The organism is Streptomyces sp. NPDC085524, from assembly GCF_044541755.1.
Taxonomy (GTDB): domain Bacteria; phylum Actinomycetota; class Actinomycetes; order Streptomycetales; family Streptomycetaceae; genus Streptomyces.
Window position 1 is genome coordinate 54,893 of record NZ_JBITTH010000003.1, and the last position, 57,671, is coordinate 112,563.

Below are 57,671 nucleotides of genomic sequence, written 5' to 3' on the forward strand. Positions count from 1 at the left end.
GACGCTCGGCGCGCTCGCCCAGTTCCGCGTCCCCGAGGGTGCGCTTGCCCTCCTGGGCGGCGAGCTTGTCGAGCATGACGCCCACCCAGCGCTGCTCCTCGGCCTCGGACATCCGGGCAGGGATGAGGACGACCGTACGGTCACCCTCGCGGTAGGCGGATACGGTCCTGCGGCGGCGCGCGCTCCGGCGGACTTCCACGGCGCGCTGCGTTGGGTCGGCGGACACGCCATGACGGTACCGGGTCGCCGTCGCAGAAGTCCCGCTCGTCCAGGGTTCGAACATGATCGATTCACGAGGAGTCCACGGAACATCCCTTTTCTTCATCTCATATGCCTAATACCCCTCGCCTGTGGACAAATTTCTGCACGGAATTCGGCGGGCGGGCACTGTTGCGGAAGACCCGGAAATCGGGGGCGGGATCGGACCGGATCGGATCCGATCGGATCGGGGGGGGCGGGAGATGTATCCGAAGGTGAAGCCGGCGCTGGCACGGGCCTGGCGGGATCTGCAGACGGTGCAGTTCGGGGTGACACCGGCGCACGCGGTGGTGCTCGGCCCGGTGGACACGGCGACGGGCGCGCTGATCGACCGGATCGACGGGACGCGGGGGATGGAACTGCTGCGCGCGGAGGCCGCGGTGATGGGGCTGCCGGACGGCCGGGCGGACGAGGTGGTGCGGCGGCTCGCGGGGGCCGGCCTGATCGACGACGCCACGGCGGGCGGTCCGCCGGCGCAGGCCCTGCGCAAGCGGCCGGAGGCGCTGGAGCGGCTGGGGCCCGATCTGGGTTCGCTCTCCCTCGTCCACCGCGAGCCGGGCGGGGACTTGCGGGGCGTGGCCGCTCGCCGGGCGATACAGGTCCAGGTGCGCGGGAGCGGCCGGGTGGGCGGGGTGATCGCCTCGGTGCTGGCGGGAGCCGGCGTGGGCCGGGTGGAGGTCCTCGACGGAGGCCGGGTGGAGCCGGCGGATGTGGCGCCGGGCGGGATCGGGCCGGGCGGCGTGGGCCGGCTGCGGGCGGAGGCGGCCGGGAAGGCGGTGCGCGAGGCGGCTCCAGGTCCCGCCCCGAGGGCCGGGGAGCACACGGGGGCGGAGCCCGGGCTGGCCCTGGTGGTGGTCGCGCCCCGGGACGGGCTGGCGGCCTGGGCCCCGGATCCGGAGACCTCGGCCGACTGGGTCGCCACCGGCGTCCCGCACCTGTTCGCGGGTGTGCTGGAGGGCACCGGGATGGTGGGGCCGCTGGTGCTGCCGGGGGCGACGGCCTGCGCCGGATGCATGGAACGCGACCGCGTGGACGGGGATCCGGCGTGGCCGAGGATGCTGGTGCAGTGGAGATCGGCCCGCCGGCGCAGCGCGGGCGCCGCCTGCGACCTGGGGCTGTCCACGGCGGTGGCCGGGCTGGCCGCGGCCCACGCGCTGTCCTTCCTCGACGGGGAACTCCCCGCCAGCACGGGCTCCCGCTGGGAGGCGGCCCTGCCCGCCCTGCACTGGGAGGCCGCCCCGGTGCACCCGCACCCCGACTGCCCGTGCGGGGCGGGCGCGGCCCGTCCAGCGGCGCTGGAGCACGCAGGAGGAGGATCGGGAGCGGACCGGCAGGGAGGGCCATGACAGGATGCGTTGGGTCTGCCGGGCCGGAGGGCGGGCCAGGGGCTGCCGCTTGCGGCGCAGCTGTCTGGGAAACGGAGGGGCGTTATGTCTGATCTTCCCCGGAAGGCGGTCACCCGTACCGCCAAGCTTGCCGCGCTGCCGCTCGGCATCGCCGGCCGGGCCACGTGGGGGCTGACCAAGCGGATCGGCGGCAAGTCGGCCGAGCTGGTCGCGCGCGAGCTTCAACAGCGCACCGCGGAGCAGCTGTTCCGCACGCTCGGGGAGCTGAAGGGCGGTGCCATGAAGTTCGGGCAGGCCCTGTCGGTCTTCGAGTCGGCCCTGCCCGAGGAGGTCGCGGGGCCCTACCGGGCGGCGCTGACCAAGCTTCAGGAGGCGGCCCCGCCGCTGCCCGCGGCGACGGTGCACCAGGTGCTGGCGGAGCGGCTCGGCGCGGACTGGCGGGAGTTGTTCGAGGAGTTCGAGGACAAGCCGGCCGCGGCGGCCTCCATCGGCCAGGTGCACCGGGCGGTGTGGCACGACGGCCGGGCGGTGGCGGTCAAGGTCCAGTACCCGGGGGCCGGTGAGGCGCTGCTGTCGGACCTGAAGCAGCTGGGCCGGTTCGCCGGGCTGCTGGGGCCGCTGATCCCCGGCATGGAAATCAAGCCGCTGATCAAGGAGTTGCGCGACCGGGTCGCCGAGGAGCTCGACTACGAGCTGGAGGCGGAGGCCCAGCGGACGCACGCGGACGCCTTCGCGGACGACCCGGACGTGGTCGTGCCGGAGGTCGTGCACCAGGGCGACCAGGTGCTGGTGACCGAGTGGATGGAGGGCACCCCGCTGTCGGAGGTGATAGCCGACGGCACCGACGAGGAGCGCGACCGCGCCGGTCAGCTGCTCGCCCGGTTCCTCTTCTCCGGTCCCGCGCGCACCGGTCTGCTGCACGCGGACCCGCACCCGGGCAACTTCCGCCTGCTGTCCGGCGCGGACGGCCGGACGCGGCTGGGCGTCCTGGACTTCGGCACGGTCGACCGGCTGCCCGGGGGCTGGCCCAAGCCCATCGGCAGGTCGCTGCGGATGACCCTGGACGGTGACGCCGAAGGGGTCTACGGGCACCTGTGCGCGGAGGGGTTCGTGAAGGAGTCCATAGAACTGGACCCCGATGCGGTGCTGGACTACCTGAAGCCGATCATCGAGCCCGCCGAGGCCGAGGAGTTCACCTTCACCCGGCCGTGGCTGCGCGGCCAGGCGGCGAGGATCGCCGATCCCCGCTCCCCCGCGCACCAGTTGGGCCGGCAGATCAACCTGCCGCCCTCGTACCTGCTGATCCACCGCGTGACGCTGAGCACCATCGGGGTGCTGTGCCAGCTGGGCGCGACGGTGCGGCTGCGGGACGAACTGGACACCTGGCTGCCGGGGTTCGCTTCCGACGAGTGACGCCGGGAGGCGGTCACCACCAGGAGGAGTCGAGCCTGCCCTCGATCGCGCGGAGGTTGGCGCGCGCGCAGTCGACGCAGAAGTACTGCCTGGTCCCGTTCTCCACCGAACAGGTCCAGGTGGGCGGGGGGCCACCCGGGGGCGACTGGGTGCCGCAGCGCGCGCAGACGACGGGCTGGGGCTCGCTTCCCGGTGGGGCGGGGTGGGGAGTCGGCTGGTCCACCTACAGACGATATCCCCGCAAGGGGTGGACAGCCGTCCGCAACGCACCGGAGGGACCGGTCCCTTCGGACCGGTCCCCCCGGGTGGTTCTGTCTTCAGCTCTTAGTGCATGACGGCCATGGCCAGCGCACGGCGGGCGCGCAGCGAGACGCGCTCGGCTCGCCGCTGCATGCGGCGGGCGGCGACCAGGCGCAGGGCGAGACGCTCGGCGTCCACCTCACGCATGCGGTCGTCCATATGGGCACGAGCCATGGCTTCTGGGATGAGTTGCATTTCACGGGTCCTGTTCTGACGCGAGGTGATCTCGCCTGCGGTGATGAAGTCTGCGTGGGCGGCGCCGTGCGGCTGCTCGCTCGTGGTGGAGGGGGACATGAGGGCCTGCTTCAGGGGGTCGTGCGTGAGGGGGCGGTCGATGGTTCCGAGGGCGGTCATGCCGCTGCAACCGGGTTCTTGCGCGGGCGGCCACGGGGGCGCTTCCGGGCTACGACGACACCCTGGACGAAGAGCTCTCCGCCCCAGACGCCCCAGGGCTCACGACGCTCGGTCGCCCCGGCGAGGCAGGCCTCGACGAGCGGGCAGGTACGGCAGAGGGACTTCGCGTACTCGACGTCCGCCGGGGACTCGGCGAAGAAGACCTCCGGGTCGAAGGTGCGGCAGGGAACCGGGACGCCGAGGTTCTCGATGGCGTCGTCGAGCGCGGTGAGCGCGGTGAGCGGGGTCAAGGTGGAGTCCTCCGGGACTGCGGGCGGGGAGAGAGTCTGGGTCTGCGATACGGACGGGGCGTGCGCTTCGAGTTGCACGGTGTTTTCTTCCTCGTCTTGGTCGGCTAGTCGTTCCGGCCGGTCGGCCGGTCGCGGCTGGTCTGGTTCTGCCAGTCCCGAGGCCCCTTCGCTCCGTCATCCCCGTTCGGGGACAAACAGAAGGGCCGCGGATCCCGGGTGGGGTTCCGCGGCCCTGAAGGCGCCGGCCTGATCTTTCGATCAGGCTGGATCACTCCAGGGTTCGAGCCCACGGAAGGCCCACATCAGGTGGTGCTGGTGCTTCGTCGTCTGCTTCGTCTTGGATCCGGCACCGGCTTCGGCGGCGAAGCCATAGGCGCCCTGCGCCTGAGCTTCTGCTGCCAGTACTGCCACCGGTGCCTGGGTCGGTCGCTCATTGCGCGCGCTGACCGGAAGGGTCGCCAGCAGGGCGGGGCGGTCGGCGGAAATCGCGGACGCACCGGTACCCCGGAGGGAGACGGAACCGAGCAGGCAGGAAGCGGCGACCGAGCGATCGGTCATTTTGGTGAAGGTCATGAAGCTGGTCACTGGTCTCGCCTCCTCTCGGCGTCTCGGGGACCTGGCCCCGGGGGGCCCGTCCCATGCGTATTCGGATAAGTACAGCACGGATCCAGGGCTTCGGAGAAGCCACCGTTTCCGTTGCTAAGAACCTATGGGTCTTCGCTGGGCATGTGCAAACTATTTTTCCGACGAGTTTCTACGCGTCGTCAGAATCCTCGGTTCCGCTCTCCCGGCCTGCGCAGATGGCCAGGACATCGGCCCCGTACCGGTCGAGCTTGCGGCCGCCCACTCCGGAGATCATCGAGAGCTCTCCCGCCTCCGAGGGCGCGGCCTCCGCGATGGCCATCAGGGTCTTGTCCGTGAAGACGCAGTACGCGGGCAGTCCCTGCTCCTTCGCCTGGACCGCGCGCCAGTCCCGCAGCCGCTCGTAGAGCCCTTCGTCCATGTCGGACGGGCAGTCCTCGCAGCGCATCAGTTTGATCTCGCCGGCCTCGGTCAGGGTCTTGCGGCACACCCGGCACAGGGTGGGGCCCCGTCGGCCGCGCTTGCGGGCCTCCCGGTCGGCCGGGGAGCCCGGCAGGCTCCCCGGGGCCGCGGAGCCCGGCCGCAGGCCGTTCAGGAAGCGGCTGGGGCGCCGGGAGGCCCTGCCGCCCGGGGCACGGGAGAGCGCCCAGGAGAGCGTCAGGTGCAGCCGCGCCCGGGTGACGCCGACGTAGAGGAGCCTGCGCTCCTCCTCGACCTGCTCGTCGGTCTTGGCATATGTGATCGGGATCATGCCGTCGGTGAGGCCGACGAGGAACACGGCGTCCCACTCCAGGCCCTTGGCCGCGTGCAGCGAGGCCAGGGTGACGCCCTGCACCGTCGGGGCGTGCTGGGCGGCCCTGCGCTCCTCCAGCTCGACCGTCAGGTCCGCCAGGTTGGCCCCCGGCCGGCTGCGGGCGAAGTCCTCGGCGAGACGGACCAGGGCGGCCAGCGATTCCCACTGGTCGCGGACGGCGCCGGAGCCGGCGGGCGGCTCGGCGGTCCAGCCGGTGGAGCTGAGCACGGCGCGGACCTGGGCGCCCAGTTCCACGACGTCGTCGAGGACCCGGTCGTTCCCGCTCCCGGCGGAGCGGGCTGCTCCGCGCAGCGCGAGGATCGCCTTCTGGACCTCCTGCCGCTCGAAGAACCGCTCGGCCCCGCGCAGCTGGTAGGGGACCCCGGCGTCGGCGAGGGCCTGCTCGTAGACCTCGGACTGGGCGTTGATGCGGAAGAGCACGGCGATCTCGCCGGCCGGGACGCCCGCCGCGATCAGATCGCGGATCCGGTGGGCGACGCCCTCGGCCTCGGCGGGCTCGTCCGGGTACTCGGCGTAGACCGGGTCGGGGCCGGTCTCGCGCTGCGACACCAGCTCCAGGCGGTGCTCGGCGGCCCGGCCCCTGGCCTGCTTCAGCAGCCCGTTGGCGAGGTGGACCACCTGGGGGGTGGAGCGGTAGTCGCGGACCAGCTTGACCACGGTGGCCTGCGGGTAGCGGGTGCGGAAGTTCAGCAGGTGGTCGGGGGTGGCGCCGGTGAAGGAGTAGATCGTCTGGCTGGCGTCGCCGACGACGCAGAGGCTGTCCCGCTCGCCGAGCCAGAGGTCGAGGAGCCGCTGCTGGAGCGGGCTGACGTCCTGGTACTCGTCGACCACGAAGTGCTGGTACTGGGCGCGGATCTGCTCGGCGATGTCGTGCCGGTCCTGGAGGATGCCGACCGTCAGGAGCAGCACGTCCTCGAAGTCGATCATCGCGCGGTCGCGCTTGAGCTGCTCGTACGTCCCGTAGATCTGTGCGATCTCGGCCAGGTCCCGGGGGGCCTCGCGGCCCGCCTTGACGGCGGCCGCCGGATAGTCGGCGGGCACCGTCTGGGTGACCTTGGCCCACTCGATCTCGCCGGTGACGTCGCGCAGCTCGCCCCGGTCGAGGCGGATGCGGCAGCGGGCGCCGGCCTCGGCGACGAGCTGGATCTTGCGCTCCAGCAGCCGCGGCACGTCCCCGCCGACCGCCTTGGGCCAGAAGTACTGGAGCTGGCGCAGGGCGGCGGAGTGGAAGGTGCGGGCCTGCACCCCGCCGGCGCCGAGACCGCGCAGGCGGCCGCGCATCTCCCCGGCCGCGCGGTTGGTGAAGGTGACGGCCAGCACGCTGGCGGGCATCAGCTGGCCGGACTGGACCCCGTACGCGATCCGGTGGGTGATCGCGCGGGTCTTGCCCGTGCCTGCGCCGGCCAGCACGCACACCGGCCCGCGCAGGGTCGTCGCGACCTCGCGCTGCTCCGGGTCCAGGCCCAGGAGCACCGCGTCGGCCGATTCCGGGGAGCCGGCGGAGGCGGGGAAGGATGGGGAGTGCGTTGCTGCTGTCACCCCGCAATGCTGCCAGGTCTCGTGGGCCGGGCGGGAAACTTGTCCACAGCCTGCGGGCTTCCGTCGTACTTGTACGACGGATGGGGTGGTACGGGAATGGCGGCGCGGTCCCGTACGTTCGGGTACTCGGACCACCGAGCCCTCACGAAGGAGAGCGCAGCATGCAGGACACGGGCACCGTCACGATGTACAGCACGACCTGGTGCGGCTACTGCCGCCGGCTGAAGACCCAGCTGGACCGGGAAGGCATCGCGTACAACGAGATCAACATCGAGCTCGACCCGGCGTCCGCGGCGTTCGTGGAGAAGGCGAACGGCGGCAACCAGACCGTTCCCACCGTGCTCGTGAAGTCCGCCGCCGGCAACGAGTCCGTCATGACGAACCCGAGCCTGGCCCAGGTCAAGCAGGCCCTCGCCGTCTGAGGGACACCGCCGCGGGTTCTCCGCCGAGCCCATCAGAAGGGCCCCCGCCGCGGCGGGGGCCTTCTGCTGTGACGAAAGTTACTCGGCGACGAAACTCACGCGGCCGGCTTCGGCAGCGGTTCGCCGTACCAGTTCTCGACGAGGCGGGCGGCGATGGAGATGCCCGACGGGGGCACCACCTCGCCGCTCTCGAACGCCCGGCGCAGGTCCTCGCGGGAGAACCAGCGGGCCTCCTGGATCTCCTCGCCGTCCACGTTGATCTCCGAGGTGGTGGCGCGGGCCGTGAAGCCCAGCATCAGGCTGTACGGGAAGGGCCACGGCTGGCTGGCCACGTACTCGACCTCGCCGACCCTGACGCCCGCCTCCTCCCACACCTCGCGCACGACGGACTGCTCGATGGACTCGCCCGGCTCCACGAAGCCGGCCAGGGTCGAGAAGCGGCCCTCGGGCCAGTGGACCTGGCGGCCGAGCAGCGCGCGGTCCTGCTCGTCCGTGACCAGCATGATCACGGCCGGGTCGGTGCGCGGGTAGTGCTCGGCGCCGCAGCCCGGGCAGCGGCGGATGTGTCCGGCGGCCGCGACGACCGTGCGCTCGCCGCAGCGGGAGCAGAAGCGGTGCATCCGCTGCCAGTTCTCCAGTGCCACGGCGTGCACCATCAGCCCGGCGTCGCGCGGGCCCAGCAGCAGTCCGGCCTCGCGCAGGCCGGCCGGGCGGGCCGACTGGTCCATGCGGCCCGGCAGGGAGTCCTTCTGCAGCGCGAAGTACCGTACGCCGTCCTCGTCGGTGCCCAGGAAGTAGCGGTGCGTCTCCGTGGCCGGGGCCTCGAAGGCCGCGGTCATCACGATGCCGGTGCCCCCGTCGGGGGTGTCGTCGATCAGCACCTGGCCGCCGGAGACGACGAAGACACGGGTGGTGGGGTGGCTCCAGGCCGCGGCGAGCCACGCCTCGTCGAGGCGGTGGTGCGCAGCGCGGTCGATTCCGCTGGCCGCGGCCAGCGAGAGCGGGCGCTCGGTACGGGTGCTCACAGGTACTTCCAACTCCCCCGGTGGTGGGACTAGGCAGGCGTACGACGGACTACTACGAGTGCGGCGGGTACGGGTGTCAGGCGGTTCCGCGGCGGTGGGTGGCGGCCAGGTCGCCCCACAGGTAGGCGGTCGTCTCGACGCCCTTGAGGAGGAGGTCCAGCTCCACCTTCTCGTTCGGCGAGTGCCAGCCGTCGGAGGGTACCGAGATGCCGAGGAACAGGACGGGCGCGTCCAGAACGTCCTGGAGGTCCGCCGCCGGGCCCGAGCCCCCCTCGCGGGTGAAGCGGACCTTCTCGCCGAACGCGCGGCCCATGGCCCGTACGACCGACTGCAGCGCCGGGTGGTCCAGCGGGGTCAGGCACGGGCGGGTCGGGGCGCCGAAGGTGATGGAGTGCCGGACCCCGTCCGGGATCCGGGCGGCCACCCAGTCCCTGACGGCCGCCTCGACCTCGTACGGGTCCTGCCCGGAAACCAGGCGGAACGACAGCTTCAGGTGGGCGGAGGCGGGCACGATCGTCTTGCCGCCGGGGCCCTGGTAGCCGCCGCCGATGCCGTTGACCTCGGCGGTCGGTCGGGCCCAGACGCGCTCCAGGGTGGAGTAGCCCGCCTCGCCGGCGGCCGCGTGGGACTTGGCCGTGCGCAGCCACTCCGCCTCGTCGAAGGGCAGCTCGGCGATGAGCGCGCGCTCCGTGTCGGTGAGCTCGGCGATGCCGTCGTAGAAGCCCGGGATCGTGACCCGGCCGTCCTCGTCGTGCAGGGCGGCGACCAGGCGGGCGGCGGCGGTGGCCGGGTTCGGCACGGCTCCGCCGAAGGCGCCGGAGTGGATGTCCTGGTCCGGGCCGTGGAAGTCGATCTCGCAGTCGGCGACGCCGCGCATGCCGGTGCAGACGGTGGGGGTGGTCTCGGACCACATGCCGGTGTCGGAGACGATCACGACGTCGGCGGCGAGCTCGGCGGCGCGGGCCTCGACCAGCGCGCGGAAGTGCGGGGAGCCGGACTCCTCCTCGCCCTCGATCAGGAGCTTCAGGTTCACGGCGGGGGCGGCGGAGCCGGTGGCCGCCAGGTGCGCGCGCACGCCGAGGGTGTGGAAGAACACCTGGCCCTTGTCGTCGGCGGCGCCGCGGCCGTACATGCGGCCGTCCTTGACCACCGGCTCGAACGGCTCGGTGTGCCAGCCGTCGGCGAGGGCGGCGGGCTGCACGTCGTGGTGCCCGTAGACGAGGACGGTCGGGGCGTCCGGGTCCTCGCTCGGCCAGTGCGCGAAGACGGCGGGGGCGCCGGTGCCTCCGGCGGTCTCCCAGATGTCGGTGACCGGGAAACCGGTCTCCTTGAGCTTCGCGGCCAGCCACTCGGCGCTGCGGCGCACATCGTCGGCGTGCTCGGGCCGCGCAGAGACCGAGGGGATGCGCAGCCACTCGGCGAGGTCGTCGAGGAAGGCGGCGCGGTGGGTGTCGATGTACGTGCGGACGACGCTGTCCGGCGTGCTGAGGCTCATGGCCACGAGCCTAGCCTTCCGCCTGAGCCTCACCGTCCGTGCCCGGTTTGCCTTGGAGGATCCGCTCAAGACGCGCCCGGTCGGGAAGGTTGCGGGGGCGGATCACGCGGCCGCTGCGCACGTGCAGGAAGGCGGCCGTGACCTGCTCGAGGGGGGTGCCGGTGGCTTCCGCCCAGGCCAGGCGGTACACGGCGAGCTGGAGGGGGTCGGCTTCGGTGGTGCGGCCGGTCTTCCAGTCGACGATCTCCCAGCCACCGTCGTCGGTGCGGTACACGGCGTCGATCCGGCCGCGGATGACCCGGCCGGCCAGGGTGAGCTGGACCGGGGCCTCCATGCGGTGGGGCGGGCGGTCGGCGTATTCGCTGCGCTCGAAGGCCGCCTTGAGGGCGTCTAGGTCGGCCTCGTCCGCGATCTCCTGGTCCGAGCCGGGCAGCTCGGTGGCCGGGTCGAGGACGTCGAGGAGCGGGAGGGGGAGCTCGTCGAAGCGGGACTCCACCCAGGCGTGGAAACGCGTGCCCTGGCGCGCCGCGGGCTGCGGGGGCTTGGGCATGGGGCGGGCGAGGTCGCGTACGAAGCCCTGCTCGTCGGCGGCGAGCCGGAGCAGCTGGCTGGCGGAGAGGGCGGGCGGCAGCTCGACGTCCCGGACGGCGGCGCGGGCACGGCGCAGCTCGCCCTCGAGGGCGTCGAGGTCGCGGTCCCAGGAGGCCACCGTCCGCGCCTCTTCGGGGGTGAGGGGGGTCGGGGCGCCGGGCGTGCCCCGGCGGGCGGGCCGTACGGGCCCGGGCGCGGGTACGGCTGCCGCCTGCCTCCCGGCGGGGGTCGGGTCGGCTGCGGCGGGCGCGGGTGCGGCGGTCTCCGGCCAGAGGTCGTCGTACGGGTCGGCGGGGGTGGGCCGGCGGGGTTCGTCCCCCACCCCGCCCCTTCCCGGAACCGGGGCTCCGCCCCGGACCCCGGCGGGGTCCGGGCCGGCGGCCCAGGGCTCGACGGCCCAGGGGTCGTCGAGGTCCGGGCCCTCGGCCGGGGACGGGGCTGCGGGCCGCGGCTCGGACCAGGGGTCGGTGGCCCAGGGGTCGGTGGCCGAGGGGTCCTCGTCATCCGGCCCGTCGGCCGGGGCTGCGGGCCGGGGTGCGGGTACGTCGGCGGGGCCGGGCTCCGCCCAGTGCTCGGCGGGCCGGGGTTCGTCGTCGTAGGACGGGTCGTCGCAGTGCGGGGGCCAGAGGTAGGGGTCTTCCTCGGGGGGAGGCGGGGTGGCCAGGTGGGATTCGACCAGGGCCGCCGCCGCGCGCCGGAGGGTGAGGGAGGCCGGGTCCAGGGGGAGCGGCCAGGAGTGGTCCGGGCCGGAGTCGGCGGCGAGGGAGGGGTTCTCGGCCTTCGGGTCGGGTTCCTCCGCCCAGGCCTCGATCTCCCCGAAGCCGGCCGCGCAGTGCTCGTACAGGGCCGTCAGGAAGGCGGACGGGCCGCGGCGCTTCTTCTGCGTCGGGCCCCACCAGTGGCCCGAGGCCAGCAGGAGGGAGCGGGGGCGGGTGAAGGTGACGTAGCCGAGGCGGAGCTCTTCCGTCTCCTTGTGGGATTTCAGGGCCGCCTTGAAGGACTTGAGGCCCGCCGAGGTCCACGCCGGGTCCCCCGGCAGGGTGGCGGCGTCACCGCGCAGGGCGTACGGGAGCACCTTCGCGTACGAGGTCCAGGCCTCCGGCGCCTTCTCCTTCGGGAAGGAGCCCGCGCAGAGGTCGGGGACCACGACCACGTCCCACTCCAGGCCCTTGGACTTGTGGGCCGTCAGGACCTTGACCGTGTTCTCCCCGCCCGGCAGCGCGTGGTCCAGGCCCTTCTCGTACTGGGCGGCGGTGCGCAGGAAGCCGAGGAAGGCGAGGAGGGAGGCCTCGCCGTCGAGGGCGGCGAAGCCGGCGGCGACGTCCATGAAGTTCGACAGGGTCTCGCGGCGTCGGGCGGCGAGTGCGTGCGGGGACGCGGACAGCTCCACGTCCAGCCCGGTGGTGGCCAGGACGCGGTGGAGGACGTCCATCAGGGGGTCGGCGAGGGAGCGCCGCAGGTCGCGCAGCTCCTGGGCGAGGTGCGCGAAGCGGACCCGGGCCTCGGCCGAGAAGGGGAGGTCGTCCGGGGCCTGCCCGGCGCCGTCGAGGAAGGTCTCCAGGGCGTCGGCCAGCGAGATGATCTCCGCCGGGTCCACGCCCTCGACCGCCGCCGCCAGGCGTTCGTCCGCGTCCTGCTCGGAGGAGGGGGCGCGGCCCACCAGCAGGCGGGCCCGGCGGCCCAGCAGGGCCAGGTCGCGCGCGCCGATCCGCCAGCGCGGGCCGATCAGGAGCCGGACGAGGGAGGCGTTGGCCGCCGGGTCCTGGAGCACCTCGCAGACCGCGACCAGGTCCGCGACCTCGGGCAGGTGCAGCAGGCCGGACAGGCCGACGACCTCCACCGGCACGTCCCGGGCCACCAGGACGGCCTGGATCTGTGCGAAGTCCCCCGCGGAACGGCACAGCACCGCGATCTCCCCGGGCTCCGTGCCCGTGCGCACCAGGTGCGCGACGGAGTCCCCGAGCCATTCGAGTTCCTCGGCGTGGGTCGGCAGCAGCGCGCAGCGCACGAAGCCGGCCTGTTCCTCGCCCGGCGCCGCGCGCAGCGCCTCGACGCCCTCGTGCATGGCGCGCAGCGGGGCGGCGAGCCCGTTGGCCAGATCGAGCAGGCGGCCGCCGCTGCGCCGGTTCTCGCTGAGGGAGAGCCGGGTGGCGGGGCTGCCGTCGGCGTGCGGGAAGTGCTCGGGGAAGTCGTCGAGGTTGGCCACGGAGGCGCCGCGCCAGCCGTAGATCGCCTGGCAGGGGTCACCGACGGCCGTCACGGCGTGCCCGGTGCCCGCGCCGAACAGACCGGAGAGCAGGAGGCGCTGGGCGACGGACGTGTCCTGGTACTCGTCGAGCAGGACGACGCGGAACTCCTCGCGCAGCAGTGCGCCGACCTCGGGGCGGGTGGTGGCCAGCTGCGCGGACAGGGCTATCTGGTCGCTGAAGTCGAAGAGGTCGCGGGAGCGTTTGGCGGCGCGGTAGCGGGAGACGAGCTCCAGCAGCTCGAGGCGGCCGCGCACGGCCTCGGGGACCTTGCGCAGGTCCTCGTTGGTGAGCTTCGTGCCGGCGAGGGTGTCCAGGAGGGCGGTGTCGTACGCGCGCAGTCCGGCCGGTTCGACGAGGTGCTCGGAGAGCTCCGCGTCGAGCGCGAGCAGGTCTCCGACGAGGTCGGGGAGGGACTTGGTGAGCGCCGGGTACGGGCCGGGGGCCTCGCGCAGCACCTTCGCGGCGAGCTGGAAGCGGGTGGCGTCGGCGAGCAGGCGGGAGGCGGGCTCGAGGCCGATGCGCAGTCCGTGGTCCTTGAGGAGCTGCCCGGCGAAGGCGTGGTACGTGGAGATGCGCGGCTCGCCCCCGGCCGCTTCGGGGTCGGCCGGTGAGGGGTCCGGGTCGGTGATGCCGGCCCGTGCGAGGGCCTTGCGGACGCGCTCGGCGAGCTCGCCGGCGGCCTTGTTGGTGAAGGTCAGTCCGAGGACCTGCTCGGGCGCGACCGCGCCGGTGCCGACGAGCCAGACCACGCGGGCGGCCATGACGGTGGTCTTGCCGGAGCCGGCGCCCGCGACGACGACCTGCGGGGCGGGCGGGGCGGTGACGCAGGCCATCTGCTCGGGCGTGAAGGGGATCCCGAGGAGCTCCTTGAGCTGCTCGGGGTCGGTGAGGACGGCGGGACGCGCGGACACGTAAAAAGGCTAGCCGCACCCACCGACAGCCCCGACCGCCCGCGGTTCGGCCCCGGCCGGGCGCCGGGCCTTGCGCACCCCCGCCCCGCCGGGGCCGGGTGTGCGGCGGGGCGCCCCCGCAGGGCGTCGAACGCAGCCACCTCGAACATGTCCGCTTCCTGGAAACGTTCGACGGCCGAGGAAGTGCCCCGGCGCGCGCCCGGCCCCGGCGGCCCCTGTGTGCGGCCGCTGCGCGGAGCGGGTCCCCTACCCGCCCTTCCTCCCCCAGCTACCGCTGGGAGGTGCCCCCGGTTCCCCGGGGCGCCGCCCCGGACCCCGCGCCTCAAACGCCGGCGAGGCTGAAATGCCCCCAAGCGCCGGAGGCTGGAATGGCCCGGCCCCGTTACTCGACCGTCTGGCGGCCCTCGGGGCGGGCGCTGCACGAGGCGCGGAAGGAGCAGTGGTCGCACTGGCGGCCCGTGACGGGCGCGAAGCGCTCCTCGAGGACCCGGCCCGCGGCGGTGGCGAGGAGGTCGCCGACCCATTCGCCGTCGAGCGGCTGCTGGGCCTGGATCTTCGGGTCGTCGGAGCCCTGGCGGAGCTGCACGAGTTCGGCGCCGCCGGGCTCGGGGCGCAGTCCGTCGAAGACCTCGTCGACGGCGCCCTCGCGGACCGCGAGCTGGTAGACGGCGAGCTGGGGGTGGCGGGCGACCTCGGCCTTCGTCGGCGAGGACTTGCCGGTCTTGAAGTCCACGACGTACGCGCGCCCCTGCGGGTCCGCTTCGACGCGGTCCATGGAGCCGCGGATGCGCACGGCGTAGTCGCCCGCGTCGAGGGTGACGTCGAACTCGTGCTCCGTGGCGACGGCGGCCCGGCCCCCGCGGTCGGTGTTGTGCCAGCGCAGGAAGCGTTCGAGGGCGGCGCGGGCGTTGTCCTTCTCCTGGCGGGACTTCCAGGGCGCGTCGAAGGCGAGGGCGTCCCACACGGAGTCGAGGCGTTCCATGAGGACGGCCAGGTCGGCGGGGGTGCGCCCGGAGGCGACCTCGTCGGCGAGGACGTGGACGACGTTGCCGAAGCCCTGGGCGGCGGTGGAGGGGGCGTCGGCCTTGACCTCGCGGCCGAGGAACCACTGGAGGGAGCAGGTGTTCGCGAGCTGGTCCAGGGCGCTGCCGGACAGGGCGACCGGCCGGTCCCGGTCGCGCAGCGGGACGCTGCTGCGGGTGGGCTCGTACAGGCCCCACCAGCGCTGCGGGTGCGCGGCGGGCACGAGGGGGCGGTCCTCGTCGTCGGTGAGCGCGGCGAGCCGGGCCAGGCGCCGGGCGGCCGCTTCGCGCAGCTCGGGCGATGCCTCGGGGTCGACGGTGGTGGCGCGCAGCTCGGCGACGAGTGCGGGGACGGCGAGGGGGCGGCGGGGGCGGCCGGAGACGTCCTTGGGGGTGACGCCGAGTTCGCCCAGGAAACGGGAGGGCTGGTCGCCGTCCTCGGCGGGGGCCTTGACCGCGGTGACGACGAGGCGGTCGCGGGCGCGGGTGGCGGCGACGTAGAACAGCCGGCGCTCCTCGGCGAGGAGCGCGCCGGGGGTGAGGGGCTCGGCGAGGCCGTCGCGGCCGATGCGGTCGGCCTCCAGGAGGGAGCCGCGGCGGCGCAGGTCGGGCCAGAGCCCCTCCTGCACGCCGGCGACGACGACGAGACCCCATTCGAGGCCCTTGGAGCGGTGGGCCGTCATCAGCCGGACGGCGTCGGGGCGGGCCGCCGTGCCGGTGAGGGTGTCGGCGGCGATGTCCTCGGCCTCGAGCTGTTCGAGGAAGTTGAGGGCGCCGCGGCCGCCGGTACGTTCCTCCGCGCGCGCGGCGGTGTCGAAGAGGGCGCAGACAGCGTCGAGGTCGCGGTCGGCGTTGCGGCCGGCGGTGCCGCCGCGGCGGGCCTGGCGCTCGAGCCGCTGCGGCCAGGGGGTGCCGTCCCAGAGGGTCCACAGGGCCTCTTCGGCGGTGCCGCCGCCCTGGAGGAGCTCGCGGGCCTTGCGGAGGAGGAGGCCGAGGCGCTGGGCGCCGCGGGCGTAGGCGGGGTCGTGCGCGGTGAGCCGCTCGGGCTCGGCGAGGGCGCGGGCGAGCAGGACGTCGGAGGGCGCCGGCACCTTGACGCCTGCGGCGCGCTCCTCGTCGCGCAGGGCCCGGCCGAGGCGGCGCAGGTCGGCGGCGTCCATCCCCCCGAGGGGGGAGGCGAGCAGGGTGAGGGCGGCCTCGACGCCGATCCATCCCCCGTCGGCGGTGTCGCCTGCGGCGGGCTCGGGGTCCGCGCCGTCCGTCCCGTCGGCGGTGTCGGTGGTTTCCCGCCCGCCCGCCCCGACGCTGCGAGCAGGCTCGCCCTCCTCGGGCGCCGGGGTGCCCGCAGGGCCGGCGGGCAAGGCCGCGCCTGCGGCCGGCTCGTCGGCGGAGCCGGGCGCGGCGCTGCCCGTTGCCGTTCCCGGCGCTGCCGGCACGGCGGGGGTGCCCGGGGTGGCGTTCGGCCGGGGCGGGTCGGTGGGGTCGGCCGGGCTCGCCGCAGGCGGCGGGGCGGCGGTTGTGCGGAGGGCTGTGAGGAGGGGGGCTACCGCCGGTTCGTGGCGGAGGGGGGTGGCCGTGGCGTCGGTCTCGGCCGGGACGCCCGCCGTGATCAGGGCGCGGCGCATCGCCGGGAGGGTGCGGCCCCCGGAGCGGACCAGGACGGCCATGTCCTGCCACGGCACGCCGTCCTCCAGGTGCGCGCGGCGCAGGATGTCGGCGATGTTGTCGAGCTCGGCGCCCGCCGTGGGGTACGTGTACACCTCCACCGAGCCGCCCTCCCGCGTGGGGGTGAGGGCGCGGTGCGCGCGGACGGCGGCCGCCGGGAGGCGGGGCACCGGCATGCGGGCGGTGAGGAGGCGGGTGGCCGCGAGGAGGTTCGCGCGCGAGCGGCGGCCGACCGTGAGGGCCCGTACCTCCGCGCCCGGGAAGGCGGACTCGAAGTCCAGGGTGTTGTTGATGTCGGCGCCGCGGAAGGCGTAGATCGACTGGTCGGGGTCGCCGAAGGCGGTCAGCGCCCCGCCGGGGCCGGTCAGCGCGCGCAGCAGCCGCAGCTGGGAGGCGTCCGTGTCCTGGTACTCGTCCACGAAGATCGCGTCGTAGGAGGAGGCGAGGGACGGGGTGCGCTCCGCGAGGAGGACGGCCCGGTGCAGGAGTTCGGCGTAGTCCAGCATGCCCTGCAGGTCCAGGACGTCCAGGTACTCGGACAGGAACGCCGCGGCCGCCTTCCAGTCCGGGCGGCCGATCCGGTCGGCGAAGGCGGAGAGCGCGGAGGGGCCGAGGCCCAGCTCGCGGGCGCGGGCCAGGACGGCGCGGACCTCGTCGGCGAAGCCGCGCGTCGTGAGGGCGGCCCGCAGGTCGTCCGGCCAGCGGATGGAGCGGGAGCGGCGCTGGCCTTCCAGGAGGGTGCGGACCATGACGTCCTGCTCCGCGCCGGACAGCAGCCGCAGCGGGTCCGCGAACAGGTCGGTGTCCTGGTGGGCGCGGACCAGGCCGTAGCAGAAGGAGTGGAAGGTGGTGGCCTGCGGCGCCCGCGCACCGCCGAGGCGCAGGGCGGTCCGGTCGCGCAGTTCCACCGCGGCCTTGCGGCTGAACGTGAGGATGAGGATGCGGGCCGGGTCCGTGCCCGCCTCCACGCGGGCGGTGACCGCTTCGACCAGCGTGGTGGTCTTGCCGGTGCCGGGTCCGGCCAGGACCAGCAGGGGTCCGCCGGTGTGCTCAACCACCGACCGCTGGGCTGCGTCCAGCACAGGGGGATCCACCCGTTCCGGCCCGGTGCGCACGAGGCGGTACGCGTCGGGGGTCCGCGTACGCCGCCGTTCGGTGCGGCGGTCGGCGTCGGAGGAAGGGGTGTTCACGTGAGATGCCGGTCCTGGTCGTCCTGGGTGTGCTGGTCGGGAGGCTGGGTCTGCGGGGGGCGTCGCGACGGTTCGCGGAGCAGCCGAAGAGGCAACGCTACGGCAACGGGCCGATGCCGCGCAGTCCCCCCGGGTACCCCGTACGGGCGTTCGCGCGTTCCCCCGACCGCCCGCTCAGGCCCCGCATGGCCGAAGCTGTCAGGTGTGAGCCTCGTCGCGCGTGCCGTCCCGGCCGGGGTCCCCGGGATCCCCGTCCCAGCGCGCCCGGCGCATGTCCAGCCGCGCCTCGCCGCCGGCCGTCAGGCGCAGCGGGGTGGCCTCCGACCGGTAGTGCTCCAGGGCGCGCAGCTCGTGTCCGGGCAGGGGTACGCCGTCCGCCCGCACCACGCGCCACCAGGGAACTGCTCCCCCGTACAGGGCCATGACGCGCCCGACCTGACGTGGTCCGCCCTCGCCGAGCCACTCGGCGACGTCCCCGTACGTCATCACCCGGCCGGGCGGAATCCGCTCGGCCACCTCCAGTACGTGCTCCGCGTACGCGGGCAGTTCCTCGCTCATCCGGCCCATGGTGCAGCACGCCGGAGGCCCGTCGGCGGAAGCCTCGGTTCCATACCGGCGCGCACCCTGATGCCCCGCGGCCCGGTCGGTCCGTGCCACCATCTTCCGGGCGGTGACTGGTGATACGTGATCAAGAAGAGACGGATGTGACGACGAAGGAGCAGGGTGTGAGCCCTCCGAACGGCGCGGCGACGGACGGCGACGCGCGCCCGGGCGACGGCGACGGCGAGAGCCACAGCACCCACGACCGCGCTCGTCACGACGGCACCACCCGCCCGGATTCCCCGGGGGACGGCCCCGCCCAGCACGCGGAGGACGGCCCGGCACCCGGATCGGGCGACGGCCCGCAGAACGGCCTGGGAGACGGACCGCACAACGGCCCGGAGGACGGACCGCACAACGGCCCGGGGGACGGCCCGCACGGACACGCCCCCACGGCCGCCGATCAGGTCGAGGTCGACGAACCGCTGCTCGCCGCCCGCGTGCACCGGCCGTCCGATCTCGTACGCCTGCTCGTCGGCATCATCGGCATCGCCGTCGTCCTCGGCATCTCCGCCTTCGCCCACGGCACCACCGCCGGCCTGGAAGCCGACATCAACCAGGGCACCGGAGCCGCACCCGACCTGCTGATCAAGGTCGCCGCGCTGGTCTCGAGCATCGCCGTGCTGCTGCTCCCCGTCGCCTTCGCCATCGAGCGGCTGATCAAACGCGACGGACTGCGCATCGCCGACGGCGTGCTCGCCGCCGTCCTCGCGCACGGGGTCACCCTCGCCACCGACCTGTGGGTCTCCCAGGCCGCCCCCGAGACCATCCAGGACGCCCTGACGCTCCCCGCGGGCACCGCCGGGGACCTCACCGATCCGGTGCACGGCTACCTCGCGCCCGTGATCGCGTACATGACCGCCGTCGGGATGACCCGCAGACCGCGCTGGCGCGTGGCGCTGTGGGTGGTGCTGCTGCTCGACGCGTTCACGATGCTGGTCAGCGGTTACACCACCCCCTTCTCGATCATCCTCACCGTGCTCATCGGCTGGAGCGTGGCGTACGGGACCCTGTACGCCGTCGGCTCGCCGAACGTCCGCCCCACCGGGCAGAACCTCCTCGCGGGGCTGCGCCGGGTCGGCTTCCAGCCGGTCAGCGCGATGCGGGCCGAGCAGGCCGAGGGCGGCCCGGAGGCCTCGGAGATCGGCGACCGGGGGCGGCGCTACCACGTCACCCTGGAGGACGGCCCGCCGCTCGACGTCACCGTGGTCGACCGGGAGCAGCAGGCCCAGGGGTTCTTCTACCGGGTCTGGCGCCGGCTCACCCTGCGGGGCATCACCACCCGGCGCAGCCTCCAGTCGCTGCGCCAGGCCCTCGAGCAGGAGGCCCTGCTCGCCTATGCGGCCATCGCGGCCGGGGCCAACGCGCCGAAGCTGATCGCCACCTCCGAGCTCGGCCCGGACGCCGTGATGCTCGTGTACGAGCACCTGGACGGCCGGACGCTGGACTCGCTCCCCGACGAGGAGATCACGGACGAGCTGACCCACAACACGTGGAAGCAGGTACGGGCCCTGCAGTCGCGGCGCATCGCGCACCGTCGGCTCACGGGGGACGCGTTGGTGGTGGATCGTTCCGGCAACGTCGTCCTCACCGACCTGCGCGGTGGCGAGATCGCGGCCGGTGACCTGGTCCTGCGGATGGACGTGGCGCAGCTGCTGACCACCCTCGGCCTGCGGGTCGGCGCGGAGCGCGCGGTGGCCTCGGCGGTGTCGGTGCTGGGCCCGGACACGGTGGCGGACTGCCTGCCGCTGCTGCAGCCGATCGCGCTGAGCCGGTCCACCCGGGCGACGCTGCGCAAGCTGGCCCGGGAGCGGGCGGAGCGGCAGCGGGAGGCCGTACTGGAGTCCTCGCGGGCGGCGAAGGCGGCGCGCGAGGCGGACACGGCGGCTTCGGGCGGCTCGGGCTCCGCATCGGCGGCGGCCGACCGCAAGGCCCAGAAGAAGGCCCTGGACGACGCGCTGGACGGGGCCCGCGAGGAGGACCTGCTGAGCCAGATCCGCCAGCAGGTCCTGCTGATCCGCCCGCAGGCGCCGGTGGAGCCGGCCCGGCTGGAGCGGATCCGGCCGCGGACGCTGGTGTCGTTCATCGCGGGCGCGTTCGGCGCGTACTTCCTGCTGACGCAGCTCGCGCACGTGGACTTCGGCACGATCGTCGCCAAGGCGCAGTGGGGCTGGGTCGGGGCGGCGCTCGCCTTCTCGGCGCTCAGCTACTTCGCGGCGGCGATGAGCCTGCTGGGCTTCGTGCCGGAGCGGGTGCCGTTCCTGCGGACGGTGGTCGCGCAGGTGGCCGGTTCCTTCGTGAAGCTGGTGGCGCCGGCGGCGGTGGGCGGTGTCGCGCTGAACACCCGCTTCCTCCAGCGCGCCGGGGTCCGCCCGGGGCTGGCGGTCGCGAGCGTGGGCGCCTCGCAGCTCTTCGGACTGGCCAGCCACATCCTGCTGCTGCTGTCCTTCGGCTACCTGACGGGGACCGAGAAGACCCCCGAGATGACCCCGTCGAGGACGGTCATCGCCGGTCTGCTGACGGTGGCGGTGCTGGTGCTGGTGGTGACGGCGGTCCCGTTCATGCGGAAGTTCGTCGTGACGCGGGTGCGGGCGCTGTTCGCGGGTGTGGTGCCGCGCATGCTGGACGTGCTCCAGCGGCCGCAGAAGCTGCTGACGGGCATCGGCGGGATGCTGCTGCTGACGGGCTGCTTCGTGATGTGCCTGGACGCGTCGATCCGCGCGTTCGGGGGCGGCGAGGCCATCAGCCTCGCGAGCATCGCGGTGGTCTTCCTCGCGGGCAACGCCCTGGGGTCGGCGGCGCCGACGCCGGGTGGCATCGGCGCGGTGGAGACGACCCTGACGCTGGGTCTGATCGCGGCGGGGCTGGAGAAGGAGGTCGCGATCTCGGCGGTGCTGTTGTTCCGGCTGATGACGTTCTGGCTGCCGGTGCTGCCGGGGTGGGTGTCGTTCAACTTCTTGACCCGCAAGGAAGCCATCTAGCCTCCGGCTCGGTCAGCGGTCCCGGGGCGGGTGCCGCCCCGGGCCTCCGCCCGTCCGTGCTCCGCCCGGTACCCCCTACGGCGCTCCGCGCCCGCGCCTCAAACGCCGGCGGGGCTGGGATTCCGGCCCGCCCGCACCCCCGTCCGGCGTTTGAGGACCGGGGTCCGGGGCGGAGCCCCCCCACGCGCGGCGGAGCCGCAGATTCGGTACGCCGGGAAGGGGCGGGGCGGGGAAAGGCCCCGCGCAGCGGCCCGCGCTCGCAGGGGCCGCCGGGCCCGGGCGCGCGGCGGGGCACCTCCTCGGCCGTCGAACGTTTCCACGGGGCCGGCCGAGTACGGGGCGGTTGCGTTCGACTCCCTGCGGGGGCACCCCACCGCACACCCGACCCAGGCGGGGGCGATCAGAGGACCGCCGCCAGTGTCAGCAGCAGGGCCGCCGAGCAGCACAGTTCGACGGCGCCCACCACCGGGACCCGCAGCCCCCGCCCGGGGAGGGCGACGGCTCGGGCCAGGTAGGCCGCGAAGGGGATCGCCAGCCAGGGTGAGAGGAGTGCGGCCACCGCCAGGGCCCCCGCATGGTAGACCGCCGAACCGGCCCGGTACGCCGGCGAGTTGCGCTCCCTGATCATCGTCTTCACGTACGGCACCGTCCCCGCGAAGTACAGCAGGCACGCCACCGCGCCCGGCCAGGCCCCCGCCGGGCCGAGGCCCCCCAGGCGGGCCGCCACGAGCAGCATCCCGCACGCCGGGACCACCGCCGCCAGGCCGTTGAGCAGGGCCCGCTCCCGCCCCCGCCAGGCGTGGTACGTGTTGACCAGGACGAACGGCGAGGCGAGCAGGGCCGCCGGCACCAGCCACGGGTGCAGCACCGCCAACGGCGCGCCGGCCGCCGCGAACGCCGCCCCGAACACCACCGCGGGACGCGCATGGCGGGCGGCCGAGCGCAGGCCGCGCGCGTGCAGCCGCAGCCACTGCTGGCCGTGGAAGGCCGCGGCGTACCCGAGCAGCCACGCCGCGAACAGCAGCGCGTGCGCCCAGCCCGTCCGGGGGGCGAGCAGCGTGCCCGCGAGGAACGGCACCGCCAGCATCGCCCAGGCCCCGTGCTGGTCCGGGAGCCATGTGCGGTTCTTCGTTCTCGCCATCGTGAATGGGAATTTCTTCGCGCTATTCGCCTCCGCCGTCGCGGAGTTGGACCCCTCCAGGCTGGCATCCGCCCGGCCCCCGAAATAGCGGAAAGAGGTCATGCCCGTCCGGGACCTTCGTCCCCGGATTCTGCCTTTCCGCGGGCGTAGCGTCGATGACGCACCATTCCCATCGGCCTGGAGGGTCGCCTTGCAGAAGCGTCAGGGACATCAGGACGCGGATCCACTCGTCAGGGCGGGGAGCTTCTTCACCCGCGCCGAGGTCTCCGGTGACCTGCGTACCGTCCATCACACGGGCGGGCGCGCTGCCGAGGCCTTCTACCGGGACCGTTGGAGCCACGACAAGGTCGTCCACTCGACCCACGGCGTGAACTGCACCGGCTCGTGCCGGTGGAAGGTGTACGTCAAGGACGGGATCATCACCTGGGAGACCCAGGCCACCGACTACCCGTCCGTGGGTCCGGACCGGCCCGAGTACGAGCCGCGCGGCTGTCCTCGGGGGGCTTCGTTCTCCTGGTATTCGTACTCGCCCACCCGGGTGCGCCACCCGTACGTGCGGGGCGTCCTGCTGGAGATGTACCGGGAGGCGAAGGGGCGGCTGGGCGACCCCGTGCTGGCGTGGGCCGACATCCAGGGCGACCCCGGGCGCCGGCGCTCCTACCAGCGGGCCCGCGGCAAGGGCGGGCTGGTGCGGGCGAGCTGGGAGGAGGCGACGGAGATCGTCGCCGCCGCGCACGTGCACACCATCAAGGAGCACGGCCCGGACCGTGTCGCGGGCTTCTCGCCGATCCCCGCGATGTCGATGGCCTCGCACGCGGCCGGCGCCCGCTTCCACTCCCTCATCGGCGCGCCGATGCTGAGCTTCTACGACTGGTACGCGGACCTGCCAGTGGCCTCGCCGCAGGTGTTCGGGGATCAGACCGACGTGCCGGAGTCCGGTGACTGGTGGGACGCCGCGTACCTGATGATGTGGGGCTCCAATGTGCCCGTCACGCGTACGCCCGATGCGCACTGGATGGCGGAGGCGCGTTATCGCGGGCAGAAGGTCGTCACCGTCTCCCCCGATTTCGCGGACAACACGAAATTCGCCGACGAATGGATGCACCCGCACCCCGGCACGGACGGTGCGCTGGCCCTGGCGATGGGGCACGTCATCCTGAAGGAGTTCTTCGTCGAGAAGGAGACGCCGTTCTTCGCCGAGTACGTGCGGAAGTACACCGACCTGCCGTTTCTCGTGTCGCTGAAGGAGACGGAACAGGGGCTGGTGCCGGGCAAGTTCGTCACCGCCGCCGATCTGGGGCGGGAGACGGAGAACGCGGAGTGGAAGACCGTCCTCGTCGACGACGTGACCGGTGAGCCGGTCGTCCCGAACGGCACGCTCGGGCACCGCTGGGGGAAGAACGAGACCCCGGAGTGGAATCTGGACCTCGGCGCGACCGTCCCCCGGCTGACGCTCCTCGGGGAGAGCGGCACCGCGGAGATCACGCTGCCCCGCTTCGAGGACGACGAGCGCGGCGGTACCGTCCGCCGCGGGGTCCCCGTGCGCCGCCTCGGCGGCCGGCTCGTCACCACCGTCTTCGACCTGATGCTGGCCCAGTACGGGGTCGAGCGCGCGGGCCTGCCCGGTGAGTGGCCCGCCGGCTACGAGGACGCCTCCCAGCCCGGCACCCCCGGCTGGCAGGAGTCGCTGACCTCGGTCCCGGCCGCGCAGGCGGCGCGCGTGGCACGGGAGTTCGCGCGGACCGCCGAGCAGTCGCAGGGCCGCTGCATGATCCTGATGGGCGCGGGCACGAACCACTGGTTCCACTCCGAGACCATCTACCGCGCCTTCCTCGCCCTCCTCACCCTCACCGGCTGCCAGGGCCGCAACGGCGGCGGCTGGGGTCACTACGTCGGCCAGGAGAAGTGCCGTCCGGTCACCGGCTGGGCCACCCTCGCCGCCGCCTCCGACTGGTCGCGTCCGCCGCGCCAGATGATCGGCGCGGCCTGGTTCTACCTCCACACCGACCAGTGGCGTTACGACACGCTGCCCGCCGAGGCGCTGGCCTCGCCGCTGGCCACGGGCGCCTTCGACGGCATGACGGGCTCCGACTGCCTGGCGGCGAGCGCCCGGATGGGCTGGATGCCGTCGTACCCGACCTTCGACCGCAATCCGCTGGAGCTGGGCGAGGCCGAGGACCCGGTCGGTGAAACGGTTCGCCGCCTCAAGGACGGCACGCTCGGCTTCGCCGGCGAGGATCCGGACGCGCCGCGCAACTGGCCGCGCGTGCTCAACGTATGGCGGGCGAACCTCCTCGGCTCCAGCTCGAAGGGCAACGAGTACTTCCTCAAGCACCTCCTCGGCACGCACTCCAACCTCCCCGAGGACGGGCCGCGCTGCACGCCGAAGGACGTCGTCTACCGGGAGGAGGACGTGGAGGGGAAGCTCGACCTGCTGATGAGCATGGACTTCCGGATGACGTCCACGACGCTGCTGTCCGACGTGGTCCTGCCGGCCGCGACCTGGTACGAGAAGCACGACCTGTCGTCCACGGACATGCACCCCTTCCTGCACGCCTTCACCCCGGCCGTGGACCCGCCCTGGCAGGCCCGCTCCGACTACGACGCCTTCCGCGGCCTCGCGACACGCTTCGGCGAGCTCGCCGGGACCCATCTGGGCGTGCGCAGGGACCTGGTGGCGACCGCCCTCCAGCACGACACCCCGGGCGGCGAGATGGCCCAGCCGGGCGGGGTCGCGCTCGACTGGTCGAAGGGCGAGTGCGAGCCCGTACCCGGCCGGACGATGTACGACCTCGCGGTGGTGACCCGTGACTACGGGGCGGTCGGCGAGAAGTTCGCCGCGCTCGGCCCGCTGGTGGACCGGCTCGGCGTGACGACGAAGGCCGTCACCTTCGACGTGGCGGAGGAGGTCGCGTACCTCGGCGAGAAGAACGGCCTGGTCAGGAGCGGGACGGCCGAGGGCCGTCCCCGCCTGGACACCGCGCAGCGCGCCTGCGAGGCGATCCTCTCCCTCTCCGGCACGTCGAACGGCCGCCTCGCCACCCAGGGCTTCGAGACCCTGGAGAAGCAGGTCGGCACGCACATGGCCCACCTGGCCGCGGAGGCCGAGGGCAAGCGGATCACCTTCGCCGACACCCAGGCCCGCCCGGTCCCGGTGATCACCTCACCGGAGTGGTCGGGCTCGGAGTCCGGCGGGCGCCGCTACACCGCCTTCACCGTCAACACCGAGCACCTCAAGCCCTGGCACACCCTCACCGGCCGCCAGCACTTCTTCATCGACCACGACTGGCTGCACGAGGTCGGGGAGTCGCTGCCCGTCTACAAGCCGCCGCTGAACATGCACACCCTGTACGGGGAGCCCGAGCTCGGCCGCGTCGACGAGAAGGCGAAGTCGGTGGCGGTGCGCTACCTGACCCCGCACAACAAGTGGGCGATCCACAGCCAGTACCAGGACAACCTCTACATGATGACCCTCGGCCGGGGCGGTCAGACGGTCTGGATGTCCCCGCAGGACGCGGAGGCGATCGGCGTCGCCGACAACGACTGGATCGAGGCGGTCAACCGCAACGGCGTGATCACCGCCCGCGCGATCGTCTCCCACAAGATGCCGCCCGGCACGGTCTACATGAACCACGCCCAGGAGCGGACGGTCGGCGTCCCGAAGACGGAGAAGACGGGCCGCCGCGGCGGCATCCACAACTCCCTGACCCGGGTGATGCTCAAGCCCACCCACCTCATCGGCGGCTACGCCCAGCTGACCTGGGCCTTCAACTACCTCGGCCCGACCGGCAACCAGCGCGACGAGGTGACGGTCATCCGCCGCCGCGACCAGAAGGTGGAGTACTAGAGCATGCGCGTGATGGCACAGGTCGCGATGGTCATGAACCTCGACAAGTGCATCGGCTGCCACACCTGTTCGGTCACCTGCAAGCAGGCGTGGACCAACCGGCAGGGCACCGAGTACGTCTGGTTCAACAACGTCGAGACCCTCCCCGGCCAGGGCTACCCCCGCCGCTGGGAGGACCAGGAGAAGTGGCAGGGCGGCTGGGAGCGCACCCGTTCGGGCCGGCTGCGCCTGAAGGCCGGCGGGCGGCTGAAGAAGCTCGGCAGCCTGTTCGCCAACCCCCACCTGCCGGAGATCGACGACTACTACCAGCCCTGGACGTACGAGTACAAGAACCTCGACCAGGCCCCGGCGGGCGACGACCTGCCCACCGCCCGGCCCGTCTCGCAGGTCACCGGCGAGCCCATCGACACGATCGAGTGGGGTCCGAACTGGGAGGACAACCTCGGCGGCGCCCCCACCCACGCGCCCAGGGACCCGATCGTGGAGAAGATCCGCGACGAGGTCGGCGAGAAGATCCGCTTCGAGTTCGAGCAGAGCTTCATGTTCTACCTCCCCCGGGTCTGCGAGCACTGCCTGAACCCGGCCTGCGTCTCCTCCTGCCCCTCGGGCGCGATGTACAAGCGGGAGGAGGACGGCATCGTCCTCGTCGACCAGGACCGGTGCCGGGGCTGGCGCATGTGCGTGACCGGATGCCCGTACAAGAAGGTGTACTTCAACCACCGCACCGGCAAGGCCGAGAAGTGCACCTTCTGCTTCCCGCGCATCGAGGTCGGCATGCCGACCGTCTGCTCGGAGACCTGCGTCGGCCGGATGCGCTACCTCGGCGTGATGCTGTACGACGCCGACAAGGTCGCCGGGGCCGCCGCCGTGGAGGACGAGCAGGACCTCTACCCCGCCCAGCTGGAGTGCTTCCTCGACCCGCACGACCCGGCCGTGGTCGCCGCCGCGCGGCGCTCCGGCATCACCCGGGAGTGGATCGAGGCCGCACGGAACTCCCCCGTCCACGACCTGATCGCCACCTACCAGGTCGCCCTCCCCCTGCACCCGGAGTACCGGACCATGCCGATGGTCTGGTACGTGCCCCCGCTCTCCCCCGTCGTCGAGGCGGTCGCCGCCACCGGCAGCGACGGCGAGGACGCGGGCAACCTCTTCGGGGCCATCGACGCCCTGCGCATCCCCGTCGAGTACCTCGCGGCGATCCTGACGGCGGGCGACACGTACGCCGTGGAGGCGGTGCTGCGCCGGATGGCGGCGATGCGCGCGTACATGCGGAGGATCAACCTCGGCGAGGAGAAGGACGAGTCGATCGCCGAGGCGGTCGGACTCACCGGCGTCGAGATGGAGGACATGTTCCGCCTCCTCGCGATCGCCAAGCAGGAGGACCGCTTCGTGATCCCGTCGTCGGCCCGCGCCGACGCCGATGCGCTCGCCGAGTCCCACCCGTGGGACGACGGCTGCCCCGTGGGCGCGGTGGGCGAGCCGCGCGTGATGCTCAACCTCGGCCCGACAAGGAGAAGTTCGTGACGACCGGGTCCCGTTCCCCCGATGCACTGGTACGCCTGGTCGCGGGCTGCGTCCTGCAGTACCCCGGCGACCACTTCCACGACGAACTCCCGCGGCTGCGCGCGGCCCTCGCCGGGGCGCCCGCCGGACCGGCCGCGCTGCTCGGCTCCTTCCTGGACCACGCCGAGTCGCTCTCCCCGATCGAGCTGTGCGCCGAGTACACCGGCACCTTCGACACCCGGAACCGGCGCTGCCTGTACCTGACCTGGTGGGTGGACGGGGACACCCGCCGCCGGGGCCTGTCCCTGGTCCGGCTCAAGCGGATCTACCGGGACTTCGGGCTGGAGTTCGCCGGCGAGGAGCTGCCCGACTTCCTGCCCGTGGCGCTGGAGTTCGCGGCGCTGCGCGAGGAGGCGGGCACCGAGCTGCTCCAGGAGCACCGGGCCGGTCTGGAGCTGCTGCGGCTCGCGCTCGCCGAGTCCGCCTCCCCGTACACGGGGGTGCTGGAAGCGGTCTGCTCGACGCTGCCCGGCCCGTGCCCGGAGACGAGGGCCGAGGCGAAGGCGCTCGCGAGGAACGGCCCGCCGCAGGAGCTGGTGGGCGCGGGATCTCCCCTCGAGCCCTTCGGCCCCGGCATCGACGCCGACCGGCCGGCCGACCTTCCCTGGCCCACCTTCGCGGAAAGGCGGACGGCCTGATGGACCTCCTCCTGTGGGGCGTGCTCCCCTACCTGTCGGTCGTGCTGCTGATCGCCGGCACGGTCTGGCGGGCCCGGTACGACGCGTTCGGCTGGACCACGCATTCGACGCAGCTGCACGAGTCGCGGCTGCTGCGCATCGGTTCTCCGCTCTTCCACTTCGGCATGCTCTTCGTGGTCCTGGGCCATGTGGTGGGGCTGCTGATCCCGATGAGCTGGACCGACGCGGTCGGCCTGAGCGACCACGCCTACCACCTGCTGGCCGTCTCCACCGGTGCGGTGGCGGGCGTCGCGGCCGCGGCCGGGATCGGCATCCTCGTGTACCGGCGCTTCAAGGTCCCCGCGGTGCGCAGGGCGACGCTGAAGAGCGACCACCTGATGTACGCCTGCCTGCTCGGCGCGATGGTCCTCGGCCTGACGGCGACCATCCTCAACTCCACCGGGCAGACGGACGGCTACAACTACCGCGAGGGCATCTCGGTCTGGTTCCGCAGCCTGTTCACCCTCACCCCGGACTACCACCTGATGGCGGGCGCCCCGCTCGCCTTCAGGATGCACATCCTGTTCGGGTTCACGCTGTTCGCGCTGATCCCGTACTCGCGGCTGGTGCACATGTTCTCGGCGCCGCTGAAGTACCTGTTCCGGCCGTACGTGGTCTACCGGCGGCGGGATCCGGAGCAGCTGGCCGACCGGGCGCCCAAGCGGGGCTGGGAGCGCGTGTCGTGAGGCCGGCCACCGTCGTGCGGCGGCCCCGGCACGCCGTCTCCGAGCGCCCGTTCATCGTCATCTGGGAGGCCACCCGTGCCTGTCCGCTGGCCTGTCTGCACTGCAGGGCCGAGGCGCAGACCGCCCGCCATCCCGGGGAACTGGACGGAGCCGGCGCCCGCCGCGTCATGGACGGGGCCGCCGAGTTCGGCAGGCCGGGGCCGCTGTTCGTGATCACCGGCGGTGACCCCTTCCAGCGCCCCGACCTCACCGAGCTCGTCGCGTACGGCACCTCGCTGGGCCTGCGCGTCGCCGTCTCCCCCTCCGGCACTCCGACCCTCACCCGGGCCGGCCTCCTCGCGGTGCGCGACGCGGGCGCGGTGGCGCTGTCGCTCTCCCTGGACGGCTCGACGCCGGAGCGGCACGACGCCTTCCGGGGCGTGCCCGGGGTGTACGACCGGACCCTGGAGGGCTGGCGGGCGGCGCGCGAACTCGGCCTGAAGATGCAGGTCAACACCACGGTCACGCGCGACAGCCTGGAGGACCTGGCCGATGTCGCGGCGCTCGTGAAGCGCGAGGGCGCGATGCTGTGGTCGGGCTTCGTCCTCGTCCCCACGGGGCGCGGGGAGCAGCTGGCGCAGCTCACGCCGGCCGAGGCCGAGGACGTGCTGCACTTCCTCTACGACTGCGGTTCGGTCATGGCCGCCAAGACCACCGAGGGCCACCACTTCCGGCGGGTCGCGCTCCAGCGCACGGTGCTCGCCGCGCGCGGGGAACGTCCCCGCCTGGGTCCCCTCCACGCGCGCCTGACCGCGCGCGCGACGGAGCTGGGCCTCTTCGGCGGGGAGCGGCGGACGGTGCGCCGGCCGCCGATGGACGTCTCCTCGGGGCGCGGCTTCGTCTTCGTCTCGCACACGGGCGAGGTGCACCCGTCCGGCTTCCTCCCGGTCTCGGCCGGCAACGTCAAGGACCGCCCGCTGACGGAGATCTACCGCGAGTCGGAGCTGTTCGCGCAGCTGCGGGACCCCGCACTGCTGCGCGGGAAGTGCGGGGCGTGCGAGTACAAGGCGGTGTGCGGCGGCTCGCGCTCGCGGGCGTACGGCTTCACGCGCGACGTGCTGGCGGCGGACCCGTACTGCGCGTACGAGCCGGGCAGCTTCCCGTACCAGGACGACGTCAGAGCTCTGACCGAAAGCACGAGGCGCCGGCCCCCGGCCGTGACCTAACCTCCCGAATGGGACATATCGGTCCCGACAGAGACGCAGGAGAAGACAATGCGGTCAGTGATCGTCATCGGTGGCGGGATCAGCGGTCTGGCCGCCGCGTGGGAGTTGCGCGGCCGGGCCGACGTGACCGTGCTGGAGAGCCACGGCCGGGTCGGCGGCAAGCTCCGCACCGGCACCATCGCCGGGATCACCGTCGACGAGGGCGCGGAATCCCTGATGGCCCTGCGCCCGGAAGCGGTGGAACTGGCCGCCGCCGTCGGGCTCGGCGAAGCCCTGTGCGACCCGGCGAAGGCGCCGACCACCATCTGGACGAACGGTGCGCTGCGGCCGCTGCCGGCCGGGCACGTCATGGGCGTCCCCACCGACCCCTCGGCCCTGGCCGCCACCGGCCTGCTCTCCCCGGAGGGCGTCGCCCGCGTCGCCGCGGAGGAGACCCTGCCCGCCGCCCCCCTCACCGGGGACTGCTCGGTGACCGAGTACCTGGCGGGCCGCTTCGGCCGGGAGGCCGTGGACCGGCTCGTCGAACCCCTCCTCGGCGGGGTGTACGCCGGGCGCGCCGAACGGCTCTCGCTGCGCGCGGCCATGCCGGGGATCGCGGCGCTCGCGGAACAGGGCGGCCCGCTGCTGCCCGCGCTGCGCCGGATGAGGGCGGCCGGTGCGCCGCGGCCGGCCCCGGTGGCCGTGCAGGGCGTGGCCGGGGGCACCGGCCGGTTCCCTCAGGCGGTCGCCGGGGCCTGCGGGGCGCGCATCCTCACGGGGACCACGGCGCGCGCACTCCGGCAGTTGCCGGGCGGCCGGTGGCAGGTGCAGGCCATGACGGACGACGGCGCCCTGACGATGGAGGCGGACGCGGTCGTCCTCGCGCTCCCCGCCTTCGCGGCGGCGGAGCTCCTGCGGCCGCACTCCCCGCTCGCCGAGGCGGAGCTGTCGGCGATCCCCCACGCCTCGACCGCCGTGATCACGATGGCGTTCTCCCGCGCCCGGGCGCACTACCTCCCGGAGGGCAACGGCTTCCTGGTCCCGCCGGTGGACGGGCACACCCTGAAGGCGGCGTCCTTCCTCTCCAACAAGTGGCCGTGGCTGGCCGCGGCGGCCCCGGACACGTTCGTCCTGCGCGCCTCGGTCGGCCGGATCGGCGAGGACGACGTCCTGGCCCGCCCGGACCGCCACCTGATCCGCTCCGCGATCACCGAGCTCCACCACGCGGTCGGCCCGATGGGCGAACCCCTCGCCGCCCGCGTGACCCGCTGGGACCGCGGCCTCCCCCAGTACGGCGTCGGCCACCACGCCCGCGTGTCCCGCATCCGCGAGGCGGCCTCGAAGCTGCCGGGGCTGGCGCTGTGCGGAGCGGCGTACGAGGGCGTGGGCGTGGCGGCCTGCGTAGCCACGGCCCGCCGCGCCGCCACCCAGACCCTGACTTCCTGGCCCTGACCCCTGGCACGGATCCAGCGCCCGTCGGCAATTCCAGCCCCTCCGGAGCCGGACGGCGCCAGGGTGCCAAAGAGGCCGAACACGGAGCCAGGAAGGAATCGGGCGGAGCCCGGAGGGGGACGGGCGGAGCCCGGGAAGGGGACCGGGACACGGATGGGTCAGCGCGGGGGCGGGCGGGGCCCGGGGCGCGGAGGATGGGGGCATGTCGACAAACGCCCTCCGGGTCACCGTCACCGCCGCCCTCGCGGCCGCGCTGCTCAGCACCAGCGCGTGCTCCGACGACGGCGACGGGAACGGGGGCGAGAAGGTGAACGCCGACGGCACCCGGCAGGTCAAGCCGCTGAAGTGGGAGGACTGCCCCGCCCCCACCCCCGTGGAGGGCGGCGGGCAGGCGCCGCCCAAGGGGTGGCAGTGCGCGACCCTCGACGTCCCGCTCGACTACGCGAAGCCCGAGGGGGAGACGATCCCGATCGCGCTCATCCGGGCCAGGGCGCGGGACAAGGACAAGCGGCTCGGCTCGCTCGTCTTCAACTTCGGCGGGCCCGGCGGCTCCGGGATCACCACCCTCCCCGGCGCCGCCAAGGAGTACGAGGCCCTGCGGGAGCGGTACGACCTGGTCAGCTTCGACCCCCGCGGGGTCGGCCGCAGCGTCCCCGTCGTCTGCCTGGGCGACAAGCAGCTGGACGCGTACTACGCGCAGGACTCCTCCCCCGCCACCCCCGAGCAGGAGAAGGCCTTCACCGACGGCATCAAGCAGTACCAGCGGGCCTGCGAGAGGAACGCCGCCAAGGTGCTCCCGTACGTGGGCACGGAGAACGCCGCCCGCGACATGGACCGCATCCGCCAGGCCCTCGGCGACGAGAAGCTGAACTACTTCGGCATCTCCTACGGCACCGAGCTCGGCGGCGTCTACGCCCACCTGTTCCCCAAGAACGTCGGCCGCGCGGTCTTCGACGCCGTCGTCGACCCGACGAAGAACTCCGAGGAGGGGGCGCTCGGCCAGGCCAAGGGCTTCCAGCTCGCCCTCGGCAACTTCGCCCAGGACTGCGTGGACCGCGGCGACGAGTGCAAGCTCCAGGGCAGCACCGCCAAGGAGATCGAGGAGAACGTCATCAAGCTCCAGAAGGAGCTGGCCGTGAAGCCGATCCCCGGCATCGGGGACCGGAAGCTGACCGAGTCCGCCGCGACCAACGGCATCGCGCAGGCCCTCTACTCCAAGGAGCTGTGGCCGCTGCTGGAGCAGGGCCTCGACGAGGCGGACGGCGGCCAGGGCCAGCTGCTGATGGCGCTCTCCGACGCGCTCAACGGCCGGGACGAGCACGGCCAGTACAGCAACATCGGCGCCGCGAACTCCGCGATCAACTGCGCGGACTCCAAGGACCGTTACACGCTGGAGCAGACCAAGGCCAAGCTGCCGGCCTTCCGTTCCGCCTCGCCCGTCTTCGGGGACTTCCTCGGCTGGGCCATGATGGGCTGCACCGGCTGGCCGGTCCCGGGCGCCTGGGAGACCCCGGACGTCTCGGCCCCCGGATCCGCCCCGATCCTGGTGGTCGGCAACACCGGTGACCCGGCCACCCCGTACGAGGGCGCCCGGAAGATGGCGGAGGGACTCGGCAAGGACGTCGGGGTGGAGCTCACGTACAAGGGCGAGGGCCACGGCGCGTACAACAGCGGCGACCCCTGCGTGCAGAGCGCGGTGAACTCGTACCTGGTGGACGGGAAGATCCCGGCCGCCGGGACCGTCTGCACCGCGACGAAGGAGGCCACGGGGACGCCGGTCGCGCCCGAGCCCCCCGAGGGGGCGTGAGGGCGGACGCACGGAGGGGCCGGTCCGCTGGTGCGCGGACCGGCCCCTCCGGGTGTGACTAGTAGACCGGCTTCTCGGGCTCGATCTGGTGGACCCAGCCGATGACGCCGCCGCCGACGTGGACCGCGTCGGCGAAGCCCGCGGACTTCAGCACCGCGAGGACTTCCGCACTGCGGACACCCGTCTTGCAGTGCAAGACGATCTTCTTGTCCTGCGGCAGGTCCTGGAGGGCGCTGCCCATCAGGAACTCGCCCTTGGGGATCAGCTTCGCGCCGGGGATCGAGACGATCTCGTACTCGTTCTTCTCACGGACGTCGATGATCTCGATCTTCTCGTCCGCGTCGATCCACTCCTTGAGCTGCTTGGGAGTGATCGTCGAACCGGCGGCCGCCTCCTGGGCCTCCTCCGACACGACGCCGCAGAAGGCCTCGTAGTCGATGAGCTCGGTGACGGTCGCGTTCGGACCGCAGACCGCGCAGTCGGGGTCCTTGCGGACCTTGACCTGGCGGTACTGCATCTCCAGGGCGTCGTAGATCATCAGGCGGCCGACCAGCGGCTCGCCGACGCCCGTGAGGACCTTGATGGCCTCGGTGACCTGGATGGACCCGATGGACGCGCAGAGCACGCCCAGCACGCCGCCCTCGGCGCAGCTCGGGACCATGCCCGGCGGCGGGGGCTCCGGGTACAAGCAGCGGTAGCACGGGCCGTGCTCGGACCAGAAGACCGAGGCCTGGCCGTCGAAGCGGTAGATCGAGCCCCACACGTACGGCTTGTTCAGCAGCACGCAGGCGTCGTTCACCAGGTAACGGGTGGCGAAGTTGTCGGTGCCGTCGACGATCAGGTCGTACTGGCTGAAGATGTCCATCACGTTGTCGGCCTCGAGCCGCTCTTCGTGCAGGACCACGTTCACGTACGGGTTGATGCCGAGGACGGAGTCGCGGGCCGACTCGGCCTTGGAGCGGCCGATGTCCGCCTGGCTGTGGATGATCTGGCGCTGCAGGTTCGACTCGTCGACCTCGTCGAACTCCACGATGCCCAGCGTGCCGACGCCGGCCGCGGCCAGGTACATCAGGGCGGGCGAACCGAGGCCACCGGCACCCACGGCGAGCACCTTGGCGTTCTTCAGGCGCTTCTGGCCGTCCATCCCGACGTCGGGGATGATCAGGTGACGCGAGTACCGGCGGACCTCGTCAACGGTGAGCTCAGCAGCTGGCTCGACCAGGGGTGGCAGCGACACGGGGACTCCAGGGTCATCCCCGCGGGTGCGGGGAATTTGTAGGTTGTTCTATCCCGTAACAGTGCCACGGCCTTTTTCATTCCGAGACACCCGTCCCGATCCTCGAGACGATTTCGTCCCAGTACCCGGGCATCGACGCCCACGGGTCCCGGTCGGGCGTGCCCCGCCGGTCCGTGAACCAGATGGTGCCCGCACCCTGCCAGCGGGCGATCCGCACCGCTTCCTCCAAGTGCGTGCGCGGCACGCCGTGGACGAGGTGGCAGAACCGCTCCGGCGGGTGGTCGGCGGTCCATTCGGCCACGTGCGACCAGCGGTAGTCGGCCCAGGCCCCGGAGAAGGTGACCAGCTGGTCGGCGATCTCCGCGTAGCCCTCGTAGGGGTGGGTGCCGTGTCCGAGCACGATCCTCGGCTCCTCGCCCAGCCCGCGCAGGGCGTCCACGACCCGGTGCACCGAGGCCAGTTCGGCCCGGTCGGCGGGGGTCCCGGACAGGTAGAAGCCGCCGACCCCGTACCAGTCGCGGAAGCGGTGGGCGTCGGAGACCAGCTCGCCGAAGGACCGCTCTCCGTTCCGCACGGCGAGATGTCCGAGCACCGTGCCGCCCGCCGCACGGAGCTTCGCCGCCGCCTCCGTGCAGTGCGGGTCGGGCCGCCCGCCCGGGCCGTCCGCGACGTTGAGCACGGCCCAGTGCAGCGGGGTGCCGGGGCGGGTCAGCTCGGCCCATTCGACCGGGGCGAGCAGCGGGTGCGCGTAGCCGGGGATCCCGAGACCGATGCGGCCGGCCTCGGTCGCGGCGGCCGTCGCCGTCCCGGGCGGGGTGGTCAGATGCGGCACGCCGCCTCCATCCAGATGTCCGCGAGGGACTCCTCCAGGTTGATCCGCGGCCGCCAGCCGAGCCGGTCGCGGGCGGTGCGGACATCCGCCTGCTGCCAGGCACCGCAGCCGTCGGGGTACGGGTACGTCTGCGGGACCGAGGCGGCGAGCTGCTCGGCGGAGGCCTCGGAGCGGGGCGAGGCGATGGCGGAGAGCCCGCCGGGACGGCCCGGGTGCCCCTGCTGGGGTCCGCCGTGCGGGACGTCCAGCTCGTGCAGGGCGCCCCCGTATCCGGCGACCCTCGCCAGCACGGCGGCGGCGTCCCGCAGCCGGACCGCGCGGCCGGTGCCGATGTTCACCACGCCCTGGGCCGCAGAGAGCGAGGCGGCGTGCACGGCCCGGGCCACGTCCCGTACGTCGACGAAATCGCGCTGCACCCCGAGCCCGCTGAGCTTGAGCTCCCCGTCGCCGGACTGCATGGCGCGGCGCATGGCCTCGGCGAGCCGGCCCAGCGGGGATCCGGCGGGGGTGCCGGGGCCGACGGGCGAGAAGATCCGCAGGACGACGGCGTCCAGCCCGGAACCCAGCACCAGCTCGGTGGCGGCCAGCTTGCTGACTCCGTACGGCCCTCCGGGTCTCGGCACGGCGTCCTCGGCCGTCGACGACCCGGGCTGGCTGGGCCCGTACTCGGCGGCGCAGCCGAGCTGGACGAGGCGGGCCCCGCAGCCGCTGCGGCGCAGCGACTCGCAGATCGTGGCCACGGCGACGGTGTTGTGCCGGGTGAGTTCCCGGGCGCCGCCGCGGGTGGCGCCGGCGCAGTTGATGACGACGCCCGGGTGGACGGCGTCGAGGAAGCGGGTGAGCGCACCGGGGCTGCCGGTCGCGAGGTCGAAGCGGACGTCCGCGTCGTCGCCGCGGCCGAGCGCGGTGAGCTGCACGGCGGGGTCGGCGAGCAATCGGTCGGCGACGTAGCGGCCGAGGTATCCGTTGGCTCCGATCAGCAGCACCCTCATCGCGTGGCCCCCTGCTTGGTTGGCTGCCCGGTCATGTCCTTCTCCTTCGTGGGTCGATGTGTGCGGAACGGGTGGGGCGACGTCAGGTACGTGCGTGCGCGGAAGCCCGGGCCAGCACGAGTACGGCTTGTACGACGAGTCCCGCGACGGCGGTGAGCACCGCGGCCGGTGACGGGACCAGGGCGAACGCCAGCGCAGCGGCGACCGGGGCCCTGCGGGCGCCGTGCCGGAGCAGGAGGCGGGTGAGGAACAGCAGGAGGGCGAGCGGTACGGCGGTGCGCAGCGGCGCTCCGGCGAGGGCGGCCGCCCCGGCGGCGGCCGCGGCGAAGAGCGCGGCCGCCGCGAGGAACAGGGGCCGGGCCCGGTCCGCGAACTCCTCCAGCGTCCGGCTCCCGGTGAGCCGGGCCCGGGCCTCGGCCGCGAAGGCCTCGGCGGCCAGGTGGGCGGGGGCGACGGCCAGCGCGAGGCCGACGCCGAAGGCGGTGCCGTGCCGGTACACGGCCCAGCCGACGACTGCCGCGGCGAGCAGGTAGGGGCCCCACGCGAGCCGGGGCCCGGCGGGCCGCCCGGGCCACACCAGGGCGGCCACGGTGACCGCCGCGGCGACGGCACCGGCCCACGGCACCGCGGCCGCGGCCGCGGCGAGCCCGATCGCCCCGGGCAGCAGGGCGTACCCGAACCCGCGGAACGCGCGGGCCCCTGCGGGGACGCGTGCGGGCCGGCCGCCGGGGTGCTCCCCGCGCGGGGTCCGGGCGTACAGCTCCTCGGCGAGCGAGAAGACGTCCCGGTGCCGGAACCGCGCGGCGGTGCGGTCGGTGATCCCGTACGCCTCCAGCCCGGCGGCGATCTCCAGCGGGTCGACGGCGCGCTCGCAGAGCTCCCGGTGCCGGTGCAGCAGCGCCTTGACGGGATCCCCCGCCGCCCTCCGGCGAGCCGCCGCACCTCCCCTGCCACCCCCCTCGGCCGCACCGGATCCACCCCCGCCCGGGGCCACTCCACCCCCGCCGGCCGATCCAGCCCCGCCGGGGGCCACTCCAGCCTCGCCGGCGTTTGAGGCGTGGGGGTCCGGGGGCAGCGCCCCCGGCAACGGCGCCGCGCCGGACACTGCACCGGAGGACGGCACCAGAGGCACGGAGCCGGCGCGGGGTTCGGGGCGGAGCCCCGGGTCCACGGTGGTCATACGGCTGCCTCCGGGGTGGAGGGGCCCGGGGCCGGGACGGACCAGGTCGGGCTGGTCCAGTGGCCCGGGACCCTCGCCTCCGCCGGCTGCGCGAACGGCACCTCGCCGTCCGGCCGCGTCCCGGAGCCCCGCGCCAGCAGCCACAGGTAGCTGTCGCGGAAGGCGCCCACGTTCTGCTCGACGGTGAAGAGCTCCAGCGCCCGCGCCCGGGCGGCGGCGCCCAGGCGCTGCGCACGTTCGGGGTCCCTCAGCAGCGACAGGCACGCGTCGGCCAGCGCCCGCGGATTGCGCGGGGGCACGACGAGCCCGGTGCCGCCGATGACCTCGCACACCGCGCCCACGTCCGTCGACACGGTGGCCCGGCCGCTGAACATCGCCTCGGCCAGGCTGATCGGGAAGCCCTCGATCACCGAGGACAGCACGGCGATCCGGCCCGTCCCGTACGCCTCCGCCGTGGACGGGGCGTCGGGTCCGCCGATCTCCTCGAAGGCGACCGGGTTCTCCCCCGCCGTCACGGCGTCCGCGGCCTCGTCGGGGAAGAGCTGCGCCGCCAGCGAGCGGCAGTCGGCGAGGTAGCCGGGGGCCACGGCGGTGGCGAAGATCCGCAGCCGGGTGCCCGGCTCGGCCTTGCGGACCTCGGCGAAGGCGTGGAGCAGTCCGACGAGGTCCTTCGCGGGCTCTATCCGGCCGACCCACACCAGGGTCCCGGGGTCCCCGCAGTCCGCGGCCTCGCCGACGGTGGCGAATCGGTCCGCCTCCATACCCGGGTAGACGGTGCGCACCCGCTCCCTGGGGGCTCCGCACCGCTCCTGCCAGCGGCGGGCGTGCGCGTTGCCGGGCGTCAGGAGGTCGGCCCGGGCGTAGATCTCGCCGGCCAGCCGGAGCTGGAAGGCGGCGAGCAGGCCCCGCAGGGCGGCCCGGGCGTCCTGCCGCTGCTCCAGGTAGTGGGAGCGGAGCTGGACGCCGTACTCGGTGACCAGGAGCGGGACCCCGAAGAAGCGTTTGGCCAGCAGTCCGGGGACGGCCGCCACGCCGCCGGCGGCCGCGTGGCAGACGTCGACCTCGCCGAGGCTCCCGAGCCGGGCGTCCTCCTCGTACCAGTCGAGGGACAACGGCCGCAGCATGCGCTCCAGTTCGTCGACGAACTCCAGCAGGTCGACCACATGGACCGCCTGCACGGTGCGGCGGGCGCCCGGCGCCCGGCAGGCGGACTCCAGCAGCCGCACGGCGGACTCGGACCGCAGGGCGGCGTACAACCCGCCCTGCTCGCGGGCGAGTTGAGCGAGGCCGTACAGCCCCTCGGCGAAGGGCCCGGGCTCGTCCGCGCAGATGCCCCGGACGAGTTCCTTGAAGCAGTCGGCGAACCGCCGCCGCTCGCGCCGGGAGTACGTCCGCCCGTCGTCCGCGGGGGCCCACAGGGGGGCCGTGCGGACCTGGGTGACGTGACCGGGGAGCGGAACCCGCGCCCGCTCCTGCTCGGCGTCGCGGCTCAGCGCGTAGAGCTCGAACTCGTGCTGCGGGAGCCCGCGCACGAGCCGGTCGCACCACAGCCTGGCCTCGCCCGTCGCATACGGATAACCACCTTCCGTGACCAGTCCGATCCGCACGAGTGGCACCCCCGATCTCCCGTTTCAGCGGTCTTCGCCGGTCTGGCGACCCGCCGCGGAAGAACTCAAGCGGATATGCCGAAGGCGCGGCGGACGGTTGTCCGTCGCGCCACCGGAAGGGGTGAAGAGTCGTAACTTTCGCCTTCGGTTCGCGTTTGAGCACGCTAGAAATAACGTGGGCGACTACGCGTGGACGGCCTTCCGCCCGGACTGCCGCTCCGACCGCCGCCGGGCCGCCGGCTCCGGGTCCAGCGCCGGTACGGCGGCCAGCAGCTGCCGGGTGTAGGCGTGGGCCGGGCGGTCGTAGACCTCGTCGACCGGGCCCTGCTCCACGATCTCGCCGGACCGCATGACGGCGACCCGGTCGCTGACCTGCCGGACCACCGCCAGGTCGTGCGCGATGAAGACCAGCGCGATGCCGAGCTCCCGCTGGAGCTCGGCGAGGAGCGCGGTGACCTGGGCCTGCGTGGTGACGTCGAGGGCGGAGACGGGCTCGTCGCAGACGATCAGCCGGGGCCGTGGTGCGAGGGCCCGCGCGATGCCGACGCGCTGGCGCTGCCCGCCGCTGAACTCGTGCGGGTACCGGTCGTAGTGCGCGGCCTCCAGCCCCACCCGCAGCAGCAGTTCCTCGACCCGGGCGCGTACGGCCGCCCCGTCCCGCTCACCGGCCGCGCGCAGCGGATCGGCGATGGACTCGCCGACGGAGCGGCGCGGGTTGAGGGAGGACACCGGGTCCTGGAAGACCATCTGCGCACCCGCGGCGACCCCCCTGACCTCGACGCCGTCGTGCCGCACCTGCCCGGAGCCGGGCTCCAGCAGCCCGACGAGCATCCGGCCGAGGGTGCTCTTCCCGCTCCCGCTCTCGCCGACGATCCCCAGCGTCTCCCCGGCGTGCACGGCGAGCGAGACCCCGCCGACGGCGGCCACCCGCCCCTTCCCCCGCCCGAACTCCCGCCGCAGGGAGAACGCTTCGACGACGGGAGCAGAGGCCGTTCCCGGCCGGGCGGAATCCGGACGCGGCGGCGCTTGAGGCGCGGGTACGGGCAGAGCCCGGGAAGCGCGCGGCCCGTCCAGCCGCGGCACCGCCGCCAGCAGGGCACGGGTGTACGGCTCGGCCGGCGCCGACAGCACCGCGCCGACCGGCCCCCGCTCCACGACCGAGCCGCCCCTCATCACCAGCAGCGCGTCCACGCTCTCCGCCGCCACCCCCACGTCGTGGGTGACCAGCAGCAGCCCGAGCCCCCGCTCCTGGCGCAGTTCGTGCAGCAGGTCCAGGATCTGCGCCTGGACGGTGACGTCCAGCGCGGTCGTCGGCTCGTCCGCGATCAGCAGCCTCGGCTCGCACGCCAGCGCCATCGCGATCAGCGCCCGCTGCCGCATGCCGCCGCTGAACTCGTGCGGGCGCGCCCGCGAGCGCCGTACCGCGTCGGGGATGCCCACCCGGTCCAGCACCTCGACGGCGCGCGCCCGCGCGGCCCGCCGGGAGACGTCCGCGTGGATCCGGTGGACCTCGGCGATCTGGTCGCCGATGGCGTGGTACGGGTCGAGGGAGCTCAGCGGGTCCTGGAAGACCATGGCGGCGGTCCCGCCCCGCAGCCGGCGCAGTTCCGCGCCCGAGGCGGCGGCCACGTCGGTGCCGCCCACCCGTACGGTGCCGCCCACCCGCGCGCCGGTGCCCCGGTGCAGGTCCAGCAGGGCCGCGGCCACGGTGGACTTGCCGCTGCCGGACTCGCCCACGATGCCCAGCGCACTCCCGGCGGCCAGCGTGAACGACACGCCGTCGACGGCCCGTACGTACGCGCCCGGCCCGCCGACCGGGAAGTCGACGGTGAGGTCGGTGACCTCCACCAGTGTCTCGGTCATGCCAGGGCCACCCTTCGGTCCGCCACCGCGTACAGCAGGTCGCCGATCGCGCCCGCCACGACCACGGCCGTGCCGATGGCCAGGACGATGCCCACCACGACCGGCAGGTCGACGATCTTCACGCCGTCCATCAGGGTCTTGCCGAGTCCGGGGATCCCGAACAGCGACTCCGTGAGCACGGCGCCGCCGATCATCGCGCCGAAGTCCACGGCGCTGAGCGCGATCACGGGTGCCAGCGCCCCCCGCAGTGCGTGCCGGGTGACGACGGCCCGCTCCCCCACCCCGTAGGCGCGGAAGGTGCGGATGTGGTCCTCGGCGAGGGTCTCCAGGGTGGAACTGCGCGTCAGGCGGGCGTACTTGGCGCTCTCGAACAGGCCGAGGGTCACCCATGGCAGCAGCATGTTCCAGGCCCACTGCTCGGGGTCCTCGCTCAGCGGCACGTACGTCGGGAACGGCAGCCACCGGAGGTAGGCGCAGACCGCCATGAGCAGCAGCAGCCCGAGGATGAAGACGGGCGTGCCGGTCCCGGCGAGGGTGAGGACGGTCAGTGCCCGCTCGGTGATCCCGCCCCGGCGCAGTGCGGACAGCAGTCCGGTGCCGACGCCGATGACGAGCCAGAGCACGAGCGCGCCCACGGCCAGGGACAGAGTGGCGGGCAGCCGGTCCAGGATCAGCTGGGTGACCTGCTGGTCGTTGCGGTACGAGAAGCCGAGGCAGGGCGCGTCGCAGTGCAGGACGAGGCCCGCGCCGCCGGAGTAGTCGCGGCCGGCGACCAGCCCCTGGAGGAAGTGCAGGTACTGCGTGAGCAGGGGTTCGTCGAGTCCGATCCGTTCCCGCACCTGGGCGATCTGCTGGGGGTTGCAGCGCTCCCCGCAGGCGAGGCGCGCGGGGTCGCCGGGCACGACGTAGAAGAGGGCGTAGACGACGACGGACAGGGCGAGCAGCACGAGCAGTGCCCCGCCGAGCCGGTTGAGCACGAAGCGGGTCACGCCGTGCGCTCCTTTCTGGTGCCGACCCGCAGGCGCGAGCCCTCGCGCGGGTCGAGGGCCGTGCGGACCGCGTCGCCGAGGACGGTGAAGGCGAGCACGGTGACGAAGAGCATCCCGGCGGGGAGCAGGACGTACATCGGGTCGGCCCGGAACCAGGTCTGGGCCGAGGACAGCATCTGCCCCCAGGACGGTGTCGGCGGTTTCACGCCGACACCGAGGAAGGAGAGCGAGGCCTCGACGACCATGTTGGTCGGCACGTGGATCGCGGCGTACGTGATCACGGGCGCGGCCAGCGAGGGCAGCAGCTCGCGGCGGGCGATGCGCAGCGGGCCGTTCCCGGCGAGCCGGGCGGCGTCCACGAAGTCCAGGCCGCGCAGGGCGAGGGTCTCGGCGCGCACGATGCGGGCGGTGGCGCCCCAGCCGAGGAAGCCGATGAGCAGGATCAGCAGCAGCGGCCGGGGGAACGCGGCCGGGACGACGGCGGTGAGCGCGATCCCGATCACCAGGGTGGGCAGGGCGATCATCACGTCGGTGAGCCGGCCGATGAGGGCGCCGACGGCGCGGTTGCCGAGTCCGGCGGCGATTCCGGCGACGAGGCCGAGCAGGGTCTGCAGGGCGGTCGCGCCGAAGGCGACGAGCAGGGAGATCCGCGCCCCGTACAGGAGCCGGGTGAGAAGGTCGCGGCCGCTGCCGGGTTCGACGCCGAGCCAGTGGTCGGCGGAGACCCCGCCGAAGGAGCCGTGGGGCACGCCGCCGCGCGCCGAGTCGACGAGGTCGTCGTGGTAGGCGTTCGGGTCCTGGCCGGTGAGCTGGGCGATCAGGGGCGCCGCGAGGGCGAGGAGGACGAGCAGCGCCAGGACGGCGCCGGCCGCGACGGCCGAGGGCCGTCGGCGCAGCCGGTGCCAGGCCTGGCGGCGCGCGGCGCCCGCGCCCGGGGTGGTGGTCCCGGGTGCGGGCGCCGGCTGCTGGGTCGTGGTGGTCACTTGACCGCGACCTGCGAGATGTCGAGGACGCCGGTCCAGTCGCTGATGACGACGTTCTTGACGTCCTTGCCCACGAGCCGCTTGTAGACGGGGTGGAAGAGCGGTACGTCCAGGGCCTGCTCGCCGATCTTCTTGTCGAGGGCGCCCCAGCGCTTGGCGGCGGCGGCCGGGTCGGTGAGCTTGGCGATCTCGTCGATCTCGGCGTTCACGGCGGGGTCGTCGAGCTGCGCGTGGTTGTAGTTGGAGCCGTTGGTGACGATCTGCCGGCCGTCGAAGATCGGCGCGAGGAAGGGTCCGCCGGAGGGCCAGTCGGCGCCCCAGCGGGAGAGGAAGAAGCCGGGCGTGTTCTTGGCGTCCCAGCGGCGCTGGTTGAAGGCGTTGGCCTCCAGGCCTTCCAGCTTGACCGTGATCCCGGCGGCGGCGAGGGCCTGCTGTACGGCGGTGGCGACCTCGGGGCTGGTCTGCCGGTTCTGCGCGTTGGAGTGGGTGAGGGTGATGGTGAGGCCGTCGGGGTAGCCCGCTTCCTTCAGCACCTCCTTGGCCTTGGCCGGGTCACCGGTCTTGCCGGCCGGGAAGTGGTCGTGGGCCAGGTAGCCGAAGGCCTCGTGCTCGGGCAGGAAGGTGGTGGCGGGCTCGGCGAGCGCGGAGCCGCCCGCCGCGTTGATCACGCTGGTGCGGTTGATCGCGTAGGAGATGGCCTGGCGCACCTTCGGGTTGTCGAAGGGGGCCACCTTCGGGTTGAACGCCAGGTAGTTGACGTAGCCGAAGTGGCCGGTTCCGACGCGGGCCGCGAGTTCCTTGTTGTCGCCGATCTGGGCGAGTTCCGCGGGCCCCAGGTTGGTGTCGGTGGTGATGGCGGCCGCGTCGGGGCCGGTGCTGGTGGTGAGGCGCTGGTTGATGACGGCGGCGTCGAGGCCGGCCCGGACGTCGATCGTGTCCGGGTAGGCCTTGCGTTCGCCGTCGGTCTTCGGGTCCCAGTGCTCGTTGCGCTCCAGGGTGAGGTGCTCGCCGTCGTTCTCGTTCTTGACGACCTTGTACGGGCCGGAGGAGACCGGGTGCTCCTCGTACTTGACCCCGGTGTCCTTGGCCTTGGGGACGGGTGCGAACTGCGTCTGGGTGGCGACGAACGGGAAGTCGCCCTCGGGCTTGCGCAGCTTGAAGACGATGGTCTTCGCGTCGGGCACGACGATCGAGTCGAGGCCCTTGCCGCCGTCCTTGTAGGGGCCCTCGTACGTCTCTCCGCCGACGAGCCAGTCCCGCAGATAAGGGGCTCCGCCCGACAGTTCGGCGGCGAAGGACCGCTCGATGCCGTACTTGATGTCGGCGGTGGTGATCGGGGAGCCGTCCTCGTACTTCAGCCCGTCCTTGAGGGTGTACGTCCACTCGGTGGCGTCGGCGTTGGCCTTGCCGGTGTCGGTGGCGAGGTCGGGCACGACCTTGGTGCCGGCCGCTCCGGCCTCGCGGTTGCGGGTGGTCAGCGTACGGAAGACCAGCGAGGGGACGTTTCCGCCGCCCGAGGTGTAGAGCCGGGCGGGGTCGAAGTCCTCCTGCGGCTCGTTGTTGAGGACGGTGAGGGTGCCGCCCTTCTGCGGAACGCCGGCGGCGCCCGCCTTGTCACCGGAGCCGGCCTTGTCCGCACCGTCCTTCGGCCCGCAGGCCGCGGCGCCCCCGGCCAGTACGAGGCTGACGGCGACCGCGGCGACGCGGCGCGATATGTGGGCATGACGGAGCATCGGAAAGAGACCTCTCGGCGTGAAGGAAGGGAGGGAATGCCACGCGAGGGGCAGCGGTCGACGGCGGAGCCGGAAAAGGGGTCCGTCACGGAGAAGCCGCGCCTGCGGGCGTTTGCGTGCGCCCGGGCGCGGCGGTGTTCCCGCGGGATGTCGCGGGGGAGGTCGCGGCGCTTGCGGGCAGGCTCAGCGACAGAGGATGTCGGCCACGCTGTGCGCGGTCACACCAAGCAGCGCCAGCTCGATGGCGGCGCTCGCGGTGGTGGTGTGGTGCTGCGACATGCGGAGAACGATTGCCGATGATCGGACGGATTGTCAACGCGGATGACGGCGGCCGGTCAAGTCCCGGGGAACACCCAGGGGTTGGGCTTGCACTGGATTCCGTCGATGTCGAGGGACTTGGTCTGCTGCTGCATGATCGGGGCGAGCGCGCCGGGCGTCTTGCAGTTCACGTGCCCGTGTCCGAGCCGGTGGCCGACCTCGTGGTTGATGAGCATCTGGCGATAACTGAGCATCTGCTCGGGGCCGTACGTCGGCGAGCCCTGCGCCCAGCGGAACGCGTTGATCATCACCCGCTCGGTGGACGCGGAGTCGCAGGAGACGTTGTCGACGGTGGTGTCGAGCCCCGACTTGGCGCACCACTTCCCGGTGGTCCCGGGACTCGCGAGGGTGATCACGAAGTCGGCCTCGCCGCCCGGCACGCGCTCGAAGGTCATCGCGCCGCCGTGACCCCAGCTGCGGTCGTCGTTGAGGGTGCGGTGGACGGCCTCGGCGAAGAGCGCCGGGTCCAGCCCGAGGCCCTGTTCGACGTCGACGCGGTAGCGCACGGTCTTGCCCTTGCCGGGGGCCTTGGCGACGCCGGGCACCGTGTCGAAGGTCCCGGGGCCGGCGAGCTTCGCGTCGATCGGCAGCTGCTGGGCCATCTTCTGCTCGTACGTGAGCTCCGGCGCGGCCGGGACGGCGGGGGCGTCGGCGGCGGGCGCGTGCGCCGTCGGGCTGTTGGCGGAGGCAGCGGCGTCGGCCGGGACCTTGCCGGGGGCGGCGAGCGGGTCCGGCTTCGCGCCGTCGGCCTCCGAGGTCATGTGGACCGCGACGACGACGGCGAGGGCGGTGGTGACGGCCGCGGCGGCCATGCCGGTGTACGTCCAGGCCTTGCGGCTGCGGCCGGAGCCGGGGCGCTCGGCCTCGGGAACGGCGGCATCGGCCGGCGTGCGCGGCCCGGGCACGCGCACCTTGCGGTGCGAGCCCGTGGAGGTGACCGGGCCGTGCGCGGGCGCAGGCGCCTGCACGGGCATGGCGGCGGGCGAGGGCACCGGGGCGGGCGCGGGGGCCGGCGGCGCGAGGGTGACCTGCGGGAAGCCCACCGCTGGCGTGCCGAAAGCCGGGGTGTCGCTGTCGAGGAGCGCGGTCGGCGCGGCGGTGCGGGTGCGCGGCACCCCGCGCCAGTCCCCGTACACGGGGGCCGGGTCCGGGCCCGCCCCCCAGGCGCCGCCCTGCTCGTACTGCTGGGGGTGCCCGCCGGCCCGCGCGTCCCGGGCCACGTACCCCTGGTGCGTGACGGTGGGTTCGGGGCGGCGCCGCGCGCCCGGTTCCCCGGAGTCGTATCCGTACGCGAACTCGTAGTCGTACTCGTACCCGAGCTGCGGCTCGGGGCTCGCCGGCGCGGGGGCCGGCGCCGGATCGGGCACCGGGGCAGGGGGCTGGGCCTTGCGACTATGTCGTCCCACGGTCCTCAGCCCTTGTCCTCTTCGGTGTCCCGGAGGAGGTCCCGGAAGGCGTCGGCCACCAGTCCGGGGTGCTCCATCATCGCCACGTGCCCGGCCTCGGGCAGCGTCAGCAGCCGCGAGCCGCGGAAGGAGGCGGCCGCCCTGCGCGCCATACGGTACGAGACCAGCTGGTCCCGTCCGCCGTAGACGAGCAGGGTCGGGGCGAGCACCCGCTGCGCCTGGCGCCACAGGCCGTGCTGCCCGCCGAGGGTGTAGGCGTCGACGATCCCCCGCGATGACCTGGTCATGGCCTCCCAGAAGTACGGGAGCTCCATCCGCCGCTCCATCTCCGCGACGGCGTCCCGGAACGCTTCGGGACTCACCCGTGAGGGGTCTCCGTAACAGAGGTCCGTCACCCCCCGGGTGCGCTGTTCGGCACTCAGGCCCCGCGTCAGCCGGCTGAACAGCGCCGCGACTCCGGGTACGGCGAGCAGCGCGGTCGGCACGGCGCTCTTCTGCACGCGCAGCTCGGGCAGGGCGGGCGAGACCAGCGTCAGGGTGCGCACGAGGTCGGGCCGGACGGCCGCGACCCGGGTGGAGACGGCGCCGCCGAGGGAGTTGCCGAACAGGTGCACCGGGCCGCGGCCGGCGGCGTCGAGGTGGCGGATGACGGCGCGGGCGAACGCGGTCACGGAGTAGTCCCGGTCGGCGGGTGGCGGGGACCAGCCGAAGCCGGGCAGGTCGACGGCCTCGCCGTCGACGGTGTCCGCGAGCTGTCCCATGAGGGCCGACCAGTTCTGAGAGGAACCGCCGAGTCCGTGGACGAACAGCGCGGGCGGCAGGTCCGTGCCGAGCGGCACGCGCACCCGGAAGTTGAGCTCCAGCCCGGGCAGCACGACGGTCCGCGACCGCTCCCCTTCGGCCACGGGGACCGCTCCCACCAGGGACGACAGCTCGGCGGTGGACCGTACGCCCGGCAGCTCCGTGGAAGACATGCGGGCAATGTTACGAGACGATCACGCCCGGCCTCCTGTGTTCGCGGTCACAGAAGTGTGGCAATCCGCATAGCGGGGTATCCGCGATCCTCCTAGGCTCGTAGGTGAAACCAAGGAAGCGAGGGGAGCGGCATGACTGTCGACCCTGCGGAACCGGACACCTTCCGGGAGGTCGAGTTCCCGGATGCGGAGGCGCCCGAGGCGGATGTGGCGGAACAACTGGCCGAATTGCAGCCGGGCGAGGACGACCCGGTGGGCGGCCGGGAGCGGGGCGAGGCCGCCGACGGCGACGCCGCCGAGCAGGCGCGGGTGGTGCCGCTGGACGAGGACGACTACCGCTGACCGGCCGCCGGAAGACCCGGAACCGACCCCAGACCGACCGCTGACCAGGGCGTCCGACCGGTCCGTACCGCGAGAAAACTCGGCTCGAACCCTCCAGATTCGGTTACCGAAAAGTACGATGGCGGCGCGGCGCAGAGCGCACTGTGTTCTTAGAGAAAGTGGGAGGCGGCGTGACAGCCATCGAGCAGACCGAGGCAGCGCGTCCGCGGGGCACGCGACTGCCGCGCCGAGCCCGGCGCAACCAGCTGCTGGGCGCGGCCCAGGAGGTTTTCGTCGCGCAGGGTTACCACGCGGCGGCGATGGACGACATCGCCGAGCGCGCCGGGGTGAGCAAGCCGGTGCTGTACCAGCACTTCCCCGGCAAGCTCGACCTCTATCTGGCGCTCCTGGACCAGCACTGCGAGGCACTGCTGCTGGCCGTGCGCGGCGCACTCGCCTCGACGACGGACAACAAGCTGCGCGTGGCGGCGACCATGGACGCCTACTTCGCGTACGTGGAGGACGAGGGCGGCGCCTTCCGGCTGGTCTTCGAGTCCGACCTGACGAACGAGCCGGCGGTGCGCGAGCGCGTCGACCGGGTCTCGCTCCAGTGCGCGGAGGCCATCTCGGACGTCATCGCCGAGGACACCGGCCTGTCCAAGGACGAGTCGATGCTGCTCGCCGTGGGTCTGGGCGGGGTCTCGCAGGTCGTGGCGCGGTACTGGCTGTCCAGTGAGAGCCCGGTGGCCCGTGACACGGCGGTCGGCCTGCTGACCTCGCTCGCGTGGCGCGGTATCGCCGGCTTCCCCCTGCACGGCACGGAGGGCGCGGGGGCCTGAGGGGGCGGCCGGTCCGACCGGCCGCTGTTCGCTGCGAGCGTGTCCGGTCCGCGCGGTCCGCGTCCCCTCTCCGGGCTAATGTGGACCGCGTACGGCGCGGCTGATCGCGCGAAACGGACCGTCGGAGGGACAAAGCCGTGGAGGTCAAGATCGGCGTGCAGCACGCACCCCGGGAGATCGTGCTGGAGAGCGACCTGAGCGCCGAGGAGCTGGAGCGCATCGTCGCCGCCGCGCTGTCCGGCACGGAGCCGCTGCTGAGCCTCAGCGACACCAAGGGCCGCAAGGTCCTGGTCCCGTCCGACCGCCTGTCGTACGTCGACCTGGGTGAGCCGACCGCGCGCAAGGTCGGTTTCGGGAACCTCTGAGGGGTATCCGGAAGCACGGAGAACTGAGCGAAACGGCCCGGTGGTTGATTCCATCGGGCCGTTTCCCTTTCTTCCGCTTCGGGTAGGACGGCAGTGACCCGGTTTGCCCCGACGTTTCGGAGGGACCCATGCTGCTGATGGAAGCGCTCGGCTCTGCTCTGCTGGGCCTCGCCCTTTCCGCGACAGCCGCGAGAGTGCTGGCGCAGCGGCTGCCCTCCCCGAGGATCGTGCTGGTCAGCGGAGTGCTGGGGGCGCTGTTCGGGGCGTATCTGACGCACTTCGCACTGGGCCCCGGGCACAACACGCTGATGGCGACCTTCGTCGGGGCGGTGCTCGTCTCGGCGGTGGTCCTGTCGCTGCTGCTCCGTCCGGCCGCAGGGCCCCGCAGGCAGTCCCACAGGACTCCGTTTTCGCTCCCGACGCAGGGCTGACGGCAGATCCCGTACGAGTCGTCCTCGACGAGACGGAGGCCCCGGCGCGCCGTGATGCGCGCCGGGGCCTCCGTGTCGTACGGGTAGTGCGGGTACTGCTAGGCGGCGAGCCCCAGGGCCGCCATGCGCTTGGTGTGGGCCTTGGTGATGCGGGTGAACATCTCGCCGACGGCCGCCAGGTCGAAGCCGGCCGCCATGCCGTCGACGCCGCCGACCAGCATGGTGGAGAGCGCGTCGCGCTCGGCGACCACGCGCTGGGCCTGCGAGAGGGCCTCGCCCATCAGGCGGCGGGCCCACAGGGCGAGCCGACCGCCGCAGCGCGGGTCCGCCTCGATCGCGGCGCGGACCTTCTCGACGGCGAAGTTGCCGTGGCCGGTGTCGTCGAGCACGCCGAGCACGAGCGCGCGGGTGTCGGTGTCCAGGTGGCTGGCGACCTCGCGGTAGAAGTCGCTGGCGATCGAGTCGCCGACGTACGCCTTGACCAGGCCCTCCAGCCAGTCCGACGGCGCGGTCTGGCGGTGGAAGTCGTCGACGCCCTTCGCGAAGGGCTCCATGGCGGCGGTGGGCTCGGCCTCGATGGCGGCGAGCCGGTCGCGCAGTCGCTCGAAGTGGTGGAACTCGGCGGAGGCCATGGCGGCGAGCTCGGCCTTGTCGTCGAGGGTGGGCGCGAGCTTCGCGTCCTCCGCGAGGCGCTCGAAGGCCGCGAGCTCGCCGTACGCGAGTGCGCCGAGCAGGTCCACGACGGCGGCCCGGTACTGCGGCGAGGCGGAGGCCGTCGCCCAGTCCTGGGCGGCGATGCCCACGGCTTCGGCGGGGGTGCTGTCGTCGGCGGGCGAGGCGTTTTCAACGGTCGGCATGCTCCGCACAATAGCCCGCCGAAAGGCGCGCCAAGTCACCACTCCTGCTCACTGTCGTGACACCTAAACGCGTCGACCCGGTGAATTCACCCGACACACCTGCGCGAATCCGGGGTACAGTGGTAATGCGCTTGCCGAATACTCGGCGGCGCATCCGAATGAGGATGCCCGGTCGGTGGCCCGATCGGCTCCAACCGACCGCCCTCGGTGTGGTGAGTACGTTCATGCGTACCGCCTCCTACGAGGGGCCCCCTCAGCGGCAGATGCGCTTGAGCGAAGGCCAGTGGTCCCGCGCAGCTTCGTACGTGGCAGTACTGCAAGCACGGCACGGTACGACCCCCCTCGCCGCCTCGCGCCGCGTCTCACAGAAGAGGCAGCACCCTGACTACGTTCCGAGACCTCGGGATCTATCCCGAGACGGCCGAGGCCCTCGAGGCCGTCGGCATCGTGTCCCCCTTCCCGATCCAGGAGATGACCCTCCCCGTCGCCCTTTCCGGCACGGACGTCATCGGCCAGGCGAAGACCGGTACCGGCAAGACGCTCGGTTTCGGCCTTCCGCTGCTGGAGCGGGTCGTCGTCCCCGCGGACGTCGAGGCCGGCCGGGCCAGGCCCGACCAGCTGACCGACGCCCCGCAGGCCCTCGTGGTGGTTCCGACCCGCGAGCTGTGCACCCAGGTCACCAACGACCTCCTCACCGCGGGCAAGGTCCGCAACGTCCGCGTCCTCGCCATATACGGCGGCCGCGCGTACGAGCCCCAGGTCGAGGCGCTCAAGAAGGGCGTCGACGTCATCGTCGGCACCCCGGGCCGCCTGCTGGACCTGGCCGGGCAGAAGAAGCTCGACCTGTCCCACGTCAAGGCCCTCGTCCTGGACGAGGCCGACGAGATGCTCGACCTGGGCTTCCTGCCCGACGTCGAGAAGATCATGAACCTGCTGCCCGCGCGGCGTCAGACGATGCTGTTCTCGGCGACCATGCCGGGCGCGGTCATCGGCCTGGCCCGCCGGTACATGTCGCAGCCGACGCACATCCGCGCCGTCTCCGAGGACGGCGAGGGCGCGACCGTCGCCAACATCGCGCAGCACGTCTTCCGTGCGCACAACATGGACAAGCCGGAGCTCGTCTCCCGCATCCTGCAGGCCGAGGGCCGCGGGCTGGCCATGATCTTCTGCCGTACCAAGCGCACGGCCGCGGACATCGCCGAGCAGCTGGAGAAGCGCGGCTTCGCCTCGGGCGCCGTCCACGGCGACCTGGGCCAGGGTGCGCGCGAGCAGGCGCTGCGCGCGTTCCGCAACGGCAAGGTCGACGTGCTGGTGTGCACCGACGTCGCCGCGCGCGGTATCGATGTCGAGGGTGTGACCCACGTCATCAACTACCAGACGCCGGAGGACGAGAAGACCTTCCTGCACCGCGTGGGCCGCACCGGCCGCGCGGGCAACAAGGGCACCGCCGTCACGCTGGTGGACTGGGACGACATCCCGCGCTGGCAGCTGATCAACAAGGCGCTGGAGCTGGACTTCCACGACCCGGTCGAGACGTACTCCACGTCCCCGCACCTGTTCGAGGAACTGAACATCCCGGCCGGCACCAAGGGCATCCTGCCGCGCGCCGAGCGCACGCGGGCCGGCCTGAAGGCCGAGGAGCTCGAGGACCTGGGCGAGACCGGCGGCCGCGGTGGCCGTGGCGGTCGCGGTCCGGCCGCAGCCGCCGTCGTGACGGAGGAGCGCCCCGCGCGTACCCGTACGCCGCGTCAGCGCCGTCGCACCCGTGGCGGTGCGGAGCTCGGCTCCGAGACCGCCGACGCCGCTCCCGTGGCCGAGGCCCCTCAGGCTCCGGCCGCTCCGGCCGCCGACGAGCCGCGCAGGCCGCGCCGCCGCCGCACCCGCGTCGGCACGGTGCCGGCCCAGGCCGTGGAGGCGGCTCCGGTCGCCGAGGCGGCTCCGGTCGCCGAGGCGGCTCCGGTCGCCGAGGCGGTTCCGGTCGCCGCCGCCCCCGTGGCGGAGGAGGCTCCGGTCCGTGCGCGCCGCCGGCCGACCCAGAAGGCCGTGGCTCCGGTCGCCGGCATCACGCCGGACGTCCAGGCGGCCCCGCCCGTGGAGCCCGTCCGCCGGGCCCCGCGCCGGCCGGTCCGCAAGGTCGAGACGGCTCCCGAGCCGGACTTCCAGATGGCTCCGCCGGTCGAGCCGGTGAAGGCGCGCCGCACGACGCGTCCCCGCAAGGTCGCCGAGGCGGCTCCTGTGGTGGCCGAGGCCGTCGCCGAGGTCGTCGCCGCAGCCCCCGTGGTGGCGGAGGAGGCCCCGGCCAAGCCGAAGCGGACCCGTACGCGCAAGGCCGCGGCCGCCCCGGTCGCCGAGGCCGCTCCGGTCGCCGCCGAAGCCGCCGTCGCAGCGGAGGAGGCTCCGGCCAAGCCGAAGCGCACGCGCACCCGCAAGGCCGCGGCCGCTCCGGAGGCGTAGGCGCCCCCGGTTCCCGTACCGCACCGACGGCCCCGGTCCCCTTTCGAGGGGGCCGGGGCCGTCGGCGTACCCGGGCCCCCGCCACCCCCTACGGGCCGGTAACCTCGGGCCATGAGCAAGCCGCCGCGCCTCACCCTGCCGTCCGTCGCCCGTGGGTACCGCCTCTCCACCGCCCGCGGTGAGTTCGCCGTGCACGAGGCCGGTGAGCCCGTCCGCGGCACCGCCCTGCTGGTCCCCGGGTTCACGGGGAGCAAGGAGGACTTCATCGGCCTCCTGGAGCCGCTGGCCGCCGCCGGGTACCGGGTCGTCGCAGTCGACGGGCGCGGCCAGCACGAGAGCGCGGGTCCGCGCGAGGAGGCCCCGTACGCCCTGGAGGAGCTGGCGCAGGACGTCCTGGCGCAGGCCGCGGCGCTGGGGGCGGGGCCGGTGCACCTGGTCGGGCACTCGCTCGGCGGGCTGATCTCGCGCGCCGCGGTGCTGCGCGACCCGTCGGCGTTCGCCTCGCTGACCCTGATGAGCAGCGGGCCGGCCGCGATCTCGCAGGAGCAGCAGGTGCGTACGAAACTGCTGGTCGCCGCACTCGAGGCGATGGGCCACGACATGCCGGGAATCTGGGCGGCGATGCGGGCGCAGGATCCCGAGGACGCGGTCGCGGACTCCCCCGAGCTGGCGGAGTTCCTGCGCGGGCGGTGGCTGGCCACCGCCCCTGAGCAGCTGATCGTCACGGGCCGGGTGCTGATCTCCGAGCCGGACCGGGTGGAGGAGCTGAGCCGCGCCGGTCTGCCGAAGCTGGTCCTCTCCGGCGAGGTCGACTACGCCTGGCCGGTCCCGCTGATGGACGAGATGGCGCGGCGGCTGGGTGCCCAGCGGGTGGTGGTCCCGGGTGCGGAACACTCGCCGAACGCGGAGTCTCCGCAGGTCACGGCAGGTGCACTGGCAGCCTTCTGGGACACCGCCGGGGACTCCCGTACCCACTAGTCCTTAGCCAGTGAAAAAATTTCTTTAGCGTAGGGAATGATTGCGGCCCACTCTTCGTTGACCCAGTGCAAGGAGAACACCGACGAAGGGAGAAGCCCGTGCGCTTCGAGATTCTGCGCCTGGACGACGTCGACGGGACCGCCGTGGACAGCACCGTCGTGGACGCGTCCTCCGTCAAGCGGATCGTGCAGCAGGCCGCGGCCGTCGGCCAGCGCATTCTGATCCGACCGGCCGAGAGTGCGTCCAGCTGACGCTTCGCGCAATACGTTCGCGCCCCCGCACCGGTCCCGGTGCGGGGGCGTTCGCATGCGCGGCGGCCGCGGGCTCAGGACCCGCGCACGACCTGGAGCACGCCGTTGATGATCTGCTGGACGGCGATCGCGGAGAGCATCATGCCGGCGAGCCGGGTCACGAGGACCACGCCGCCGTCCTTGATGACCCGGATGATCACCAGGGAGTAGCGCATCGTCAGCCACAGCACGACGTGCATGGCGGCGATCGCGGTCCAGACGGAGACCTGCCCGCCGAACCCGTCGGCCTTCTGCACGGCGAGGATCACGGACACGATCGCACCGGGCCCGGCCAGCAGCGGCATGCCCAGCGGGACGAGGGCCACGTTCACGTCCTTGGTCTGCTTCGGCTCGTCCGTCTTGCCGGTCAGCAGGTCCAGGGCGATGAGCAGGAGCAGCAGACCGCCGGCGATCATCAGCGCCGGGACGGAGACGTGCAGGTAGTCCAGGATCTGCTGGCCGCAGAGACCGAAGACGGCGATGACGCCGAAGGCCACGCAGACGGCCTGCCAGGCCATGCGGCGCTGCACCTTGGCGGGACGGCCGGAGGTCAGGGCGAGGAAGATCGGCGTGATCCCCGGGGGGTCCATAATCACGAAAAGCGTGAGGAATAGGGATCCGAAGACGGCGAAATCAAACACAGTGATGCCTTGCAGGTGAGGGGTGTCGCGAAATGGGGGTATCGCGCAGAAGAGCGGAAAGAAGTACGGGAGGGACGGGACGGGCGGGCCGGAAGGCCGTCCGTCAGCGCTCGCGTCCGCCGGCGCCGGGCACCGGGAAGGCCCCGGTCGCGCGGCGCGTGATCTCGCCGTAGATCTCGGGGTCGGTCGTGTACTCCCCGAGTCGGCACGTCTTGCGGCTGCCGTGGTAGTCGCTGGACCCGGTGGTCAGCAGCCCGAGGTCCGCCGCCAGGTCGCGCAGCCGGGCGCGGGTGTCGGCGTCGTGGTCCATGTGGTCCACCTCGATGCCGTCCAGGCCCGCGGCCGCCAGCTCGGCGATCGCGGCCTCGGGCACGCACTCGCCGCGCTTGACGGCGAGGGGGTGTGCGAAGACGGTGACCCCGCCGGCCGCCTTGACCAGGCGGATGGCGTCGAAGGGGTCGAGCTCGTGCTTCTCGGCGTACGCGCGGCCGCCGTCGGCCAGCCACTCGGGCGTGAAGGCGTCCGACACGGTGGGCACGACGCCCAGCTCGACGAGGGCGGTGGCGATGTGCGGCCGCCCGACCGATCCCGCACCGGCGATCCGGGCCACCTGTTCCCAGGTGACGTCCACGCCGAGGGCCTGGAGCTTGCCGACCATGGTCTGCGCGCGGGGGGTCCGGTCGTCCCGGACGAGCTCCCGCTCGCGGGCGAGCTCCGGCTCCTCGGGGTCGAAGAGGTACGCGAGCATGTGCATCCCGACCCCGTCGAGGCGGCAGGACAGCTCGGCGCCCGTGACCAGCGTCAGCCCGGCCGGCACCGCGGCGACGGCCTCGGCGTACCCGCCCACGGTGTCGTGGTCGGTCAGCGCGACCACGTCCAGCCCCGCGGCGGCGGCATTGCGCACCAGCTCGGCGGGGGTGTCCGTACCGTCGGAAGCCGTGGAGTGGGCGTGCAGGTCGATGCGCACAGCCGGGCTCCAGGGTTCGGACGGACGAGGGGACACTCCAGGATACCCGCGCCGTCGGCCCCCTCTGGTCCAGACCTCCCAGGCCCCGCTCCCTGATCCGGCCCGATCCGAAGGACAGCCCCTAGGACGGCCCCAGGATGCGGGGGCTCAGGGCCCCGCACGGAAGGAGCTCGACCTCCGCCCCCGCATCGCGGAGATCGGTGAGGACGAGCTCGTCGTACATGAGGAGGCCGGTCTGCTCCGGCCACACGATCGCCCACAACCACAGGCCCCGCGCCTCGCCCGCGAAGACGGCCCGGTCGTCGGGGGCCTTGCTCAGGTGCCACAGCGGTGTCGGGCGGCCGGCGGCCACGACCTTGGCGTGGGGCGGCGCCGACACGTCGATGTGCGCGCCGGGGTCGGGTCCGTCGATGCCCGCGTACCGCGCGCCGAGGCCCACCCCCAGCTCCTCCGCGACCAGCACCAGCTCGCCGATGCCGCCCAGCGGGCCGGGCCCCGAGCAGGCCACGGCCGTCGCCCGGCCCCCGTTGCGGTCGTCACCCGCGGACGCGACCCCCGTGAACAACCAGCCCACCGGCAGCGGCCAGGGCATCCACACCGGCACCTGAGCCCGGTGCACCACGACGCCCAGGGCCTCCACGCTGGGCGGGATGACCGGTTGCAGGGGGTGGACAGTGCCGTGCACGGCGCACTGCCAGGAGTCGGAGAAGAGTCCGGGCGCCCTGACCCGGCCACCGCACTTCGGGCAACTTGGTTCACCCCTCATAAGAAGCCACGCTCCTCCCCGGCCGCCCGCCCGTCAAGGCTGGCTCACCCATCCGGGCAGCCGGTCCGGGCGGCCGGCCGGGGGTCAGTCCAGTGCGACCGCGCTGCGCATCGGGTCCCTCAGGTCCGTGCCGCGGGCGAGCCAGCGCTCCTGGAGGGCCGCGGCGCCGTGCACGCGTTTCCACGCGGCCTCGTTCGCGGTCATCGGCAGCAGCGGCAGGAAGCGGACCGGGTCCATGGGCTCGTCGAGCTCCAGGTCCTCCACCAGGCCGCCCGGTTCGGCCACGAGCACGGAGCTGAAGGCGGCCCCGTCCCAGAGCGGTTCGCCCACGTCGAGCGAGGCGCCGGGGGCCACGATCAGGCCCTCGACCTGAGGTGAGGCCGCCAGCACGGCGAGCGGCCGGAGCAGTTTGTCGGTGGGCGCGAGTCCTCCTCGTACGGTCAGCACGAGCTCGGCGCGCGGCCCGCGGACGGGGTCGGCGACCATGTCGGTCGGGTCGGTCATCGGGTGCGCGGACATTCCGAGGGTCGCGTACCGCACGAGGTCTCCCTCGGCGAAGCGGAGTACCTCGATGCGGTCGGTGCCCAGGAAGGTGACGGCGGCGCGGGCGTCGGGTTCACCGAACGCGGTGCGCAGCCGGGCCTCGACGAGGGCCAGAATTTCTGCCATGGAGCGAGCATAGAACTCGTATCAGGCGGGTAAAGGGCGGGTCTTGACCATCAGTCGGCTGATAGTGTTGACAGCTGGTTCGGGCCGCACGCAGAAGCGTTGTTTCAAGGCCCTGGACGACAGGACGTCCCCCACGGGGGACCGGCCGGAGGAGGTGGGGCTGCGATGGACCGAAGTCGATCGTGCAGTACCAATCGCTCTTCCGCTCCCCTGACACCCTGAATCAGTAGAAGAGCGACGGCAGAACGTCTTTGTCCTCCCGTCCTGTTCCTTCCGCCTGCCCGGGCCCACCCGCCCGCGCCCCCGGAAGGTCTCCCACCCGTGCGGTCCGCAGCCGTGCGCGAGAAGGAGCCTGCCATGTCGATGCTGCCCTACCTGCGTGCGGCCGTCCGTCCGTCGCTCCGCAAGCCCACTCCCGTCCAGCCCGGCTACGACACCACTCGCGACCCCTCCGCCAGCAGTGCGGTGGTCGACTGCGCCGTGTACCGCGACGGCCGGCGCGTACAGGGGACGGCCTGCCTGACGCCCCGTGAGGCGATCCGCCGGGTCCGCGAGGACGGCGGTTTCGCCTGGAT

General features: G+C 73.3%; 48 protein-coding genes (2 of these 48 running past the window's edge). 19 read left to right on the forward strand and 29 right to left on the reverse strand.

What is annotated here, in order from left to right; translation table 11 throughout:
- Positions 1-226: the beginning of a M48 family metallopeptidase gene (locus ACIGFK_RS05165; RefSeq protein WP_376659864.1), read on the reverse strand. The gene continues 314 nt to the left of window position 1, outside the view; the window shows 226 of its 540 coding nt (coding positions 1-226); the start codon lies at positions 224-226; its stop codon lies off the left edge, out of view.
- Between the two features lie 235 nt (positions 227-461).
- On the opposite strand from ACIGFK_RS05165, the gene ACIGFK_RS05170 reads away from it, so the two are divergent.
- A complete protein-coding gene (locus ACIGFK_RS05170; protein ID WP_400050624.1) occupies positions 462-1,604 on the forward strand; it encodes a ThiF family adenylyltransferase in 1,143 nt (380 codons plus the stop codon).
- 84 nt (positions 1,605-1,688) lie between these two features.
- Positions 1,689-3,017, forward strand: a complete 1,329-nt coding sequence (locus tag ACIGFK_RS05175; RefSeq protein ID WP_376659866.1) for an ABC1 kinase family protein — start codon at positions 1,689-1,691, stop codon at positions 3,015-3,017.
- Positions 3,018-3,030: 13 nt separating this feature from the next.
- Here ACIGFK_RS05175 and ACIGFK_RS05180 read toward each other — a convergent pair whose 3' ends face one another.
- The 5 genes from ACIGFK_RS05180 to ACIGFK_RS05200 all read right to left on the reverse strand — a co-directional run bounded on the left by ACIGFK_RS05180 (position 3,031) and on the right by ACIGFK_RS05200 (position 6,896).
- A complete protein-coding gene (locus ACIGFK_RS05180; protein WP_376659867.1) occupies positions 3,031-3,240 on the reverse strand; it encodes a hypothetical protein in 210 nt (69 codons plus the stop codon).
- 101 nt (positions 3,241-3,341) lie between these two features.
- Positions 3,342-3,671: a hypothetical protein gene (locus ACIGFK_RS05185; RefSeq protein ID WP_376659868.1), complete on the reverse strand. Its 330-nt coding sequence runs from the start codon at positions 3,669-3,671 to the stop codon at positions 3,342-3,344.
- Positions 3,668-4,039: a WhiB family transcriptional regulator gene (locus ACIGFK_RS05190; RefSeq protein ID WP_365165514.1), complete on the reverse strand. Its 372-nt coding sequence runs from the start codon at positions 4,037-4,039 to the stop codon at positions 3,668-3,670. Before ACIGFK_RS05190 ends, ACIGFK_RS05185 begins: the two co-directional genes overlap by 4 nt.
- 180 nt (positions 4,040-4,219) lie before the next feature.
- Positions 4,220-4,534: a hypothetical protein gene (locus ACIGFK_RS05195; protein WP_376659874.1), complete on the reverse strand. Its 315-nt coding sequence runs from the start codon at positions 4,532-4,534 to the stop codon at positions 4,220-4,222.
- A gap of 181 nt (positions 4,535-4,715) precedes the next feature.
- A complete protein-coding gene (locus ACIGFK_RS05200) occupies positions 4,716-6,896 on the reverse strand; it encodes an ATP-dependent DNA helicase UvrD2 (protein ID WP_386470209.1) in 2,181 nt (726 codons plus the stop codon).
- A gap of 161 nt (positions 6,897-7,057) precedes the next feature.
- On the opposite strand from ACIGFK_RS05200, the gene ACIGFK_RS05205 reads away from it, so the two are divergent.
- Positions 7,058-7,318: a mycoredoxin gene (locus ACIGFK_RS05205; RefSeq protein WP_030029876.1), complete on the forward strand. Its 261-nt coding sequence runs from the start codon at positions 7,058-7,060 to the stop codon at positions 7,316-7,318.
- Between the two features lie 95 nt (positions 7,319-7,413).
- On the opposite strand, the gene nudC is transcribed toward ACIGFK_RS05205, so the two are convergent.
- From nudC to ACIGFK_RS05230, 5 genes are all read right to left on the reverse strand, one after another.
- A complete protein-coding gene (nudC, locus tag ACIGFK_RS05210) occupies positions 7,414-8,355 on the reverse strand; it encodes an NAD(+) diphosphatase (RefSeq protein WP_376659870.1) in 942 nt (313 codons plus the stop codon).
- A gap of 64 nt (positions 8,356-8,419) precedes the next feature.
- Positions 8,420-9,838, reverse strand: coding sequence for a dipeptidase (locus tag ACIGFK_RS05215; RefSeq protein WP_400050627.1), 1,419 nt, complete (start codon positions 9,836-9,838; stop codon positions 8,420-8,422).
- 10 nt (positions 9,839-9,848) lie between these two features.
- Entirely contained in the window at positions 9,849-13,589 is a 3,741-nt protein-coding gene (locus tag ACIGFK_RS05220; protein WP_400050628.1) for a UvrD-helicase domain-containing protein, read from the reverse strand.
- A 382-nt stretch (positions 13,590-13,971) separates the two neighbouring features.
- Positions 13,972-17,466, reverse strand: a complete 3,495-nt coding sequence (locus ACIGFK_RS05225; RefSeq protein ID WP_386470201.1) for an ATP-dependent helicase — start codon at positions 17,464-17,466, stop codon at positions 13,972-13,974.
- Between the two features lie 198 nt (positions 17,467-17,664).
- Positions 17,665-18,033 carry an MGMT family protein gene (locus ACIGFK_RS05230; protein WP_400050833.1) on the reverse strand — a complete coding sequence of 123 codons (369 nt, stop codon included), beginning with the start codon at positions 18,031-18,033 and terminating at the stop codon, positions 17,665-17,667.
- Positions 18,034-18,143: 110 nt separating this feature from the next.
- On the opposite strand from ACIGFK_RS05230, the gene ACIGFK_RS05235 reads away from it, so the two are divergent.
- Positions 18,144-21,047, forward strand: coding sequence for a lysylphosphatidylglycerol synthase domain-containing protein (locus tag ACIGFK_RS05235; protein ID WP_386470195.1), 2,904 nt, complete (start codon positions 18,144-18,146; stop codon positions 21,045-21,047).
- 400 nt (positions 21,048-21,447) lie between these two features.
- Here ACIGFK_RS05235 and ACIGFK_RS05240 read toward each other — a convergent pair whose 3' ends face one another.
- A complete protein-coding gene (locus tag ACIGFK_RS05240; protein ID WP_376660130.1) occupies positions 21,448-22,188 on the reverse strand; it encodes a YwiC-like family protein in 741 nt (246 codons plus the stop codon).
- A 190-nt stretch (positions 22,189-22,378) separates the two neighbouring features.
- Between ACIGFK_RS05240 and ACIGFK_RS05245 the strand changes: the two genes are divergently transcribed.
- The 7 genes from ACIGFK_RS05245 (at position 22,379) to ACIGFK_RS05275 (ending at position 33,404) form a co-directional block, all read left to right on the forward strand.
- Positions 22,379-26,035: a nitrate reductase subunit alpha gene (locus ACIGFK_RS05245; protein ID WP_376660129.1), complete on the forward strand. Its 3,657-nt coding sequence runs from the start codon at positions 22,379-22,381 to the stop codon at positions 26,033-26,035.
- A 3-nt stretch (positions 26,036-26,038) separates the two neighbouring features.
- The gene (narH, locus tag ACIGFK_RS05250) at positions 26,039-27,559 is read left to right on the forward strand and encodes a nitrate reductase subunit beta (RefSeq protein WP_386470189.1); all 1,521 of its coding nucleotides are present in this window, start codon (positions 26,039-26,041) and stop codon (positions 27,557-27,559) included.
- Positions 27,556-28,236, forward strand: coding sequence for a nitrate reductase molybdenum cofactor assembly chaperone (gene narJ, locus ACIGFK_RS05255; protein ID WP_376660127.1), 681 nt, complete (start codon positions 27,556-27,558; stop codon positions 28,234-28,236). Before narH ends, narJ begins: the two co-directional genes overlap by 4 nt.
- A complete protein-coding gene (gene narI, locus ACIGFK_RS05260; protein WP_376660126.1) occupies positions 28,236-28,961 on the forward strand; it encodes a respiratory nitrate reductase subunit gamma in 726 nt (241 codons plus the stop codon). The genes narJ and narI overlap by 1 nt, the downstream gene beginning before the upstream one ends.
- Positions 28,958-30,166 (forward strand): TIGR04053 family radical SAM/SPASM domain-containing protein, encoded by a 1,209-nt coding sequence (locus tag ACIGFK_RS05265; protein ID WP_400050632.1) that lies wholly within the window; start codon positions 28,958-28,960, stop codon positions 30,164-30,166. The genes narI and ACIGFK_RS05265 overlap by 4 nt, the downstream gene beginning before the upstream one ends.
- Before the next feature lie 48 nt (positions 30,167-30,214).
- The gene (hemG, locus tag ACIGFK_RS05270) at positions 30,215-31,597 is read left to right on the forward strand and encodes a protoporphyrinogen oxidase (RefSeq protein WP_400050634.1); all 1,383 of its coding nucleotides are present in this window, start codon (positions 30,215-30,217) and stop codon (positions 31,595-31,597) included.
- 202 nt (positions 31,598-31,799) lie between these two features.
- Complete coding sequence (locus ACIGFK_RS05275; RefSeq protein WP_376660123.1) at positions 31,800-33,404, forward strand: alpha/beta hydrolase; 1,605 nt, start codon at positions 31,800-31,802, stop codon at positions 33,402-33,404.
- A gap of 58 nt (positions 33,405-33,462) precedes the next feature.
- On the opposite strand, the gene moeZ is transcribed toward ACIGFK_RS05275, so the two are convergent.
- The 12 genes from moeZ to ACIGFK_RS05335 form a co-directional block, all read right to left on the reverse strand.
- Positions 33,463-34,641 carry an adenylyltransferase/sulfurtransferase MoeZ gene (gene moeZ / locus ACIGFK_RS05280; protein ID WP_376661708.1) on the reverse strand — a complete coding sequence of 393 codons (1,179 nt, stop codon included), beginning with the start codon at positions 34,639-34,641 and terminating at the stop codon, positions 33,463-33,465.
- A 76-nt stretch (positions 34,642-34,717) separates the two neighbouring features.
- On the reverse strand, positions 34,718-35,473 hold the full coding sequence (locus ACIGFK_RS05285; protein ID WP_376661707.1) for a spherulation-specific family 4 protein: 756 nt from the start codon (positions 35,471-35,473) through the stop codon (positions 34,718-34,720).
- Positions 35,461-36,465 carry an NAD-dependent epimerase/dehydratase gene (locus tag ACIGFK_RS05290; RefSeq protein ID WP_376661706.1) on the reverse strand — a complete coding sequence of 335 codons (1,005 nt, stop codon included), beginning with the start codon at positions 36,463-36,465 and terminating at the stop codon, positions 35,461-35,463. The genes ACIGFK_RS05285 and ACIGFK_RS05290 overlap by 13 nt, the downstream gene beginning before the upstream one ends.
- 82 nt (positions 36,466-36,547) lie before the next feature.
- Positions 36,548-37,459, reverse strand: a complete 912-nt coding sequence (locus ACIGFK_RS05295) for a hypothetical protein (protein ID WP_376661705.1) — start codon at positions 37,457-37,459, stop codon at positions 36,548-36,550.
- A 182-nt stretch (positions 37,460-37,641) separates the two neighbouring features.
- Positions 37,642-39,252, reverse strand: coding sequence for a DUF3492 domain-containing protein (locus tag ACIGFK_RS05300; RefSeq protein WP_376661704.1), 1,611 nt, complete (start codon positions 39,250-39,252; stop codon positions 37,642-37,644).
- Positions 39,253-39,435: 183 nt separating this feature from the next.
- Positions 39,436-41,115: a dipeptide ABC transporter ATP-binding protein gene (locus ACIGFK_RS05305; protein WP_376661703.1), complete on the reverse strand. Its 1,680-nt coding sequence runs from the start codon at positions 41,113-41,115 to the stop codon at positions 39,436-39,438.
- A complete protein-coding gene (locus tag ACIGFK_RS05310; protein WP_376661702.1) occupies positions 41,112-42,104 on the reverse strand; it encodes an ABC transporter permease in 993 nt (330 codons plus the stop codon). The genes ACIGFK_RS05305 and ACIGFK_RS05310 overlap by 4 nt, the downstream gene beginning before the upstream one ends.
- Positions 42,101-43,087: an ABC transporter permease gene (locus ACIGFK_RS05315; protein WP_386470169.1), complete on the reverse strand. Its 987-nt coding sequence runs from the start codon at positions 43,085-43,087 to the stop codon at positions 42,101-42,103. The genes ACIGFK_RS05310 and ACIGFK_RS05315 overlap by 4 nt, the downstream gene beginning before the upstream one ends.
- Positions 43,084-44,820 carry an ABC transporter substrate-binding protein gene (locus ACIGFK_RS05320; protein WP_376662066.1) on the reverse strand — a complete coding sequence of 579 codons (1,737 nt, stop codon included), beginning with the start codon at positions 44,818-44,820 and terminating at the stop codon, positions 43,084-43,086. Before ACIGFK_RS05320 ends, ACIGFK_RS05315 begins: the two co-directional genes overlap by 4 nt.
- A 183-nt stretch (positions 44,821-45,003) precedes the next feature.
- Complete coding sequence (locus tag ACIGFK_RS05325; protein ID WP_376662067.1) at positions 45,004-45,099, reverse strand: Ms4533A family Cys-rich leader peptide; 96 nt, start codon at positions 45,097-45,099, stop codon at positions 45,004-45,006.
- A 56-nt stretch (positions 45,100-45,155) separates the two neighbouring features.
- Positions 45,156-46,544, reverse strand: a complete 1,389-nt coding sequence (locus tag ACIGFK_RS05330; RefSeq protein ID WP_400050639.1) for a DUF3152 domain-containing protein — start codon at positions 46,542-46,544, stop codon at positions 45,156-45,158.
- Positions 46,545-46,549: 5 nt separating this feature from the next.
- Positions 46,550-47,518, reverse strand: a complete 969-nt coding sequence (locus tag ACIGFK_RS05335; RefSeq protein WP_376662069.1) for an alpha/beta fold hydrolase — start codon at positions 47,516-47,518, stop codon at positions 46,550-46,552.
- A gap of 132 nt (positions 47,519-47,650) precedes the next feature.
- On the opposite strand from ACIGFK_RS05335, the gene ACIGFK_RS05340 reads away from it, so the two are divergent.
- From ACIGFK_RS05340 to ACIGFK_RS05355, 4 genes are all read left to right on the forward strand, one after another.
- Entirely contained in the window at positions 47,651-47,860 is a 210-nt protein-coding gene (locus ACIGFK_RS05340) for a hypothetical protein (protein ID WP_376662070.1), read from the forward strand.
- 170 nt (positions 47,861-48,030) lie between these two features.
- Positions 48,031-48,678 carry a TetR/AcrR family transcriptional regulator gene (locus ACIGFK_RS05345; RefSeq protein ID WP_376662071.1) on the forward strand — a complete coding sequence of 216 codons (648 nt, stop codon included), beginning with the start codon at positions 48,031-48,033 and terminating at the stop codon, positions 48,676-48,678.
- 137 nt (positions 48,679-48,815) lie between these two features.
- A complete protein-coding gene (locus ACIGFK_RS05350) occupies positions 48,816-49,043 on the forward strand; it encodes a DUF3107 domain-containing protein (protein WP_376662072.1) in 228 nt (75 codons plus the stop codon).
- Between the two features lie 128 nt (positions 49,044-49,171).
- The gene (locus tag ACIGFK_RS05355; RefSeq protein WP_376662073.1) at positions 49,172-49,474 is read left to right on the forward strand and encodes a hypothetical protein; all 303 of its coding nucleotides are present in this window, start codon (positions 49,172-49,174) and stop codon (positions 49,472-49,474) included.
- Positions 49,475-49,572: 98 nt separating this feature from the next.
- On the opposite strand, the gene ACIGFK_RS05360 is transcribed toward ACIGFK_RS05355, so the two are convergent.
- The gene (locus tag ACIGFK_RS05360; RefSeq protein WP_376661593.1) at positions 49,573-50,331 is read right to left on the reverse strand and encodes a ferritin-like fold-containing protein; all 759 of its coding nucleotides are present in this window, start codon (positions 50,329-50,331) and stop codon (positions 49,573-49,575) included.
- 447 nt (positions 50,332-50,778) lie between these two features.
- Here ACIGFK_RS05360 and ACIGFK_RS05365 point away from each other — a divergent pair, with 447 nt between their 5' ends.
- From ACIGFK_RS05365 to ACIGFK_RS05375, 3 genes are all read left to right on the forward strand, one after another.
- On the forward strand, positions 50,779-52,785 hold the full coding sequence (locus tag ACIGFK_RS05365) for a DEAD/DEAH box helicase (RefSeq protein WP_400050642.1): 2,007 nt from the start codon (positions 50,779-50,781) through the stop codon (positions 52,783-52,785).
- Positions 52,786-52,896: 111 nt separating this feature from the next.
- The gene (locus ACIGFK_RS05370) at positions 52,897-53,763 is read left to right on the forward strand and encodes an alpha/beta fold hydrolase (RefSeq protein WP_386470156.1); all 867 of its coding nucleotides are present in this window, start codon (positions 52,897-52,899) and stop codon (positions 53,761-53,763) included.
- 98 nt (positions 53,764-53,861) lie between these two features.
- Positions 53,862-54,014, forward strand: coding sequence for a hypothetical protein (locus ACIGFK_RS05375; protein WP_376661590.1), 153 nt, complete (start codon positions 53,862-53,864; stop codon positions 54,012-54,014).
- A 74-nt stretch (positions 54,015-54,088) separates the two neighbouring features.
- On the opposite strand, the gene ACIGFK_RS05380 is transcribed toward ACIGFK_RS05375, so the two are convergent.
- The 4 genes from ACIGFK_RS05380 to ACIGFK_RS05395 all read right to left on the reverse strand — a co-directional run bounded on the left by ACIGFK_RS05380 (position 54,089) and on the right by ACIGFK_RS05395 (position 57,096).
- Positions 54,089-54,694, reverse strand: a complete 606-nt coding sequence (locus ACIGFK_RS05380; RefSeq protein ID WP_376661589.1) for a MarC family protein — start codon at positions 54,692-54,694, stop codon at positions 54,089-54,091.
- Between the two features lie 103 nt (positions 54,695-54,797).
- A complete protein-coding gene (locus tag ACIGFK_RS05385) occupies positions 54,798-55,661 on the reverse strand; it encodes a PHP domain-containing protein (protein ID WP_376661588.1) in 864 nt (287 codons plus the stop codon).
- Between the two features lie 121 nt (positions 55,662-55,782).
- Positions 55,783-56,427, reverse strand: coding sequence for a DUF6758 family protein (locus ACIGFK_RS05390; protein ID WP_376661587.1), 645 nt, complete (start codon positions 56,425-56,427; stop codon positions 55,783-55,785).
- Positions 56,428-56,511: 84 nt separating this feature from the next.
- Positions 56,512-57,096 carry a suppressor of fused domain protein gene (locus tag ACIGFK_RS05395; RefSeq protein ID WP_376661586.1) on the reverse strand — a complete coding sequence of 195 codons (585 nt, stop codon included), beginning with the start codon at positions 57,094-57,096 and terminating at the stop codon, positions 56,512-56,514.
- A gap of 357 nt (positions 57,097-57,453) precedes the next feature.
- On the opposite strand from ACIGFK_RS05395, the gene ACIGFK_RS05400 reads away from it, so the two are divergent.
- A protein-coding gene (locus ACIGFK_RS05400; protein ID WP_376661585.1) for a magnesium and cobalt transport protein CorA crosses the window boundary here: on the forward strand, positions 57,454-57,671 show its 5' portion. The gene runs 898 nt beyond the window's last position; only the first 218 of its 1,116 coding nucleotides appear in the window; its start codon is at positions 57,454-57,456; the stop codon falls past the right edge of the window.

Bases quoted from the DNA above. Each gene is read 5' to 3' on its own strand.
- ACIGFK_RS05195 (WP_376659874.1), bottom strand. From the start codon at position 4,534: ATGACCTTCACCAAAATGACCGATCGCTCGGTCGCCGCTTCCTGCCTG.
- ACIGFK_RS05290 (WP_376661706.1), bottom strand. From the start codon at position 36,465: ATGAGGGTGCTGCTGATCGGAGCCAACGGATACCTCGGCCGCTACGTC.
- ACIGFK_RS05335 (WP_376662069.1), bottom strand. From the start codon at position 47,518: ATGTCTTCCACGGAGCTGCCGGGCGTACGGTCCACCGCCGAGCTGTCG.
- ACIGFK_RS05395 (WP_376661586.1), bottom strand. From the start codon at position 57,096: ATGGCAGAAATTCTGGCCCTCGTCGAGGCCCGGCTGCGCACCGCGTTC.
- ACIGFK_RS05275 (WP_376660123.1), top strand. From the start codon at position 31,800: ATGTCGACAAACGCCCTCCGGGTCACCGTCACCGCCGCCCTCGCGGCC.
- ACIGFK_RS05370 (WP_386470156.1), top strand. From the start codon at position 52,897: ATGAGCAAGCCGCCGCGCCTCACCCTGCCGTCCGTCGCCCGTGGGTAC.
- narH (WP_386470189.1), top strand. From the start codon at position 26,039: ATGCGCGTGATGGCACAGGTCGCGATGGTCATGAACCTCGACAAGTGC.
- ACIGFK_RS05175 (WP_376659866.1), top strand. From the start codon at position 1,689: ATGTCTGATCTTCCCCGGAAGGCGGTCACCCGTACCGCCAAGCTTGCC.
- ACIGFK_RS05320 (WP_376662066.1), bottom strand. From the start codon at position 44,820: ATGCTCCGTCATGCCCACATATCGCGCCGCGTCGCCGCGGTCGCCGTC.
- hemG (WP_400050634.1), top strand. From the start codon at position 30,215: ATGCGGTCAGTGATCGTCATCGGTGGCGGGATCAGCGGTCTGGCCGCC.
- ACIGFK_RS05340 (WP_376662070.1), top strand. From the start codon at position 47,651: ATGACTGTCGACCCTGCGGAACCGGACACCTTCCGGGAGGTCGAGTTC.
- ACIGFK_RS05355 (WP_376662073.1), top strand. From the start codon at position 49,172: ATGCTGCTGATGGAAGCGCTCGGCTCTGCTCTGCTGGGCCTCGCCCTT.
- ACIGFK_RS05325 (WP_376662067.1), bottom strand. From the start codon at position 45,099: ATGTCGCAGCACCACACCACCACCGCGAGCGCCGCCATCGAGCTGGCG.
- ACIGFK_RS05170 (WP_400050624.1), top strand. From the start codon at position 462: ATGTATCCGAAGGTGAAGCCGGCGCTGGCACGGGCCTGGCGGGATCTG.
- ACIGFK_RS05360 (WP_376661593.1), bottom strand. From the start codon at position 50,331: ATGCCGACCGTTGAAAACGCCTCGCCCGCCGACGACAGCACCCCCGCC.
- ACIGFK_RS05390 (WP_376661587.1), bottom strand. From the start codon at position 56,427: ATGAGGGGTGAACCAAGTTGCCCGAAGTGCGGTGGCCGGGTCAGGGCG.
- ACIGFK_RS05240 (WP_376660130.1), bottom strand. From the start codon at position 22,188: ATGGCGAGAACGAAGAACCGCACATGGCTCCCGGACCAGCACGGGGCC.
- ACIGFK_RS05215 (WP_400050627.1), bottom strand. From the start codon at position 9,838: ATGAGCCTCAGCACGCCGGACAGCGTCGTCCGCACGTACATCGACACC.
- ACIGFK_RS05230 (WP_400050833.1), bottom strand. From the start codon at position 18,033: ATGGGCCGGATGAGCGAGGAACTGCCCGCGTACGCGGAGCACGTACTG.
- ACIGFK_RS05205 (WP_030029876.1), top strand. From the start codon at position 7,058: ATGCAGGACACGGGCACCGTCACGATGTACAGCACGACCTGGTGCGGC.
- ACIGFK_RS05185 (WP_376659868.1), bottom strand. From the start codon at position 3,671: ATGACCGCCCTCGGAACCATCGACCGCCCCCTCACGCACGACCCCCTG.
- narI (WP_376660126.1), top strand. From the start codon at position 28,236: ATGGACCTCCTCCTGTGGGGCGTGCTCCCCTACCTGTCGGTCGTGCTG.
- ACIGFK_RS05305 (WP_376661703.1), bottom strand. From the start codon at position 41,115: ATGACCGAGACACTGGTGGAGGTCACCGACCTCACCGTCGACTTCCCG.